The 57,216-nt window shown below is 65.0% G+C and carries 50 protein-coding genes, 1 tRNA gene and 1 pseudogene (2 of these 52 only partly in view); 12 read left to right on the top strand and 40 right to left on the bottom strand.

What is annotated here, in order from left to right; all coding sequences use genetic code 11:
• The 9 genes from WN72_RS20430 to WN72_RS20390 all read right to left on the bottom strand — a co-directional run.
• Nucleotides 1–54 (bottom strand) — tRNA-Gln (locus WN72_RS20430) (it extends 20 nt beyond the left edge of the window).
• Between the two features lie 157 nt (nt 55–211).
• Nucleotides 212–415 (bottom strand): hypothetical protein, encoded by a 204-nt coding sequence (locus tag WN72_RS20425; protein WP_027557371.1) that lies wholly within the window; start codon nt 413–415, stop codon nt 212–214.
• Nucleotides 416–557: 142 nt separating this feature from the next.
• Nucleotides 558–878, bottom strand: coding sequence for a hypothetical protein (locus WN72_RS20420; protein WP_092216497.1), 321 nt, complete (start codon nt 876–878; stop codon nt 558–560).
• Between the two features lie 253 nt (nt 879–1,131).
• Nucleotides 1,132–2,103, bottom strand: a complete 972-nt coding sequence (locus WN72_RS20415; protein ID WP_027557369.1) for a Bug family tripartite tricarboxylate transporter substrate binding protein — start codon at nt 2,101–2,103, stop codon at nt 1,132–1,134.
• Between the two features lie 57 nt (nt 2,104–2,160).
• Nucleotides 2,161–3,291 carry an iron-containing alcohol dehydrogenase gene (locus WN72_RS20410; RefSeq protein WP_244553772.1) on the bottom strand — a complete coding sequence of 377 codons (1,131 nt, stop codon included), beginning with the start codon at nt 3,289–3,291 and terminating at the stop codon, nt 2,161–2,163.
• Between the two features lie 16 nt (nt 3,292–3,307).
• Nucleotides 3,308–4,336, bottom strand: a complete 1,029-nt coding sequence (gene pdxA, locus WN72_RS20405; protein WP_092216494.1) for a 4-hydroxythreonine-4-phosphate dehydrogenase PdxA — start codon at nt 4,334–4,336, stop codon at nt 3,308–3,310.
• A complete protein-coding gene (locus WN72_RS20400; protein WP_092216493.1) occupies nt 4,333–5,445 on the bottom strand; it encodes a four-carbon acid sugar kinase family protein in 1,113 nt (370 codons plus the stop codon). Before WN72_RS20400 ends, pdxA begins: the two co-directional genes overlap by 4 nt.
• On the bottom strand, nt 5,442–6,887 hold the full coding sequence (locus WN72_RS20395; protein ID WP_092216492.1) for an FAD-binding oxidoreductase: 1,446 nt from the start codon (nt 6,885–6,887) through the stop codon (nt 5,442–5,444). Before WN72_RS20395 ends, WN72_RS20400 begins: the two co-directional genes overlap by 4 nt.
• A gap of 26 nt (nt 6,888–6,913) precedes the next feature.
• Complete coding sequence (locus WN72_RS20390) at nt 6,914–7,834, bottom strand: dihydrodipicolinate synthase family protein (RefSeq protein ID WP_027557364.1); 921 nt, start codon at nt 7,832–7,834, stop codon at nt 6,914–6,916.
• A gap of 106 nt (nt 7,835–7,940) precedes the next feature.
• Here WN72_RS20390 and WN72_RS20385 point away from each other — a divergent pair, with 106 nt between their 5' ends.
• Nucleotides 7,941–8,792, top strand: coding sequence for an IclR family transcriptional regulator (locus tag WN72_RS20385; protein WP_244553771.1), 852 nt, complete (start codon nt 7,941–7,943; stop codon nt 8,790–8,792).
• Nucleotides 8,793–8,801: 9 nt separating this feature from the next.
• Here WN72_RS20385 and rnz read toward each other — a convergent pair whose 3' ends face one another.
• The 5 genes from rnz to WN72_RS20360 form a co-directional block, all read right to left on the bottom strand.
• Nucleotides 8,802–9,704, bottom strand: a complete 903-nt coding sequence (gene rnz, locus WN72_RS20380; RefSeq protein ID WP_027557362.1) for a ribonuclease Z — start codon at nt 9,702–9,704, stop codon at nt 8,802–8,804.
• Nucleotides 9,705–9,754: 50 nt separating this feature from the next.
• Nucleotides 9,755–10,738 carry an antibiotic biosynthesis monooxygenase gene (locus WN72_RS20375; protein ID WP_092216489.1) on the bottom strand — a complete coding sequence of 328 codons (984 nt, stop codon included), beginning with the start codon at nt 10,736–10,738 and terminating at the stop codon, nt 9,755–9,757.
• A gap of 11 nt (nt 10,739–10,749) precedes the next feature.
• Nucleotides 10,750–12,147: a guanine deaminase gene (guaD, locus tag WN72_RS20370; protein WP_092216488.1), complete on the bottom strand. Its 1,398-nt coding sequence runs from the start codon at nt 12,145–12,147 to the stop codon at nt 10,750–10,752.
• 15 nt (nt 12,148–12,162) lie between these two features.
• Nucleotides 12,163–13,380, bottom strand: coding sequence for a multidrug effflux MFS transporter (locus tag WN72_RS20365; protein WP_092216487.1), 1,218 nt, complete (start codon nt 13,378–13,380; stop codon nt 12,163–12,165).
• A 374-nt stretch (nt 13,381–13,754) separates the two neighbouring features.
• Nucleotides 13,755–14,528 carry an alpha/beta fold hydrolase gene (locus WN72_RS20360; protein WP_092216486.1) on the bottom strand — a complete coding sequence of 258 codons (774 nt, stop codon included), beginning with the start codon at nt 14,526–14,528 and terminating at the stop codon, nt 13,755–13,757.
• Between the two features lie 158 nt (nt 14,529–14,686).
• On the opposite strand from WN72_RS20360, the gene WN72_RS20355 reads away from it, so the two are divergent.
• The 4 genes from WN72_RS20355 (at nt 14,687) to WN72_RS20340 (ending at nt 20,049) form a co-directional block, all read left to right on the top strand.
• Nucleotides 14,687–15,337 carry a GntR family transcriptional regulator gene (locus tag WN72_RS20355; protein ID WP_167380850.1) on the top strand — a complete coding sequence of 217 codons (651 nt, stop codon included), beginning with the start codon at nt 14,687–14,689 and terminating at the stop codon, nt 15,335–15,337.
• Entirely contained in the window at nt 15,334–16,863 is a 1,530-nt protein-coding gene (locus WN72_RS20350) for an aldehyde dehydrogenase (RefSeq protein WP_092216484.1), read from the top strand. Before WN72_RS20355 ends, WN72_RS20350 begins: the two co-directional genes overlap by 4 nt.
• 75 nt (nt 16,864–16,938) lie before the next feature.
• A complete protein-coding gene (locus WN72_RS20345; RefSeq protein WP_092216483.1) occupies nt 16,939–18,306 on the top strand; it encodes an MFS transporter in 1,368 nt (455 codons plus the stop codon).
• Between the two features lie 261 nt (nt 18,307–18,567).
• The gene (locus WN72_RS20340; RefSeq protein ID WP_167380849.1) at nt 18,568–20,049 is read left to right on the top strand and encodes an amidase; all 1,482 of its coding nucleotides are present in this window, start codon (nt 18,568–18,570) and stop codon (nt 20,047–20,049) included.
• Nucleotide 20,050: 1 nt separating this feature from the next.
• Here the strand turns inward: WN72_RS20340 and WN72_RS20335 are convergent, their stop codons facing one another.
• Nucleotides 20,051–20,656 (bottom strand): TetR/AcrR family transcriptional regulator, encoded by a 606-nt coding sequence (locus tag WN72_RS20335; RefSeq protein ID WP_092216481.1) that lies wholly within the window; start codon nt 20,654–20,656, stop codon nt 20,051–20,053.
• A gap of 200 nt (nt 20,657–20,856) precedes the next feature.
• Here WN72_RS20335 and WN72_RS20330 point away from each other — a divergent pair, with 200 nt between their 5' ends.
• Complete coding sequence (locus tag WN72_RS20330; RefSeq protein WP_027557353.1) at nt 20,857–22,098, top strand: efflux RND transporter periplasmic adaptor subunit; 1,242 nt, start codon at nt 20,857–20,859, stop codon at nt 22,096–22,098.
• Nucleotides 22,099–22,255: 157 nt separating this feature from the next.
• Nucleotides 22,256–25,456 (top strand): efflux RND transporter permease subunit, encoded by a 3,201-nt coding sequence (locus tag WN72_RS20325; RefSeq protein WP_027557352.1) that lies wholly within the window; start codon nt 22,256–22,258, stop codon nt 25,454–25,456.
• 52 nt (nt 25,457–25,508) lie between these two features.
• On the opposite strand, the gene WN72_RS20320 is transcribed toward WN72_RS20325, so the two are convergent.
• The 15 genes and pseudogenes from WN72_RS20320 to WN72_RS20250 form a co-directional block, all read right to left on the bottom strand.
• Nucleotides 25,509–26,237: a sulfite exporter TauE/SafE family protein gene (locus WN72_RS20320; RefSeq protein ID WP_092216480.1), complete on the bottom strand. Its 729-nt coding sequence runs from the start codon at nt 26,235–26,237 to the stop codon at nt 25,509–25,511.
• A gap of 186 nt (nt 26,238–26,423) precedes the next feature.
• Nucleotides 26,424–26,720 carry a hypothetical protein gene (locus WN72_RS20315; protein ID WP_231164340.1) on the bottom strand — a complete coding sequence of 99 codons (297 nt, stop codon included), beginning with the start codon at nt 26,718–26,720 and terminating at the stop codon, nt 26,424–26,426.
• Between the two features lie 169 nt (nt 26,721–26,889).
• Nucleotides 26,890–28,008: a helix-turn-helix transcriptional regulator gene (locus WN72_RS20310; protein WP_092216479.1), complete on the bottom strand. Its 1,119-nt coding sequence runs from the start codon at nt 28,006–28,008 to the stop codon at nt 26,890–26,892.
• Between the two features lie 104 nt (nt 28,009–28,112).
• Nucleotides 28,113–29,231, bottom strand: coding sequence for a helix-turn-helix transcriptional regulator (locus WN72_RS20305; protein WP_092216478.1), 1,119 nt, complete (start codon nt 29,229–29,231; stop codon nt 28,113–28,115).
• A gap of 146 nt (nt 29,232–29,377) precedes the next feature.
• A complete protein-coding gene (locus WN72_RS20300; RefSeq protein ID WP_092216477.1) occupies nt 29,378–32,389 on the bottom strand; it encodes an autotransporter outer membrane beta-barrel domain-containing protein in 3,012 nt (1,003 codons plus the stop codon).
• A gap of 206 nt (nt 32,390–32,595) precedes the next feature.
• Complete coding sequence (locus tag WN72_RS20295; protein WP_027557346.1) at nt 32,596–32,844, bottom strand: DUF6894 family protein; 249 nt, start codon at nt 32,842–32,844, stop codon at nt 32,596–32,598.
• A 159-nt stretch (nt 32,845–33,003) separates the two neighbouring features.
• Nucleotides 33,004–33,978, bottom strand: coding sequence for a helix-turn-helix transcriptional regulator (locus WN72_RS20290; RefSeq protein ID WP_092216476.1), 975 nt, complete (start codon nt 33,976–33,978; stop codon nt 33,004–33,006).
• Nucleotides 33,979–34,205: 227 nt separating this feature from the next.
• Nucleotides 34,206–35,354, bottom strand: coding sequence for a LuxR C-terminal-related transcriptional regulator (locus tag WN72_RS20285; RefSeq protein ID WP_092216475.1), 1,149 nt, complete (start codon nt 35,352–35,354; stop codon nt 34,206–34,208).
• 416 nt (nt 35,355–35,770) lie between these two features.
• Nucleotides 35,771–36,283 carry a hypothetical protein gene (locus WN72_RS20280; RefSeq protein WP_027557343.1) on the bottom strand — a complete coding sequence of 171 codons (513 nt, stop codon included), beginning with the start codon at nt 36,281–36,283 and terminating at the stop codon, nt 35,771–35,773.
• 102 nt (nt 36,284–36,385) lie between these two features.
• Entirely contained in the window at nt 36,386–36,832 is a 447-nt protein-coding gene (locus WN72_RS20275) for a MaoC family dehydratase (RefSeq protein ID WP_027557342.1), read from the bottom strand.
• Nucleotides 36,833–37,305: 473 nt separating this feature from the next.
• On the bottom strand, nt 37,306–37,728 hold the full coding sequence (locus WN72_RS20270) for a hypothetical protein (protein ID WP_027557341.1): 423 nt from the start codon (nt 37,726–37,728) through the stop codon (nt 37,306–37,308).
• A gap of 12 nt (nt 37,729–37,740) precedes the next feature.
• A complete protein-coding gene (locus tag WN72_RS20265; RefSeq protein WP_007592399.1) occupies nt 37,741–37,962 on the bottom strand; it encodes a hypothetical protein in 222 nt (73 codons plus the stop codon).
• 200 nt (nt 37,963–38,162) lie between these two features.
• Nucleotides 38,163–38,978: a lytic murein transglycosylase gene (locus WN72_RS20260; RefSeq protein ID WP_027557340.1), complete on the bottom strand. Its 816-nt coding sequence runs from the start codon at nt 38,976–38,978 to the stop codon at nt 38,163–38,165.
• 133 nt (nt 38,979–39,111) lie between these two features.
• Nucleotides 39,112–39,903: pseudogene (locus WN72_RS20255) on the bottom strand (shikimate dehydrogenase family protein); the annotation flags it as partial.
• A gap of 5 nt (nt 39,904–39,908) precedes the next feature.
• Nucleotides 39,909–41,741 (bottom strand): flavin-containing monooxygenase, encoded by a 1,833-nt coding sequence (locus WN72_RS20250; protein WP_092216474.1) that lies wholly within the window; start codon nt 41,739–41,741, stop codon nt 39,909–39,911.
• 179 nt (nt 41,742–41,920) lie between these two features.
• On the opposite strand from WN72_RS20250, the gene WN72_RS20245 reads away from it, so the two are divergent.
• Nucleotides 41,921–43,546, top strand: a complete 1,626-nt coding sequence (locus tag WN72_RS20245) for a long-chain fatty acid--CoA ligase (protein WP_092216473.1) — start codon at nt 41,921–41,923, stop codon at nt 43,544–43,546.
• 55 nt (nt 43,547–43,601) lie between these two features.
• On the top strand, nt 43,602–44,813 hold the full coding sequence (locus tag WN72_RS20240; protein WP_092216472.1) for an acyl-CoA dehydrogenase family protein: 1,212 nt from the start codon (nt 43,602–43,604) through the stop codon (nt 44,811–44,813).
• A 663-nt stretch (nt 44,814–45,476) separates the two neighbouring features.
• Here the strand turns inward: WN72_RS20240 and WN72_RS20235 are convergent.
• From WN72_RS20235 to WN72_RS20220, 4 genes are read right to left on the bottom strand one after another with little or no spacing between them, the layout of a single operon-like run.
• Complete coding sequence (locus WN72_RS20235; protein WP_027557335.1) at nt 45,477–46,343, bottom strand: efflux RND transporter periplasmic adaptor subunit; 867 nt, start codon at nt 46,341–46,343, stop codon at nt 45,477–45,479.
• Nucleotides 46,340–46,546, bottom strand: coding sequence for a DUF1656 domain-containing protein (locus tag WN72_RS20230; RefSeq protein WP_027557334.1), 207 nt, complete (start codon nt 46,544–46,546; stop codon nt 46,340–46,342). The genes WN72_RS20235 and WN72_RS20230 overlap by 4 nt, the downstream gene beginning before the upstream one ends.
• Entirely contained in the window at nt 46,543–48,594 is a 2,052-nt protein-coding gene (locus WN72_RS20225; protein WP_092216471.1) for an FUSC family protein, read from the bottom strand. Before WN72_RS20225 ends, WN72_RS20230 begins: the two co-directional genes overlap by 4 nt.
• A 2-nt stretch (nt 48,595–48,596) precedes the next feature.
• Nucleotides 48,597–49,070, bottom strand: a complete 474-nt coding sequence (locus WN72_RS20220) for a MarR family winged helix-turn-helix transcriptional regulator (RefSeq protein ID WP_167380848.1) — start codon at nt 49,068–49,070, stop codon at nt 48,597–48,599.
• A 90-nt stretch (nt 49,071–49,160) separates the two neighbouring features.
• Between WN72_RS20220 and WN72_RS20215 the strand changes: the two genes are divergently transcribed.
• Nucleotides 49,161–50,387: an MFS transporter gene (locus WN72_RS20215; protein WP_092216469.1), complete on the top strand. Its 1,227-nt coding sequence runs from the start codon at nt 49,161–49,163 to the stop codon at nt 50,385–50,387.
• 9 nt (nt 50,388–50,396) lie between these two features.
• On the opposite strand, the gene WN72_RS20210 is transcribed toward WN72_RS20215, so the two are convergent.
• The 5 genes from WN72_RS20210 to WN72_RS20190 all read right to left on the bottom strand — a co-directional run bounded on the left by WN72_RS20210 (nt 50,397) and on the right by WN72_RS20190 (nt 55,606).
• Entirely contained in the window at nt 50,397–51,305 is a 909-nt protein-coding gene (locus WN72_RS20210; RefSeq protein WP_092216468.1) for an amino acid ABC transporter substrate-binding protein, read from the bottom strand.
• Nucleotides 51,306–51,448: 143 nt separating this feature from the next.
• Nucleotides 51,449–52,888, bottom strand: coding sequence for an amidohydrolase family protein (locus WN72_RS20205; RefSeq protein ID WP_092216467.1), 1,440 nt, complete (start codon nt 52,886–52,888; stop codon nt 51,449–51,451).
• 19 nt (nt 52,889–52,907) lie between these two features.
• Nucleotides 52,908–53,933, bottom strand: coding sequence for an ABC transporter substrate-binding protein (locus tag WN72_RS20200; RefSeq protein ID WP_092216466.1), 1,026 nt, complete (start codon nt 53,931–53,933; stop codon nt 52,908–52,910).
• Between the two features lie 39 nt (nt 53,934–53,972).
• On the bottom strand, nt 53,973–54,749 hold the full coding sequence (locus WN72_RS20195) for an ABC transporter permease (RefSeq protein WP_027557327.1): 777 nt from the start codon (nt 54,747–54,749) through the stop codon (nt 53,973–53,975).
• Nucleotides 54,749–55,606, bottom strand: a complete 858-nt coding sequence (locus WN72_RS20190; RefSeq protein WP_244553770.1) for an ABC transporter ATP-binding protein — start codon at nt 55,604–55,606, stop codon at nt 54,749–54,751. Before WN72_RS20190 ends, WN72_RS20195 begins: the two co-directional genes overlap by 1 nt.
• 200 nt (nt 55,607–55,806) lie before the next feature.
• Between WN72_RS20190 and WN72_RS20185 the strand changes: the two genes are divergently transcribed.
• Nucleotides 55,807–56,565, top strand: a complete 759-nt coding sequence (locus WN72_RS20185; protein ID WP_092216464.1) for a GntR family transcriptional regulator — start codon at nt 55,807–55,809, stop codon at nt 56,563–56,565.
• On the opposite strand, the gene WN72_RS20180 is transcribed toward WN72_RS20185, so the two are convergent.
• Entirely contained in the window at nt 56,562–56,978 is a 417-nt protein-coding gene (locus WN72_RS20180) for a nuclear transport factor 2-like protein (protein ID WP_092216463.1), read from the bottom strand. The two genes, WN72_RS20185 and WN72_RS20180, sit on opposite strands and share 4 nt — an antisense overlap.
• Nucleotides 56,979–57,127: 149 nt before the next feature.
• Here WN72_RS20180 and WN72_RS20175 point away from each other — a divergent pair, with 149 nt between their 5' ends.
• On the top strand, nt 57,128–57,216 hold the beginning of the coding sequence (locus tag WN72_RS20175; RefSeq protein WP_027557323.1) for an amidohydrolase family protein. The gene runs 1,153 nt beyond the window's last position; the window shows 89 of its 1,242 coding nt (coding positions 1–89); the start codon lies at nt 57,128–57,130; its stop codon lies beyond the right edge, outside the window.

Genomic DNA, 57,216 nt, shown 5'->3' with positions numbered 1-57,216 from the left:
GAACCAAGACAAACAGAGTCAGAGTCTGTTGTGCTACCGTTACACCATTCCCCAACGGAATAGCCGAACAAATTCAATGGCTTACTGATTTGTCCGACTGCGGCCGGAAGCGCGTTTGGCGCAAATCACGGCTCAGGCGTGGCAGCGTTCTAACCGCTCGCTTCTGGACTGGCAAGCGCTACGGTGCACGGGTCTGTTGACCGGAAACGCCCTAGTCTGGCGCGAGGGTGGCGAGGCCAGCCTCGATGATCGTGATCTCCTCGCTGACCTGCGCGATGGCCTGCTTCGGATCGACGCCGGTGACCGAGACCAGCTGCCGCAGGAGATCCTGCCGGTGCGCCAGGATATCGTGAAGCGCATCGCGGTCGTTCAGCCGCACATAGCCTTCGACGATCAATTCAAGGGAACGGGACATCATACTCTCAAGACGCGGTTACTGTTTAAGCCCTGAAAATATAGCGATCGCCGCCGTCGATGTGAGCGCCATGTCGCGTCAACCTTGACCGGTAAGGCTAACGGCCCGGGCGCGAAACCGCAGCGCGCCCGGATGGAAGGCCCTAGTTCGGGCGTCCGATGTTGACGACGATCTCGCCCCTGCCGTGCGCGATCATGACCTGGCCGTACTCGTCCTGCGGCGGGCTTTCCTCGTAACGCAGCGGGATCGTGGTGATCCCCTCCAGCGCCTCGCCGCTCGGCTGCTGCGCGCTCACGTCGAGGATCAGGATCTTCGGATTGATGCCCTGCGGCGAGCGCTTGGTCAGGCGGGCCTGCCAGCCGTTGGTCGGCACCCTGACGTCGCCGACCATGACCAGCTTGGGCGGTGCGCCCGGTGCGCGGTCGATCCAGGCCTTGAAGGTGTTTCTCAGCAGGACAGTCATGACGCGTCCCTCCTATGCCAAGTTGCGCGATCCTTCCGTCATGGGCGCAACTTAGCGGGCGAGGCGAAGCGGAACGTGAACCGCCCGTGAATTGGATATGACCTTCTGACACCGCGACGGCCGACCGTGCTCGCGTCTCCCACGGCACATCCGACCGACGGATCGCGGCTCGTCGCTCCCGAACAGGATCAATTCACGCTGGCATCACGTTGGAGGGATTGGGATTTTCGCTCCGCCCGATCTCCCTCGTCCCCTACTCCATCTTGATGTTCGCGACCTCGATCACCTTCTTCCACCGTTCGGTCTCGGAGGCGATGTAGGCCTTGAAGGGCTCGGAATCGACCGCGACCGCGGTCGCACCGAGCTCGGCCATCTTCTGCACCGTCTCCGGCTGCTGCATGAAGGCGCGGATCTCGGCCGAGAGCTTTTCGACGATCGGCTTCGGCGTCCCCGCGGGGACGAAGAAGCCATGCCAGGCGACGGCCTCGAAGCCCGGCAGGAATTCGGCGACGGCCGGCACTTGCGGATCGAAATCGGCGCGCTTGGGCGTTGCGGTCGCAAGCATCGCGAGTTGGCCGGTCTTCACCTGCGGCAGCAGCAGCGGCACGTTGTCGAAGGCGAGATCGATCTGGCCGCTCAGCAGGTCTGTCAGCATCTGGCTCGAGCCCTTGTAGGGCACGTGCACCATCTTGGTGCCGGTCATCTGCTGAAACAGCTCGGCGGCGAGATGCTGCGAGGTGCCGACGCCGGCTGAGCCGAACGAGACCTTGTCCGGGTTCGCCTTGAGGTAGGCAATCAGCTCCGGCACGGTGCGCGCCTTGATCTTGTTGGGATTGACCACGAGGACGTTGGGCACAACGCTGATCTGCGCGACTGCCACCAGGTCCTTGTCCGGCTGGTAGCTGAGCTTGGGTCCGTACAGCGACGGATTGATCGCCAGCGCGGAGGTGCTGGCAAGGCCGAGCGTGATGCCGTCGGGCGCCGATTTCGCCAGCCGCGTCACGCCGAGGATCGAGCCGGCGCCGCCGACATTCTCGACCACGAACGGCTTGCCAAGCTTCACCTGCAAATGGTTGGACACCATGCGCGCGAAGATGTCGGCGGTGCCCCCGGCGGCGAACGGGACGATCACCGTCACCTGCTTGGACGGATAGCCGTCCTGCGCCTTTACCGGTGACGTCGCCAGCAGCACTGCCGACACAAGACCAAGCCACATCGATCGCATCGAAGTTTCCTCTGTTTTCACTGTGTTGTTGATTGGGTGTTGCGCGCCGCGAGCGTGTTAGAACGCGGTCTCATACATGTTCAGGATCGCGTCCCGGCTGAGATCACGCGGGTTGTTGTCGAGCAGGCGGCGGATGGCGTGCGCCTCGTCGGCCATCACACCGAGATCGCTCTTGGGCACGCCGAGCGCGGACAGCCGCATCTCGATGCCGAGATTCTTGCAGAACGCGTAGGTCGCATCGAACGCGAGCTTCGCATCGCGCTGCTGCGGCAGGCCAAGCGCGGCCAGCACCGCGACGGTCTTCTCTTCCATCGCGGGCATGTTGAAAGCCAGCGTGTGCGGGAAGATCACGGCGCAGGCGAGGCCATGCGCGACATGATGCCGCGTGCCGAGCGGATAGGCCACGGCGTGGCCGGCGGTCGTGTTCACCGGCCCGAGGCAATAGCCGCCATAGAGCGAGGCCAGGGACAGGCCCGCGCGTGCCTCGCGATCGCCGCCATCGGCTACCGCGCGCTCGAGGTAGCGTCCGATCAGCCGCGCGCCTTCGAGCGCGTAAAGGTCGATCGTGGGATGCGCCTTGCGGCTGGTATAGGCCTCGACGCAATGCGCCAGCGCATCGACGCCGGTCGCCGCGGTCACCTCCTTCGGCACGGTCATCGTCAAATCGGGATCGACGATCGCGATATCGGCCAGCATGAAGCGGCTCTGCACCGCCTGCTTGTTCTGGCTGACGGGATCGGTGACGAGCGCACGGGTGCCGGCTTCGCTGCCGGTGCCGGAAGTGGTCGGGATCTGCATCAGCGCCACCCTGCGGCCGGCGACCTTCTCCGGCCCGACGATGTCGGCGAAGGCCACGTCAGACGTGCACATCACCGCGACCAGCTTGGCGAGATCCATCGCGCTGCCGCCGCCGAAGCCGACGACGAGATCGGGCTTCGCCTCCTTCGCCATCGCCACCGCCTTCTCCAGATTGGGCAGGTCCGGCTCGGGCTTGACGTCGCCGAACACTTTGACGGCGCCGGGCAGCGCCAGCGTATCGACGCGGCGCGCATTGAACGGATCGGAGATCACCAGCGGGCGCTTGGCGCCGATCCGTTCGGCAAAGCGCGCCGCTGCGGTGATCGTGCCGTTGCCGAACTCCAGGATGGTGGGACGGAGGATTTCGATGGGCGTGAAGGCGTTGGTCATCGTGGGCTCGATCTCGTTACTTGGAGGCACCGGCGGCCAGCCGCTCGGCATAGTCGATGGCCTCGATCAGGCTGTGCTCGTTGGCGATGCCCTTGCCGGCGATGTCGAAGGCAGTGCCGTGATCGACAGAGGTGCGGATGATCGGCAGGCCGAGCGTGATGTTGACGCCGGACAGCTCCTGCCAGCGGCCGGTGGCGGGATCGACCTGGAAGCCGAGCAGCTTGACCGGGATGTGCCCCTGGTCGTGATACATCGCGACCGCCGCGTCGAACTGGCCGGCGCGCAGCTTGACGAAGATGGTATCGCCCGGCACCGGGCCGACGACGTCGAGACCATCCGCAACCGCCTTCGCGATCGTCGGTGCCGACACGTCGATGTCCTGCCGGCCGAACAGACCACCCTCGCCGGCATGCGGATTGAGCGCGGCAATCGCGATCTTCGGCTTCGCGATGCCGAGCCGGCGCAGCGCGTCGTTGGTGAGGTCGATCACCATGCGCAGCCGTTCCGGCGTCAGACGCTTCGGCACGTCTTCCAATGCCACATGGGTCGAGACATGGCTGACGCGCATGTTGCCGTGGGCGAGCAGCATCACCGAGCCGCGCACGCCGGTAAGATGCGCCAGCATCTCGGTATGGCCGGGGAAGTGATAGCCGGCCTTGTTGAGCGCTTCCTTGTTCAGCGGCGCCGTGACGATCGCCGTGGTGCGGCCCGCCTGGGTCAGGCGCACGCCCTGTTCGATCGCCTTGTAGGCGAAGCGGCCACCATCGGCGCTGAGCACGCCCGGCTTGATCGGGTCGCCCTCGGCATCGGCCTGCAGGTAGCAGAGGTTGGGCCAGTCGCGATCGTCCGCGGTGACCTGCGGGATCGCAACATCAGCACCGAGCGCGGCCTTGGCACCATCGAGCGCCGCACCGCTGCCGATGATCAGGATGCGCAGATCGCCCTTGGCGATGCGATCCTTCAGCCCGACGCAGGCCTTGACGATGATCTCCGGTCCGATCCCGGCCGGATCGCCCATGGTGATGGCAAGATGGCGAGAGGTCATGTCGGACTCCCCATGTTCAGCAGATGATTATCCCGGAGCAGATCGCGCCACAGCTCGCTGGGGCCGAACGCGCCGGATTTCGATATGATGTCGACGCCGGCCCAGCGCCCGCCTTGCAGCACCGAGCGCGGCAATCCCGGCACGATGCGCCCGGTCACCTCAAGCGCATGCGCGCCAAGGGCAAGGCATACGGCCTTCAAGGTCTCCCCGCCGGCAACGATCAGCGTGCCCGGCGGTTCGAGCGCCGCGATCAGCGTCGTCGTTTCGCGCGCGATCCGCTGCGCCGCCTCGGTACGCGTCAAGCCTTCGGCGAGCGCGAACTTGACCAGCGCCACGCCGTCTTCAGTCAGCTTGCGCTGAACCGGCGCCGCGCCCTCACCTTCGGCGAGCGCGATCGTCGCTTCGCCGCACGCGGCGAGCTGCGATGCGGTGGTCGGTTGGTCGGAGCCGAACAGCCCCAGCACCGGCCGCTTCAACTGTCTCGGCGCATTGGCGCGATGGCTGCGGGCGAGCGCGCCGGCCAATCCGCCGCTTCCGCACCACAGCAACGGCCCCGGCATATTCCGCGCCATCTCGACGACGCGGTCGAGATCAAGATCGCTCTCGGCATCGAACACCTGAACGCCACCCAGCGCTAGCGTGTCGGGACCACCCTGCCGCGCCTCGATCCCCTCAAGCTTGAGTTGGGTCAGGAGATTGTCGCCGACGCGATGCCACTCGCCTTGCACCGTGCGTGCAAATTGCTGACCCTCGACGGTGCGGCGCCCCTGATAATCGAAGGCGGGCGCGACGACGCACGAGGCCCAATGGCCGCTGCGCAGGCAGGCGCCAAGCTCGGCGGCCCACACCCCGCGCAGGAGGCTGTCGACCTTCTTGTAGGCAATGGTCGCACCCTGAAGCAACGGCGCCAGCCGGGCCACGATCTCGACGCTCTCCACCTTCGAGCGCTCACGGGTGCCGCTGTCGATGGCGAGGCTCAGGCTCCCGCAGCCTTGCGTCGCAAGTGCTTCCGGCCAGGTGACGTCGAACGGTCCGCACAGGCCGACGAACTCCGCCGCGGTGTCGAGCGCGCCGGTGAGATCGTCGGCAAGCAGGCGGACGCTGGTCATGCTCGCGCGCCTCCCGCGGCAAAAATCTTGCCCGGATTCATCAGGCCATTCGGATCGAGCAGCGTCTTGATGTCGCGCATCAGCGCGATGTCGAGGGGATCGGTGACGCGGGCGAGCCGGCCGCGGTTGGTGATACCGATGCCGTGCTCGGCGCTGATCGCCCCGCCTTGCGCCGCGGTCTCGTCGTCGACGATCTCGTTGATCTCAGCCACCAGCGCCGCCGTGGCGGCCGGATCCTGGCAACGATCTCGGTCGATCAGGGCGATCACATGGATATTGCCGTCGCCGATATGGCCGTGCATCACGACGTTTGCATGCGGCACCGCGGCCTTGATCCGGGCTTCGACATTGTTGACGAAAGCCGCCTGCCGCTCCAGCGGCACCACACTGTCATGCGAGACCACATAGCCGCTGCGCTTGTTGCCTTCGGACACGCTGTGCCTGACCGCCCAGATCGCCTTCGCCTGCGCGAGGTTCGAGGCCAGGATGACATCCTCGGCGAGCCCGGCTTCCATCGCCTCCGCGAGCACCGTGGCCAGCGGCTCGTCGAGATCGATACCCGCGAGCGTGTCGGTGAGCTCGACGATCAGATACCACGGCGTCGTCAGCGCGAACGGGATCATGACATGCGGCACGGTCTCGGCGATCGCCTCGATCTGCGCGCGCGACATGATCTCGAGGCTGCCGAGCCGGTCGCCGATTGCGCCGCGCAGGCGCTGCATGATCTCGAGCGCCTGCTCGACGCCTTGCAATTTCAACAGCGCCAAGGCCGAGCTGCGCGGCGGCGCGAATAGTTTCAGCACCGCCGCCGTGACGATGCCGAGCGTGCCCTCCGCGCCGATGAAGAGCTGTTTGAGCGCGTAGCCCGTGTTGTCCTTGCGCAGCGCGCGCAGCCCGTTGAAGATACGACCATCGGGCAGCACCACCTCCAGCCCGAGCACGAGATCGCGCGTCGGTCCGTAGCGCAGCACGGCCGTACCGCCGGCATTGGTCGAGATATTGCCGCCGATCTGGCAGGAGCCCTCCGCGCCGAGGCTCAGGGGGAAATAGCGATCGACGGCCTTCGCCGCGTTCTGCACTTCGGCGAGGATGCAGCCGGCCTCGACCGTGATCGTATTGGCGAGCGGACTGACGTCGCGCACGGCCCGCATGCGGTCGAGCCGGATCACTACATTGCCGGCGCGATCATCGGGCGTTGCCGCCCCGCACATGCCGGTGTTGCCGCCCTGGGGCACGATCGCGAACTGCCTATCGGCGCAGAACTTGACGACGGAGGCGACCTCGGCGGTCGAGCCAGGCCTCGCCACTGCAACGGCGCGGCCGTGATAGCGTCCGCGCCAGTCCACCACGTAAGGCTCCTGGTCGGCTCCGGACGCGATGACGTGCTTGTCGCCGACGAGTGCGGCAAGCCCCGAAAGCGCATCCTGGAAGGAGTCAGACATCGGATCGCCTCGTCGCCGTGCCCAGGTTAGCCGCCGGCGGCGAATGCCGCGGCATTCGCAAGCAGCTCTTTCTCCTGCTCCGCCGGCAGGGACTCCAGCGGCGGCCTCAGGCGCTTCCATCCGGCATGGCCGGTCCGGTCGGCAGCCAACGCCTTCAGCGAGGCCATCTGCGGGAAGCGCGAAACCAGCTCGCGCGCCTTCACGATGCGCACCTGCGCCGCCTTGAGCGCCGGATCGTCATCGCTATCGCCGAAGTGCTTGAAGACATAGGCGAGACTGCGCGCGACGATGTTGGAGGTCGCCGTGATGCAGCCTCCACCGCCTTTGCGCAGCAGCGGGAGCATCAGCGGATCGGCGCCGCCGAGGACCGAGAACCCGGGGAAGCGCTCGACCATCGCAGTCATGTTGGCGAAGTCGCCGGACGAATCCTTGATGCCGGTGAACGTCGCCGGATAGGCCTTGCGCAACCGCTCGATCAGCGCATGCGAGATCGGCTGCGCCGACATCTGCGGATAGTGATAGAGCACGATCTTGAGCCTGGCATCGCCAATGCGTTGCACGATCTCGCTATAGGCGGCATAGACGCCGTCATCGCTGACGTTCTTGTAGTAGAACGGCGGCAGCATCACCACGGTGTCGACGCCGACCGAAAGCGCGTGGCGCGTCAGTACGACGGTGTCGGTGAACGCGGCGACGCCGGTGCCCGGCAGCAGCTGGTTCGGCCTGATGCCGCCCGCGATCGCGGCCTCCAGCAGCGCTGTGCGCTCGGCGATGGAGAAGGAGTTCGCCTCCCCCGTGGTGCCGAGCAGCGCGATGCCGTCGCAGCCTTCATCAAGGAGATAGCGGCAATGTGCGACGAAGCGTGCATGATCGGGCGCAAGCTCGGCGTCGAGCGGCGTCAGCGCGGCAGAGAACACGCCATGGGGGTGCAGCGATGATGTCGACAAAACTTCCTCCGATCGCCAAATCGATGTTGTTCGGAATGCGAACATTTGTTATTGGATTGGCCTGTCGTAAAATCAGCCGATGCCCGCGTCAAGGGCGATGGCTGTCATGGCGGGGCATTCAGGCATGGCCAAGGTCGACAAGAAGACCACCAAGCACGCATCGGAAGCGAGCGCAAAAAATCCCAAGAACTACGTCGCCTCCGTCGGCAAGGCGTTTGCCGTGCTCAAGAGTTTCACCGGCGAGGCCTTCGAGCTCACCCTGAGTGAGATTGCCGCACGCGCCGATCTCGATCGCGGAACCGCGTTCCGGCTGATCCAGACCCTGGTCGAGCTCGGCTATCTTCAGACCGTGCCCCAGAGCCGACGGTTCCGCCTCGGCGTCGCCTGTCTCGACCTCGGCTACACCGTGCTGTCGCACGGATCCTTGCGCACCATCGTCGAGCCGCTGCTGCGCGACCTCGTGCCTGAGGTCGGCGATGCCGCCTCGCTCGGCATCCTCGACGGCGGCGACGTGGTCTATCTCGCCCGCGTCGGCGCCGGCCTCGACCGCCACAAGATGGACCGGCGGCCGGGCACGCGCATTCCCGCCTACAGCGCCGCGCTCGGCCATGTCATGCTGGCGCACCTGGCCCGCGACGAGCAGATCGCGCGGCTGGAGGCACGGCCCCGCGTAAAACTGTCGGAGCGAACGTTGACCGATCTCGATGCCCTACTCGCCCGGCTCGATCAGGTGAAGAAGAAGGGCCATGCCGTCTCCGACGGCGAGAACGCGTATGGCCTGCGTACGCTGGCAACGCCGATCTTCGACGCGCAAGGTCTCGTGATCGGCGGATTGAGCGTCACCGTCGATGCCATGCGCATGGACATGCCGTCGTTTCGCGACCAGGCCCTGCCGCGACTGATGCAGGCGACGACCAAGGTGCAGGATATCGCGATCAAGTCGGGGCTGTCGAGCTGACCGCGGTCGTTAGATCACGATGTGGTCGAAATCGGCGGCGATCCGGCTGTTCGGGAAGATCCTCGCCGCTTCGGTCAGGATCTCGTCGTCCTCGTAGCGCCCCGACATATGGGTCAGCACGAGCTGGCCGACGTTGTTCGCGGCCGCAAAGGACGCCGCCACCGCCGCGGTGAGATGGCCGTAATCGCGTGCGGTCGACGCGTCGCGATCGAGGAACGTCGCCTCGATCACCAACAAGTCGGCATCTGCAACGTATTGCGACAGTCCCTCGGTAGTCTCGGTGTCGCCGATGACGACAAGCTTCTTGCCGCCGCTCGGAGGCCCCAGCACGTCCTCCGGATCGACGGTTCGGTCATCGATCACAACCGGCCGTCCCGCGGCGAGCCCTCCGCGCATGGGACCGTCGGGAACACCAAGCGCCGCGAGGCGATCGGACAGAAGATGACGGCGTGCGGGGCTTTGGAACGCGAAGCCAAAGCTGTCGGTGTCGCGATGGCGAACCGGAAAACAGTCGATGGTGAAGTCGCCGGCGTCGAGGACCTGTCCTTCGGCCAGCGGCGCGAACTCAACCGGGATCGGTGCCCTGCCCGCGCCCCACAGGCCTGCCAGCATGCGGATGACGAGGTCGAGCGTGCCCGGTCCGGCATGAACCGTCATCACCTCGGCGCTCTGGCGCAAGCCCAATGTCGAGAACAAGCCGGGGATGCCGAGCACGTGGTCGAGATGGCCGTGCGTCAGCAGGATGCGATCGAGCCGCCGGAAGCCTGCACCACTGCGCAGCAGCTGGCGCTGCGTGCCCTCGCCGCAATCGACCAGGATACGTCTGCCAGCGGCTTCCACGAGCAGCGCCGGATGGTTGCGTTCCGCGGAGGGAACGCTGGCGGAGGTGCCGAGAAATGTCAGGGCGAACATGGGCGTCAATTATCCAGCGGTTTGAAGCCGCCTTCAATCGACGGACGGCCTCACCGTCCCCAATGCCACGCAAGCAGCAGCGCGTACAGGCCCATCGAGGCGGCATAGAGCGCGGCGAGCAGCGCATAGCCCGCGATCTGGCGACTGATCGTCGCCTTCGGCGTGATCCACCAGTCCAATGCCTTGAAGGCGGCGGGCACCAGCCACCAGCCGAGCAGCTGGGTGCTGACGAGATTGCCGATGAAGAGCGACAGCCAGACCGGCACGCCATGACTGTCGATCAGAGGTCTGCTGATGAAGTAGCCCCAGAGATACACGACGGGATAGAGCACCAGCAGCACGATGAGATTGCTCTTCCAGATGAAGCCAGGCCCCTGCTCCGGTGCCTCAACCTTGCCGGCCGGAAACCAGAAATTGAAGCCGTAGCTCGCCCGCTTCACGTTCATGCCGGCGTTGAAGCGCTCGCCGTCCTTCAGCAGCGTCTGGCGCAACGGCGAGTCGAGCCAGGTGTTGAGATTGGCATCGCTGTCGAACGACAGGATGATGATCCACTCGTCGTGCAGGCCCGGAATCGGCCGCTCGATCTTGTGGCGCAGGAATCCCCTGAATTCGGCTTCCGCGGCCTGGATGCGCTGCTGCCACTTAAGGAACGCATCCTCGAGCCCGTCGGGCACCTTGAAGGAGATCACGGCGGAGACCGCATTGTCGCGCTGAACGCCGGTGTCGGGCAGGATATGGACATCCTCCGAACCGACGAAGAAGCGCTGCACCTCTGCAATCAGCTTCGCCCGCACCTCGCTCTGGAGCCAGGCGCGCGCCGCGGCCGGGCTTGCGAAACGCAGGATGGTCACCCAATCGACATGCGCGGGCGGCTGCGGCGGCACCACCTCCTGGCTGAGGAAGCCGGGCCAGGTCTTGAGCGCCTCGCCGACCTCTCCGTTCCAGCGCGCGAACGCGGCGAAGCCGTCGTCCGCGATACGGCGCTGGATGACGAGAGCGACCGGCTGGCTGGCCGTATCGGGAGATGCGCTCATGGGCAGCGGCTTCAGCTCTTCTTGTAGAGGCGCTTGCCCATCACCCAGGTCTCGTCGACGCAGCGGTCGTCGCCGACCATCATGACGGCGAACAGCATGTTCGCGGCTTCGTCGACCGTCTGCGGACCGGCACCGTCGGCGACCAGCGACTGGTGCCAGGGTTGCGCCAGCTGGCCGGCGTTCGGATCGAGCGCGACGAAATCCGCCTCCTTGCCGGGCTCGAAGTTGCCGAGCTTGTCGTCGATATAGAGGCCTTCGGCACCGCCGAGCGTGACCGACCAGAAGCCGCGATAGGGCGAGAGCTTGTTGCGCTCGGCTTCCGCGAGATCCTTGCGCGCCGGATCGATGCTGCCGTCGAGCAGCGTGTTGTTGCACATGCCGACCTTATAGGCGTCGTCGAGCACGGCGATCATCGAGAAGCGATTGCCGCCGCCGACGTCGGTGCCGAACGACATCTTGACGCGATGCTCGGGATCGGTGGCGCGGCCGAGGCGGAACAGGCCGCTGCCGAGGAACAGGTTCGAGCATGGGCAGAACACCACCGCCGCGCCCTTCTTCGACATGCGGCGGAACTCGTTGTTCGAGAGATAGACGCCGTGACCGCCGGAAAATTTCGGACCGACCAGGTCGAATTTCTCGTAGACGCCGAGATAGTCCTGGCAGTCCGGATGCTCAACCAGCACGCCGGTGCATTCGGCCGGGTTCTCGGAGATGTGGGTGTTGACCCAGCAATCCGGATGCTCGTGCTTGAGGCGCTGGCACGCTTTCAGTAGCTCCGGCGAAGCGCCGAAGGCGAAACGGGGCGTGATGGCGTAGAGATTGCGGCCCTTGTTGTGATACTCTGCGATCAGCCGCTTGCTGTCGCGATAGAAGTTCTCGGGCGTGTCGATGAACTCGGCCGGCGCGTTGCGGTCGATGCCGGTGAGGCCCGCGATCACGCGCATGTTGCGTCTGCTGGCTTCCTCGAACAGCTCTTCGGTCGAGACCGGCGATGAGCTGGTGAAGGCCTGGCAGGTGGTGGTGCCGGCGGCTAGCAGTGCGTCGAGAAAACGCTTCACGCCCTCGCGCGCGTAGTTGCGATCCTTGTACTTGATCTCCTCGGGGTAGATCGACTTCTGCAGCCACGGCAGCAGCTGCTCGCCATAGGCGCCTAACACGCGGGTCTGCGGCAGATGGATGTGGCCGTCGATGAAGCCCGGCAGGATGATGCGGTCTTTGATATGGGTGACCTCGACGCCGGGATGCGCGGCGGCGACCTTGTCATAGGGACCGAACGCCTTGATCACGCCGTCCGTGACGATCATGAGGCCGTCCTGATGGAAGCGCGCGGCGGCCTGCTCGTTGCCGATGTGCTTCCAGGGATCGTCGACGAAGTCGAAAAACGTGCCGCGAATACCGACGGTGGTCATGAGGAGGTTCCTTCCTTAAGTCTGTGTGGCGTTGCGCGCCGAGGGCAGCGAGATCGCAAGCAGCGCGCCCGCGATGGCGCAGAGGCCGAGATAGAGCCAGCCGATCGGCGCCTGCGTCGATTCAGGCAGCACCGCCGCGAGCGCCATGGCGCCGCTGACGGCGAGATAGCAGAGCGCGCTGATGAGGCCGCCGATCAGGCCGTGGTCGCGCTCGAACAGCCCGAGCGCCATGCCGTACATCATCGGGCACAGCACGCCGCAGCCGCCGAGCACCAGCGCGCCGCCGATCGTGATCGACGTAAAATTAAGGCCCACGGTCATGCCGGTCGCAGCGAGGACTGCGGCGCCGGCAAGGAACAGCGCGAAGGCGCCAAACCCCATGACGCGGGCCGGCATGAAGCGCGCGAAATGCGCGCAGCCGAGCTCGCCGGCCAGATTGACGCCGCCAAGGCCAAGCGCGACGAGGCCGTAGATGGCCGCCGAATAGCCGAGGCCGGTCTGGTAGAAGAACGGCGCAACGACGCCGAACGCGAGCTGCGCGCTTGCAGCGGCCGCAAACACCAGCACGAAAGCGAGGAAGCCCGGACGGACCAGAGCATCGCGAAGAATGCCGGCGGTGCGGCGTGGATCGAACGGCGCGCGGCGATCTGTGGGCAGCGTTTCGGGCAGAAGAAATACGACGATCGTGGCGACGATGGCCGCGGCGACCGCGATGACGACGAAGACGCCGCGCCACGAGGTCAGCTCGACGATGAAGCCGCCGGCGGCTGGCGCCAGCACCGGCGCAAGGCCCCAGGCAGCGCCGAGCAGGCCGGAGATCGCGGTGAGCTCACGTCCGCGAAAGCAATCGGCCGCAACAGCATAGGCGACGACGAGGCAGGTGCAGCCGCCGATGCCTTGCAGGAAGCGCAAGCTCAGCAACAGCGAGGCGCTGGTGGCGAGCGCGCAGGCGATGCTCATCGCGATCAGTACCGACAGCCCTGCGAGCAGGACGTTGCGGCGGCCGAGCGTATCGGAGGCGATACCGACGGGCACCAGCGCCAGGCTCATGCCGAGCATGTAGGCGGTGACGGTGTTCTGCATCGAGGCGGAATCGGTCGCGAGATCGACCACCATCTGCGGCAGGCCGGGCGTGTAGGCATCGAGCGGAATCTGGCTGAACGGCACGACGCACAGCAGGATCGGCACGATCCCACTTCTCGCGCGACCGGCGTCCGAAGCAAGTGCAGTCATGGCTTACGCCCCCTCGATGCCCGCGGGTCCCGTCTTTTCGTGCGCACAATGAGAGGCGACGATGCAGGTTGCGGATATTGACGCGCAGGAAGCTGCCAGAACTGTGTGTAAAAACTCTTAGGAGGTCCGCTTCAATGCGGACAGCAGCGAGGGCTCAAACCAGAAACGCGAAAACAACCCCATGCACAGTACAAATCATCGACGAATTTCGCCCCGAACGGCGCAAGCCGAGCCGGCGCCGACCTTTGACCCGTCGGGCAAAACAGGAGCATCACGCAACGCTCCCGATTTCGAAGTCGCCGCCGGGCCGAACCATTAACCGTTCGGAAGGCATGGGCGTTTCGAGCACCAGCCGACTTTCTGCAAGGCCCCGGTCAGAGCAGGAAACCCTCGAGATCTGCGAGGAACTGCCGCGGCGCTTGAAGCTGCGGCACGTGGGCGCATCCTGGAATGACCTTGAGCTCGGCGCGCGGCAATCCGGCGGCGAGCTCACGCGACATTGGTGGCGGCGTCGCCTCGTCGTGCTCACCGACCAGAACGAGCACCGGGACCTTCACCGCGGCAAGCTCGCCGCGGAGATCGAGGCTTGCCAATGCATCGCATGCAGCGCGAAACACATCGGGATCCGTGCGCAGAAACGCTGCGCGACGATCCTGCATCAGCTCAGGATGCTGCTCCTGAAATTCGGGCGCGAACAGGCGCCGCATCGCGACGTCGGTGATGGCTTCCAATCCTTTCTCGCGCGACACTTTCGCCATGTTGCGAAACGCCTCGCGGCCGGGCTCCGAGAACGCCGCCCCGCTGTCGGCGAGAACGAGCTTGCTCGCGATTGCCGGATGCCGGATCGCCATCTGCAGCGCGACGAACCCGCCATAGCCATTGCCGAGCACGATCGCCGGCGCGCCGCCGGCGGCATCGCGCACGGCCTCCGCCATCCGGTCGGCGACCGCCGCAAGGCCGCCTTCGACTGCCTGTGAGCGGCCAAAGCCCGGCAGCTCCGGCACGATGGTGCGGAAGCGCGTACGAAGCTCCGGCACGATCGCATCAAAGCTCGCGCGGTCCGACAACAGCGAGTGGAAGAGGAACAACGGCCGCCCCTCGCCCGATTGCGCGGCGTTGACGGTCCCGTTGGCAAGAAGCCTGTCCATATCCGGTCATTCCTTCACTTGGTCGGCAGTTCACGTGCCTTTTCGCGCGCCCTGGAGGCCCTGATTGATAAATCAACTATCAGGGAATTCAAGCAATTAGCCCTTGACGTGAAATATCACGATTGAGATATTAACGCCAACGAGAGAGAGATCAAATCATGCTTTTGCGCGAAAATATCTACGATCGGCTCAGGTCTGATATTTTAGCTTGTCGCTTCGCTCCAGGCGATGAAATGCGCGAGCAGGATCTCGCCGAGCGCTATGACGTGAGCCGGCAACCGGTCCGCGATGCGCTATTGCGGCTGCAGCGCGAGCACCTCGTGACGGTGCAGCCGCGCCAGGGCTATCGGGTCACGCCGATCTCGCTGTCCGATGCCCGCGACCTCCTGCGCTTCCGTCTTGCGCTGGAGCCGGCTTGCGTCGCCGAGGCGATCGAAAGCGCGCCCGACAGCGTCTTGAAGTCGCTCGACGAATTCCGCCGCTTCTCCGGCAATCACGAGGACTTCATCGCCTACAATCGCGGCTTCCACACCGCGCTGGCTCATGCCTCCGGCAATCGCCGCATGGCCACCGCGCTGTGCGACCTGATCGGCCAGGCCGACCGGCTGGTCCGTGTCAGCATCTCCAATCTGAAAGGCCACGACCCGGCGAAGCTCGTTGCCGAGCATGTCGCCCTGATCAACGCCATGCAGCGGCGCGAGACGCGAACCGCCGCGCGCATCATCAAGGCCCATATCGGGGCCACCGAAAAACGCGTTCTGCCGGCGCTCAAGCGTAACGCCGTCATCGTCGAAGAGAGGTCGTCATGAACATCCCGTCAAAACCCGCGTCGATCGACGTCGAAATCCACGGCAATTTCATTGATGGGCGTGAAGTCGAGGCCGGAGCCGGCGCGATGCTGGACGTCCGCAATCCCGCGACCGGCGACGTGATCGCCCGCATTCCCAATTCCACCGCCGAAGACATCGACCGCGCCATGAAAAGCGCGCGCGCCGCATTCGAAGGCAAGGCCTGGGGCGGCATGGACACGCGTGCGCGGGCGAGGCTCGTCAACAAGCTCGCCGACGCGTTCGAGGCCAATCTCGACAGCCTGTACCGGCTGGAGACCCTCAACAACGGCCGCCCGGTCAACGAGACCCGCGCCCAGCTCTCTCGCCTACCCGACTTCTTTCGTTACTTTGCGGGCCTCGCGCTGTCGCGCCGCGACTCCGTGATCCCCGTCGAAGGTGCCTATCTGAACTACACGCTCCGCACGCCGATCGGCATCGTCGCCAATTGCACGCCGTTCAATCATCCGCTGATGATCCTGTGCAAGTCGCTCGCCGTGGTGCTGGCGACCGGCTGCGTCACCGTCGTCAAGCCGTCCGAATACACGCCGCTGACGACCTTGAAGCTCGCCCAGATCTTCACCGAAGCGGGCCTGCCCCCCGGCGTCTTCAACATCGTTCTCGGCCTCGGCCAGAGCGCCGGCAAGATGCTGGCCGAACACGGCGACATCAACAAGCTGGTGCTGACCGGCGGCACCGAGGCCGGCCGCATCGCCGGCAGCGCGGCCGCAAAGGTGTTTGCGCATCAGACCATGGAGCTCGGCGGCAAGACGCCGGTGATGGTGTTCGACGATTTCGACGTCGATCGCGCCGTCAACTACGCCGCGTTTGGCGCCTTCATCGGTGCCGGACAGACCTGCGTCTGCGCCTCGCGCCATATCGTCCAGGCCTCGATCTACGACGAATTCGTCGAGAAGCTGCAGGCCAAGACCCGCACGATCCGCGTCGGCGATCCCTTCGATCCCAGCACCCAGATGGGTCCCGTGATCTCGGCCCGGCAGCGCGACCGCGTGCTCAGCTATGTGGGCTATGGTCACGCCGACGGTGCGCGTCTCGTCACCGGCGGCGTTGCGGCGAAGGTGCCGGGCCACGACAACGGCTATTTCGTCGAGCCGACGGTGTTCGCCGACGTCAAATCCGACATGCGGATCTTCCAGGAGGAAGTGTTCGGCCCGTTCACCTCCGTGACGCCGTTCAAGGACGAGGCCGATGCGCTGCGGCTTGCCAACGACTCGCCGTTTGGCCTGGCCGCTGCGATCCGCACCCGCGACGTCGCCCGCGCCCACCGCGTCGCGGCGTCGGTCAAGGCCGGCATCGTCTGGATCAACGATCATCACCGGCTCGACCCGGCCTCGCCCTGGGGCGGCGTCGACGATTCCGGCATCGGCCGCGAATGCGGCACCGAGAGCTTCAACGACCATTTCAACACCAAGAGCGTGATGGTCGCGACCCACGAGCAGCCGTTCGACTGGTACCGCGACACGGCCAACCAGAAGCGACTGAACTAGCAGCGACCAGGAGCGGCTGACCGCCCAGAGAAGGCGGGCCGCATCAACCAGAACAACAGTCAAGGGAGAGCGTATATGTCGACATCGGTGAACGCAGGCAGCCGTCTCGATCGGCTGCCGATCGGGCCATTCCATCGCCGCATCATGCTGCTGATCGGAATCGGCATGTTTTTCGACGGTTTCGACATCTACATCGCCGGGACCGTGCTCAGCGTGACGCTGAAGACGGGCTTTTCGACCCTCGCGCAGAACGCGGCATTCATCTCGGCGACCTTCGTCGGCATGATGCTGGGATCGTTCGGCACCGGCTTCCTCGGCGATCGCTACGGCCGCCGCTTCACCTATCAGTTCAATTTGCTCCTCTTCGGCCTGGCCTCCCTCGCCGCCGCGTTCTCGCCGAACATGGCCTTCCTGATCGCCTGCCGCTTCGTGATGGGCGTTGGCTTGGGAGCGGAGAACGTCGTCGGCTATTCGACGATGACGGAGTTCGTGCCGGCCCGCACTCGCGGCAAATGGCTGGGCTTCACCACCGTGTGCGTCGTCACCGGACTGCCCGTGGCGTTGCTCGTCGCATCCGTGTTGGTGCCGCAATTCGGCTGGCGCTCGATGTTCGTGCTCGGCGGCGTCGGCGCGCTCGTCGTCTGGTACATGCGCAAGTCGCTGCCGGAATCGCCGCGCTGGCTGGAAGCCGTCGGGCGCACCACTGAGGCGGAAGCGCTGATGCAGGCCATCGAGAAGGAGGCGGCGCAAGGCCAGCCCCTGCCTGCTCCCGCACCTGTCACGTCAGTCCCCGTCGCCGCCGATCTGGGCACGCTGTTCACCGCGCCCTTGCTGTCGCGGATGATCGTTGGCTCGGTCTGCCTGATCACGATCAACACCCTGCTCTACGGCTTCGTGACCTGGCTGCCCGTCTTCTTCGTCAAGCAGGGTCTCTCGATCGCGACCTCGTTCGGCTATTCGCTGCTGATGGCGCTCGGCGCGCCGATCGGCTCGGCCATCGGCGCGCTGACCGCCGACCGCTGGGGCCGCAAGCCGACCATCATCGGCGCCTCGCTGATCACGGTGGCCTTGGGCATCCTCTACCCCATGATCTCGGACCCGATCCTGCTGCCGGCCGTGGGCTTCGCACTGACCGTGCCGATCTACGTCCTAGTCGCCCTGCTGTTCGGCATCTACATCCCCGAACTGTTTCCGACCGAGGTCCGCCTGCGCGCCTCCGGCATCGTCAATACGTTGGGGCGCGGCGCTACCATCGTCACGCCGTTCCTCGTGGTCTCGCTGTTCGAGACGCGGGGCGTCGCCGGCGTGATGGCGCTGATGATCGGCCTCCTGGTGGTGCAGATCATCACGGTCTGGTCGCTCGGCATCGAGCCCAGGCATCGCAGTCTCGAGGAGCTGAAGGCGGAGGAAACGGCTTCGTCGGTGCTGAAGGAAGCGTCCTGACTTCATCTCTCGGCGTCCTGGTGGCGCTGCACCTCCGCACATGAGGTCGTCATGCCCGGGCTTGTCCCGGGCATCCACGTTCTCCGTGCGCGCATAGCAAGACGTGGATGGCCGGGACAAGCCCGGCCATGACACTGTGGAGCCGCCGGTGCCCCTTCGCAGCCCCGACCGGCGGGCAGGTCTGGCTCCCGTTGCACCCCTCCTCATTCTGCTCTTAACATTGGATGCTCGATACGCGATGCGATGCAATGGGAGCGCGTGATGACCTCAGATGCCGCTGACCTGAACTACGGCTCGATCGGCACACTTCTCGGCGCCCTGCACGCCCGCACGATCTCTGCATCGGAGCTGCTCGACCACACGATCGCGCGCATCGAGACCCTGGACGGGCCGATCAACGCGATCATCGTCCGCGATTTCGATCGGGCCAGAGACGCTGCGCGGGCCGCGGATGCCGCGCTCGGCCGCGGCGAGCGGCTGCCGCTGCTCGGCATCCCCGTAACCCTCAAAGAACCGTTCAACGTCGCGGGCTTGCCGACGACGTGGGGCTTTCCGCATTTCAGGGATTTTCAACCGGCGGAGGACGCCCTCCTCGTTTCGCGGCTGAAGGCGGCGGGCGCCGTCATCATCGGTAAGACCAACATCCCGATCGGCCTCAGGGATTTCCAGAGCTACAACGAGATCTACAGGGCGACCAACAATCCGTGGGACCTCGGCCGCTCGCCCGGCGGCTCCTCGGGCGGATGTGGCGCGGCGCTCGCTGCCGGTCTCGGGCCGCTGTCGATCGGTTCGGACATCGGTGGGTCGATCCGCGTGCCCTCGCATTTCTGCGGCGTGTTCGGCCACAAGCCGAGCCTCGGCCTCGTCCCGTTGCGCGGATACAGCCTGCCACCGGCACCGCCTGTCCCCGGCCAGGGCGATCTCGCCGTCGTCGGGCCGATGGCGCGCACCGCTTCGGACCTTGCGTTATCGCTCGACGTGATTGCCGGCCCCGACGAGACGCGCGACGGGGTCGGCTACCGCCTCGCGCTGCCCGCCCCGCGGCACACCCAGCTCATGGATTTCAGGATCCTCGTGATCGACACCCATCCGCTGATGCCGACGGGCAACGCCGTGCGCTCAGCCATTGGACGATTGGCCGAGCGGCTCGAACGTTCGGGCGCACGCGTCGCGCGCGCGAGCGCATCGCTGCCCGATCTCGCCGACTCCGCGCGGCTCTACATGAAGCTGCTCAACGGCGCGCGAAGCCCGCGCCTGACACCAGCCGCCCTCGCCGAGGCGCAAGAAGCTGCCGCGGCACTCGCGACCGACGATCGCAGCCTTGAGGCCGAGCGCGCTCGCGGCTGGGGCATGACCCATCGCGATTGGCTGGCGGCTGACGCGGCCCGCCTGCAACTGCAGCAAAAGTGGCATCAGCTCTTCCGCGAGTTCGACGCGGTGATCTATCCCGCCGCTGCCGTGCCGGCCTTTCCGCACGATCATTCCGAGCCGTTCGACGCGCGGAAGCTCGACATTGATGGCAAGCTCTACAACTATTCCGATGCGTGCTTCATCTGGGCCGATCCCGCCTCAACCTGCGGACTGCCGGCGACCGCCGTTCCGATCGAGCGCACGCCTTCGGGCCTGCCAATCGGCGTTCAGATCATCGGACCTTACCTGGAGGACCGCACGACGATTGCGCTGGCCGGACTGATCGAGCGCGAGTTCGGCGGCTTCGTGCCGCCGCCGGCGTTGCCGAGATAAATCAGGTTCGGTCGGCCGACTGCGCCTCGACCGCCTGCACCGCGACGCTCGCGACCTGCCGCAGCGCCTCGCGGTCCGCGCCTGACGACGCCATCACGCCCATGCCGACGGAGACGGCCGAAACGTAGCGCGCGAGCGCGGCCGGATCTGACGTATCCTTGAGATCGCCCTCCGTCTTGGCGCGGACAAAGCGCTCGCGGAGCTGGTCCTCGTTCTGGGCGCGGCGCGCGGCGAGCTCGAAGGGGACGTTCTCGGAGCCGGTGCCGCAGGCAATCCCGCCCTGCACGAGCAGGCAGCCGGGCGGATTGGCGGGATCGGTCTGCTTGTCGGCAATGCCCATCAGCATCCGCTCGGCGACCGCGCGGGCGGTGGGTGCCGCGACCACCTCGTCCATCCAGACGCCGCGCAGTTTTGTGTAACGGTCGAGCGCGGCCTTTAGCAGGCCTTCCTTGTTGCCGAAGCAGGCATAGAGGCTGGGGGGATTGATGCCCATGGCCTCGGTGAGCTGGGCAATGGTCGCGCCCTCATAGCCATGGCGCCAAAACACTTCCATCGCCTGGTCCAACGCCGTTTCGGCGTCGAATTCGCGGGGGCGTCCCATGCCCATGTGCCTGTCTCCTCGGATTTCACGTTCTGCCGGAGGCTTAACGCCAAATCCTATCTATTTGTTCTAGCTTTCTTTTCTCGGCGTCTTCCAATTGTCGCGGTATACGGCTACAATTTTCTTAGTGAATGGTACATAAGTATCTTGCACTGCGACATCCAGCTCCACATCTGTAGTGAACACTACATATCTGGAGCGCGCAAATGCATCCCTCGCAAAACTCCCCCCGCGCCGGCCGTTTCCGCCGCCTTCTTGGCGGCGTTGCGGTCGTGGGCGCCCTCGCCGTGGCCGGCTCGATCGCGACCGGCCACTACTTTCGCGCCGCGCAGGCGACCGCAACCGCGGCCGCGGCTGAGCAGGCCGTTTCCGTCACAGTCGCCATGATCGAACCAAAGCAGACCGTGCTTTGGGACGATTTCTCCGGCCGGCTCGAGGCCATCCAACGCGTCGAGCTTCGCCCGCGCGTCGCCGGCGCGATCCTGTCGACCAACTTCACCGAAGGCGCGCTGGTGAAGGCCGGCGATGTGCTGTTCAAGATCGATCCGGCGCCCTACGCCGCCGAGGTCGACAAGGCCGCCGCGCAGCTCGAGGCGGCCAAGGCCCGCGTGGTCTTCACTCAGAGCGAGCTCGAGCGCGGCGCGCAGCTGGTTGGCAACGCCGTGGTCACGCGGCGCGATTACGACCAGCGCGACAACGCCAATCGCGAAGCCATCGCCAATGTGAAGGCGGCCGAGGCGACGCTCCAGACTGCAAAGCTCAATCTCGACTACACCGAGGTGCGCGCGCCGGTGGACGGCCGCGTCGGCAAGTTCGAGATCACCGTCGGCAATCTCGTCGCCGCCGGCACCGCTTCGCCGGTGCTGACTTCGCTGGTCTCGGTCAATCCGATCTACGCCTCGTTCGATGCGGACGAAGAGGTGGTGCTGCGGGCGTTGAACTCGATCGCAGACAGCACGGGCCAGCGCGGCAAGCTCGACCAGATCCCGGTGGAGATGGCGACATCAGGCGGTCTTTCGGCGAAAGGTCACATCCAGCTCATCGACAACCAGGTCAACGGCCAGAGCGGCACCATCCGCGTCCGCGCGGTGTTCCCCAACGACGACGGGCGTCTGATCCCCGGCCAGTTCGCGCGCGTGCGCATGGGCCAGCCGAAGCAGCAGACGCTGGTGATGATCGACGAGCGTGCGATCGGCACCGACCAGGACAAGAAGTTCGTGATGGCGGTTGGTAACGACAGCCGCGCGGTCTACCAGCCGGTCACGCTTGGCGGGGCCGTCGATGGACTTCGTATCGTGACGTCGGGCCTGAAGCCCGGTGACCGCATCGTCGTCAACGGCTTGCAGCGCGTGCGTCCCGGCGCCCTCCTCAAGACGGAGATCGCGGCGATGGGGGCGCGGGGGCAGCAGGCTTCCAATCACAGCAACCAGGACGTGGTGCAACGCTAGTTACGTCGTTTCGGGGCGCGCGCCGCGCGAGCCCGGAATGACGACGTCACGAAACTCCGAGCACATCACCTCTGGATTCCGGGTTCGCGCGTCGCGCGCCCCGGAATGACGGCGGAGCTGTGCGGAGACGACCAAGATATTGCCCAGGGGCAAAGCCATGAATCTCTCAAAGTTCTTCATCGATCGTCCGATTTTCGCCGGCGTGCTGTCGGTGCTGATCTTCCTCGCCGGCCTGATCTCGCTGTTCGCGATGCCGATCTCGGAATACCCCGACGTCGTGCCGCCCTCCGTCGTGGTGCGCGCGACCTATCCGGGCGCCAATCCCAAGGTGATCGCGGAGACTGTCGCGACGCCGATCGAGGAGCAGATCAACGGCGTCGAGAACATGCTGTACATGTCGAGCCAGGCGACCACCGACGGCGCGATGACGCTGACGGTGACGTTCCGCCTCGGCACCGACCCCGACAAGGCGACGCAGCTGGTGCAGAACCGCGTGCAGCAGGCCGAGCCGCGCCTGCCCGCCGTGGTGCGCCAGCTCGGCATCATCACCAAGAAGTCGTCGCCCGACCTCACCATGGTGGTGCATCTGCTGTCGCCGAACGGCCGCTACGACATGACGTATTTGCGCAATTACGCGGTGCTCAACGTCAAGGATCGTCTCGCCCGGATCGACGGCGTCGGCGACGTCCAGCTCTATGGAGCCGGCGACTATTCGATGCGGGTCTGGGTCGATCCGCAGAAGGCGGCCGAGCATGGCCTCACCGCCAGCGATATCGTGAAAGCGATCCAGGCGCAGAACGTCGAGGCCGCCGCCGGCGTGGTCGGCTCCTCCCCCAACGTCAAAGGCATCGACCTGCAACTGTCGGTCAACGCCGAGGGACGTCTCGCCAACGAGGAGCAGTTCGGCGACATCGTGGTCAAGACCGGCTCGCGCGGCGAAGTGGTTCGTCTTCGCGACGTCGCGCGCATCGAGCTTGGCGCCTCCGAATACGGCCTGCGCTCGCTGCTCGACAACAAGCAGGCGGTGGCGATCCCGATCTTCCAGGCGCCTGGCTCCAACGCGCTGCAGATCTCCGACCATGTCCGCGCCACCATGGCCGAGATCAAGAAGAACATGCCGGAGGGCGTGTCCTACCAGATCGTCTACGATCCCACCCAGTTCGTGCGCTCCTCGATCGAAGCAGTGATCCACACGCTGCTGGAAGCGATCGCGCTGGTGGTGCTGGTCGTGATCCTGTTCCTGCAGACCTGGCGCGCCTCGATCATCCCCCTGCTCGCCGTGCCGGTCTCGATCGTCGGCACGTTTGCGGTGATGCACGTCTTCGGCTTCTCGATCAACGCCCTCAGCCTGTTCGGCCTCGTGCTCGCGATCGGCATCGTCGTCGACGACGCCATCGTCGTGGTCGAGAACGTCGAGCGCAACATCGAGGCCGGATTGTCGCCGCGCGATGCCACCTACCAGGCCATGCGCGAGGTCTCCGGCCCGATCATCGCCATCGCGATGGTGCTGATCGCGGTGTTCGTGCCGCTCGCCTTCATCTCCGGCCTGACCGGGCAGTTCTACAAGCAGTTTGCGCTGACGATTGCGATCTCGACCGTGATCTCCGCGGTCAACTCGCTGACCTTGTCGCCGGCGCTGTCGGCGCTGCTGCTCAAGGGCCACAACGAGCCGAAGGACAAGCTCACGATCATCATGGAGAAGAGCCTTGGCTGGTTCTTCCGCGGCTTCAACAAGGCGTTCACGCGCTCGTCGGAGAATTACAGCGGCACCGTCACCAAGGTGATCTCGGGCAAGGCCGCGGTGATGGGCCTCTATGTGCTGCTGGTCGGCCTCACCGCCTTCCTGTTCCAGCAGGTGCCGAGCGGCTTCGTGCCCGGTCAGGACAAGCAATATCTGGTCGGCTTCGCCCGCCTGCCCGACGGCGCCACGCTCGACCGAACCGAAGAGGTGATCCGCAAGATGAGCGACATCGCGCTGACCCAGCCCGGTGTCGAGAGCTCGGTGGCCTTCCCCGGCCTGTCGATCTCCGGCTTCACCAACTCCTCCAACGCCGGCATCGTGTTCTCGACGCTGAAACCGTTCGACGAGCGCAAGGATCCCTCGCTCAGCGGGCCCGCGATCGCGGCCGAGCTGAACAAGAAGTATGCAGGGATCCAGGAAGCCTTCATCGCCATGTTCCCGCCGCCGCCGGTCAACGGCCTCGGCACCATCGGCGGCTTCAAGCTGCAGATCGAGGACCGTGCTGGTCTCGGCTATGAGGCGCTGAACGAGGCGACCAACGCGTTCATGGCGGCGATGCAGAAGGCGCCGGAGATCGCCGGCGTGTTCTCGAGCTTCCAGGTCAACGTGCCCCAGCTGTTCGCCGACATCGACCGCACCAAGGCGCTGCAGCTCGGGGTACCCGTGACGGAAGTGTTCAACACGCTGCAGATTTACCTCGGCTCCTACTACGTCAACGACTTCAACAAGTTTGGCCGCACCTACTCCGTCTATGTCCAGGCCGATGCGCCGTTCCGCGCCCGTGCCGACGACATCAGGCAGCTCAAGGTGCGCTCGTCGTCCGGCGACATGGTGCCGCTGTCCGCACTGCTGAAAGTCCGCCAGAGCGCGGGGCCCGAACGTGCGATCCGCTACAACGGCTTCCTGTCCTCCGACATCAACGCGGCGGCCGCGCCCGGCTTCTCATCGGGCCAGGCCCAGGAGGCGGCGACGCGGATCGCGGCGGAGACGCTGCCGCCCGGCTTTGCCTTCGAATGGACCGACCTGACCTATCAGGAGTTCATCGCCGGCAATTCCGGCATCTGGGTATTCCCGCTGGCGATCCTGCTGGTGTTCCTGGTGCTGGCCGCGCTCTATGAGAGCCTGACCCTGCCGCTCTCGATCATCATGATCGTGCCGATGGGCCTCTTGGCTGCGATGTTCGGCGTCTGGATCTCCAAGGGCGACAACAACGTCTTCACCCAGATCGGGTTGATCGTGCTGGTCGGCCTGTCCGCCAAGAACGCGATCCTGATCGTCGAATTCGCGCGCGAGCTCGAATTCGCCGGCCGCACGCCGATCCGGGCCGCGATCGAGGCGAGCCGCCTGCGGCTTCGTCCGATCCTGATGACGTCGATGGCCTTCATCATGGGCGTCTTGCCGCTGGTGCTCTCGACCGGCGCGGGCTCGGAGATGCGGCGCGCCATGGGCGTTGCGGTGTTCTCCGGCATGATCGGCGTCACCGTGTTCGGCCTGTTCCTGACGCCGGTGTTTTATGTGCTGCTCAGAACCATCACCGGCAACAAGCCGCTGGTGCATCACGGCAGCGACATCAGCGCGGCACCGGTCCAGGGCATGAGCCACGAGGCCGGGCACTAGAGTGGAGCATGATCTTGTCGGAGAACCGCTCCACACTTCTCCGGATCATGCTCTAGATCAGGGAAATCCCTGACACGAACAACAGAACGAGCACGGTCTTGCGAAAGACCGTCTCGTTGACCCGGTGGAAGGCGATCACGCCGAGCGCGGATCCCGCGAACAGCGCCGGCAGGCTGATCGCGAGATCGACGAAGACCTTCGACGACAGATCCTGGTGCCCGACCAGCAGCGCGATCGCGAACAGCTGCATCGCCGCGATGAAGGGCTGCACCAGGCCGCGCTGCTCACTCTTGGGCATGCCGCGCATGTCGCACCAGATCGTCGGGATCGCACCGGGCATCGCGGTGAGCCCGCCGACCAGCCCTCCCCCGAATCCGATCAGCGCGACCCAGTGCCGGCCGACCGCCTCGCCCGCCGTGACCAGCGTCGGCCGCAGCAGCATGTAGGCGGCATAGAGCGCGACGATGATGCCGAAACCGCGCCGGAGCAGATGCGTGTCCGCAGTCTGCAACAGCGACACCGCAATGGGAACGCCGATCAGCCCGCCGACGATCAGCAGCAGGCTGCCCTCCCAGCGGATGCTGTGCCGAAGCGCCCACAGATTGGTGGCCTGCACGCCGATGCTGCACGCCATCATCAGCGGTACGGCTTCGAGCGGCTGAAACACCCGGAGCAGGATCGCGCCGGCGACCGCCGAGAACGCGAAGCCGGAGAGACCCGAGACGAAGGCACCGGCGAAGACGGCAACGCTGAGCAAGATCAGGGTCGTGAGGTCAGGCACAAGCCGTCCTCCGGTCAATCGTAGGGAATCTGCGAGACGGGAACGTCGGCGCTCTCGGAACAAACGGCCTGTTCACGGGGCAACGACACCTGCATGGCGCGGGCGTGAGAGCGTTCCAGCATCGCGAGCCCGATCAACTGGAGCGTGACGAGGGCCGCGGTCAGGGCGATCGCGACGATATTGGCGTTACGCGCGCTCGAACGTGGGGACGCCGGCGGCGTGCTCGCACGCATCAGATCCGTGGGCATCTTCTGAAATTTCCTTTTGATTGTTGACCGGAATGAATTGGTTCAAAGGCAATGTTTCGCGCGCCGGCTCCAGCAGGTGGCGATAGCGCCGCAGCGCACGCCGCGCCTCGATCTCGCGCTGCTCGCGGAATGCCGCGCCGATGCGGGCGACGATGTCGCGGAACCTGCCGACCCAAACCGCTGACGCCGTTCGCATGACAATCCCCCTCGACCAGCGCGACGTGAGCTGCTTCACACCGAGATCGAAGTGTCGAACAACAGCTCGCGTGACATCTCGTAGAAAAGAACGCAGCAAAGCGCGTCACCCGAACGAGTGAGGCGCGATAACTTTCTAATGATGGTCTGGCTTTGAACCTGATGCGAACTGCAGCGACACGCGCTACGCACGGATCATGCTTTGCGCGTCAGCGCACGAGCGGATTGGCGAATCCAGCCGCGAGCTTGACGAGATCGGCCTGACGCGAGACGCCGGTCTTGGCGAAGACGCGATGCAGATGCGTCTTCACGGTCGTCTCGGCGATCCCGAGCGCGGCCGCCGTCTCCGGCACGCCGCCGACCTCGACGATAGACTGCAGCACCTTGAGTTCCGCCGGCGTCAGATCGAAGGTGCGGTCAATCAGGTCGGCAGACGAGCGGCCGTCGAGTTCCGCCTTCCAGACGAACAAGGCACCGATCGCCGTCGTGCGCCCCACAACGCCCTCGCGCAGCAGCGACGGCAGCGCGATCACGTGCGCGACGTAGTACGATCCGTTGTCCGACGTCAGGGGAATCTTCCGATCGGCCGCCGCCGCGACGGCAACCTCCCCGGCGTCGCGGAAGATGTTGCGCAGGGCCAGATTGGCCTCGGACGATCTCGTCACGAGCCGGCCCGAAACGGTGCGCAGGACATCGTCGGCGGCCAGGATCGTCTCGGCAGCCGGATTGCAGTGGACGATATTGCAGGCCGCATCGAGCAGGATCACGCCGGCATTGAGGCGGTCGACGACGTCGGCGAGCGCGGTCGCATGCCGCTGCTTGCGCTCGATCGCGCGGTTGATCAGCAGCGCCCGGCTGGTGTGCGGGACCAGGAACTGCATGCGTGCGCGCTGGGCGGCATCGAGCATGTCCCTGCCCGGGATCACGGTCAGCAGCATCGGACACGGAGACTTCGACTGCTCCAGCACCACGTTGGCGACATCGACGCAGCCCTGCGGGCGCAGCCATTCCTGATAAAACCGCCCGCGGCGGTATTCGTCGAAATTCACGAGGTCGGGGATGTTGCGCACTTCGCCGTATTGTGGAAGCCGCGCAAGCGGATCGTATTGGGCGTAGGTCTCGGCATAGAGCTGGATGTAGTGCGGATCGACCCCGCAGTAATAATGCGTCGCGCCGGATTTGCTGACCGGGTCCTTGGAGATCAGACCGCAGGCCTGGCTGCCGATATATCCATTGAGCATGACCACGACATCGCTCCACAACTCCGGGTTGAGGCCGGCATCATAGATGCTCTCGATCAGCTCGGATTGTTTCGGAAGTCGGGACATCGGAACAGCTAGTGATCACAGATGAAGAAATGTTCGTCATGCCCGGCGGCTCCTGTGAGTCTGCCGCGGCAGCAAAAGGTTCAATTCCGGCAGTGATTTATTGATCAGTTGAGAAGCGGATTGGAAAATCCCGCGGCAAGCTTGACGAGGTCGGCCTGACGCGAAACGCCGGTCTTGGCGAAGACGCGATGCAGATGCGTCTTCGCCGTCGTCTCCGCGATACCGAGCGCGGCCGCCGTCTCCGGGATGCCGCCGACCTCGACGATGGACAGGAACACGCGCAGCTCGGCCGGCGTCAGGCCGAAGGTCCGCGCGATCAGCTCGCCACCGGATTGCGCGCCGAGCGACACCTTGCGCAGCATCAGCGCACCGGCAGCGTCGCGGGCCCGGTCGCCGCCGTTGCGCAGCACGGAGGCGAGCGGCAGGATATGCGCGACATAGCGATCCCCGCTTGGCGAAAGCAAAGGAATGGCGTGGCCGCGTGCGATAGCGATCGCGACGTCGCTGCGGCTCGCGAAGGCATTGCGCAGCGTCTGATTGGCCTCGGCACTGCCGGTCACGAGCTGGCCGGCAACGGACCGGACGACGTCGTCGGCCGCAAGCAGGGCATGGCCCGCAGAATTCGCATGCACCAACCGGCAGGAGGAATCGAGCAGGAAGATGCTGGATGTCAGACTGTCGAGGACGTCGGCCAGCGCCGTCGCCAATGTCAGCTTCGAATCGATGGCGCGGTTGACCAGCAGCGCGCGGCTGGCGTGCGGCACGATCAGCGCGAGGCGATGTTTCATCGCGGGATCCACCATGCGCCGGCCCGACAGCACCGTCATCATCACCGGGCAGCTCGTGCTGGAACTATCGAGCACGACATTGGCCGCGTCGCGGCATCCCTGCGGCTGCATCCATTCCTGGTAAAAGCGCCCGCGCCGGTACTCCTCGAAATTGACGAGATCGGGGATGCTGACGATCCGGCCGTGCGGCGGCAGGACCGTCAGCGGATCGAACTTCGAATGCGTCTCCGAATAGAGGCGGATGTAGTGCGGGTCCGCCCCGCAATAATAGTGCGTCACGCCGAACTTGCTGATCGAATCCTTGGAAAACAGCCCGCAGGCCTGGCCGCCGACGAAATCGCGGATGCCGGCGACGACGTTGGTCCACATCGCGGGATCGAGCCCCGCGTCATAGATGGCCTCGACCAGTTCGGGCAGTTTCCGTGGTCCGTGCATGGCTCAAATTGGCATTGAATGGTCAATGCCCGGGAGCCTAGCACGACCACAGCATGCGGCGTCCTCCGATCGTAGGAGGTGCCGGCCGGGCGGATGGAGCCCGGCCGGCAGGGCGCTGCGTTCAAGCCGCCAGGGCTGATGCCGGCTCAGAACGCGACGCGAACGCCCCCTTTCGCCGTGCCGGTGCGGCTCTGGTCGGACATCATCATGCCCTCGACCGCGCCGAACACGGAGACGTTGCGCGTGGTTCGATAGTCGAAGCCGAAGCCCGCGACGGCGCCGACCGTAGAGCGGCTGCCGGGCGTGACGAAGGAGAGGTTCTGCCCGAGCAGCACGGTGTTGATATTGGTGTCGCCGACGCGCTGGAGCGCGATCACGCCACCATGAACGTTGGCCTTGAACTCGCCGCCGGCAAAGCTGGTCACGCGCGAGAGGTCGACCTCGCCCCGCTCTTCAAAATCCTGCAGCGTGCGGCCACCGACCGACAGCCCTTGTGCCGAGCCGGTCTCGCTATAGCCGTCGAAGCGGCCTGCGACATAGCGCAGCCGCGCCGTCGGCGTCAGCAGATAGCCGTTGCCGATCTCGAGCTTATAGCCATAGGCAACTTCCGGGCTAACGTACCAGCCGCTGTAGCTTGCAGTGGCCGTCTCCATGCCGCCGACCGCGGCATTGTTCAGCACCAGGCGGCGCGATTTGTTGTCGGCGTTGCCGCCCTGGATGGTGAAGTCGAAGAACTGCGCGGCCCATTCGAACCGGCTATAGGCGCCGGCGAACACGTAGTTGGTATCGACCGATTGCGAGTTGAGGTCGACCGAGAGGCCGCCCTGCCCGCCGCCGAGGAAGCCGCCGACGAGCCAGTTCGGCTGCACCTTGCGGTCGATGCCGATCGCGCCACCCCACGCCGTCGAAGTCGCGCGCAAGGTCGAGACCGTCTCGTCCTGGATGCGCTGGCCACCGAACGAGGTCGCCCAGACCGTGATCGGCGCCGGATCGGTCCAGAGGCTGTGCGGCGCCTTGGTGAACGGCCCGGCCTGCGCGCTCTCAGGCGCATAGGCCATCGCCATCATGTTGCTCCCGGCCGGCCCGGTGCCACCGTTCAACCTGCCCTGCACTAGCGAGGACACGCCGCCGGTGAAATCCATCAGCGCGCGGTCGGTCTGCGCCAGCGCGGTGGGATCGAGGGTTGCGAGGGCGCCGCCGGCAAAGACCTGCGGGCCATTGAAGCCTCCGCTCCCGACGTTGGTGTTGATGGTACCATTGAAGTTGACGAAGGTCGGGAGCTGGATACTCGTCAGCGACGAGACCCGGCTGCTCAGCGGAATGAAGTTGAGGTTGACGACGTCATGGCCGAAGCCGAAATCGACCACGCCGTTGATCTTCGAGCCCGGCAGCAGCGTCAGCGTGTCGGCCCGGTCGGAGAGCAGAATCGCCTTGCCGGCGGTGCCGGTGATCGTGCCGGAGTTCGTGATGTTCGATCCATCGCTCGACTGAATGCCGATCCCGGCGATGATCGTGCCGGAGTTATTGACAGTCGCCTGGGTCGTCAGAATCCCGATGCCGTTGGTGGCGGAGGCCTGAAGCAGACCGGTGTTGGTCACGTTGGCGATGTTGGCGTTAACGGCTGTCTCCCTCCCGGTAATCGTGCCGGAATTGTTGACGTTGCCGACGATCGCATTGATACCGCGGTCACCTCCTGTGACGGTTCCGGCGTTGTCGAGATTGATCCTGATACCGGACAAGCCGAAACCATTCGCCGAGATCTGTCCCGTGTTCGTCGCGTTGATGGTCTCGGCAAAGACACCCGACGATCCGCCGGAGATGGCGCCGCTGTTGACCACATTTGCCGTCTTGGCTGCGTGGATGGCGAACTCGGTCCCGGTGATCGTTCCACTGTTGCGAACGGTCGCGTCCGCGGTATGCGCGACGATGGCATCGCCATTGCTGCCGTCGCCGGTGATGGTACCGGCATTGTCGACGACAACGGACGTGTTTCCGAACACCGCCACGTTATGCGCGATCACGGTGCCGCCGGCGAGGTTCGCCAGCTTTACGTTCTCGCCGTCGATGCCGGCCGAACCGCCGGCAATGGTCCCTGAATTGGTGACGGTCGCAAGGTTCGTGGCCGAGATCACGCCCGCCAGCGACGTCGTCGTGCGGATCAGGCCGGCATTGTTGATCGTGACGTTGCCCTTGCCGGTGGCTGGGTCGGCGTTCGCCGTAATGGTGTTAGCGGCCGCGGAAATCGTGCCGGAGGCTGTGTTGGTGAGATTGATATCGCCGGTCCGCGACACGATGGCATTGCCGCTCGACTGGATCAGCCCCGCATTGGCGACCGTCACGGACTGGTCCGCGATCACCGCGTTGGCGCCGTCGATGGTACCAGAGGCGAGATTCGACAGGCTGACGTTCTGGCCGGATATGCCGAACGCGTGACCGGCGATGCTGCCTGCGTTCACCACTGTCGCCAGACCGGAGGCCTGGATGGCGCCTCCGGTCGCCGCGATCTGGGTGATGACGCCGGAGCTGTCGTTGGCCAGGTTCAGGGTAATGCCGGTGACCCCGGCCGCATCTCCAAAGATCGTTCCTGTGTTCGAGATCAGGTTCACTGTATCGCCGTTGATACCGACCGTGTCGGGCCCGACGCCGGAAATCGTGCCGGAATTCCTCACATTGGCGACAAACGCTTCGACGCCGCTGCCGCGTCCGCCCGCCTCGCTCGCGATGGTGCCTGCGTTGGTGAGGTTGAGGGTTGAAGCGGTGATTGCGTGGAAACCGATGATCGTGGCTCCGCTGAGGTTCGAGATGGTCATATCGCCACCTGTAATACCAGCCGAGAACGTTCCCTCGATCTTGCCGGCGTTGACAATGACACCACCGTCGCCGGTCTGGAGGCCAAAGAACTTTCCGTGGACGGTCACCCCCGACCTGATGTCATAGGTATTGTTGTTGTCGCCGCGCGCGCCATAGCCCGTGCCGCCGCCCTGTTGGGTGTCGGTGTCAGTTGCGCACACCACCGTTGCATTGCTGACCGGCGCGGTCGGCATGCAGGCCGCCATGGCGGGCTCGCTGATGAACACTGGCGCGGCCGGCAGCAAAAGCAGCAGCGATCGCCGCGCCAAATGCCATCGCGCAAGACCGTCCCCACCCGTCTCAATCATTTTCAGTCCCTCAGGTCACAGGCGCGTTGTCAGCGACCTCCTCTGATCGGATGAGGCCGCTCTTGCGAATTTGGATTCGCTGATCGCCAACGTAGAAAGGGACGCCGGTTTCGACTTGGACGGTGACGACCGGGTTTCGGGCCAGGACGAACTGAAGGCGTTTCGCGCCGCACTGGTGCAGCGTTGCTACACCGTCGCCCGCGTGCTCATGCCTGGTCCCATCCCGCCTTCTCCGCACTCTCCGCCCAGACCGCGGCGCGGTAGATCTCGCGGCCGCCCTTGTCTCTCACGCGGATCCAGGCGTCGCGGTCGCGCAAATCATCGCGCCAGACGAAGAGATGGCTTGCCATCTCGTCGGCTACCACGAAGGTTGCCTCGGCGCATTCGAACACCATGCCGCCCGGGTCGATCTTCACGATATTTCCGACCAGAAGGTCGAAGAAAAAACGATGCATTCATTTACTCCAGCGAGCAGCGCGCGCGTTACCAGGTCATGCGGCAATTGCCGCACCGCAGCCGCTGCAAAATGGTCATGACGTCGCGATCAAGGATCATGTCGAATCCCTTCTCCTGATTTGAAATCGGCAGGTGGCTGAATATTCAGTTGAGCGCGGTCACGGCACTTCGCCGCTCCTGACGTCGCTCGGCGTCGCGCCATAGGTCCGCCGGAAGCAGCGGTTGAAATAGGAGAGATCGCCGAAGCCGACATCGTAGGCGATCGAGCTCACGGTACGCTCGGCGTATTCGGGCTCGCGCAACATGCGATGGGCGCGCTTGACGCGCTGCTCGGTCAGGAAGGAGGAGAACGTCTTGCCGTCGGCCTCGAACAGGCGCTGGAGATAGCGCGGCGTCACGCCGAGCTCCTGGGCCACCGCCGTCACCGATAGGTCCTGCCGCCAGCAATTGTTGGCGATCGAGACCTTCGCCTTCTGGAGCCTGGCGGCCTTGACGCCGCGGCGTCCGGCGAGCTCCCGCGTCTCACCGGTGGCGCCGAGGACGAGCGCCAGAAGATCGTGCAGATGCCCGACCGCGAGCTGGCGCAGTGCGGGCGTGTCGAACGCCTTCTCCCGCACCAGCGTCATCGCGTAGTCGACCAGCAATCGAAGTCCGGTGGAGCTTTCCGGCATGACGCGCATCACGGCGTCATCGACGTCGACGATCATCGGCGCCAGCACGCGTCGCGGCACACGCAGCGAGAAGCAGCTCCCGAGCGACAACCGCTCGAACGTCGTGACGTCCTCCGCGCTGGTCAGGACCGCCTGTCCGGCGCGAAGCGCCAGATCGTGTCCTCGCTCGGATATCCCGAGAACGCCCGACCTGTTCACGATCAAAGCGAGGCTGTCGTCGCCATCCGCAACCAGCTGCCTGGTGCGAATGACCCGGGCTCCGCACAATCCGCCCATCAGCAACTGGGCCTCCGGCAAGATGTGCGAGGTGAAGTTCGCCGCGGCCGGCTTGCCGTTCCTTGCCTCGACCTCCGCCTTCAACACCCCGCGACAGTAGAAATCGCGAAGCAGCGGGATGCGCTCGCTTTCAGGAATTTCGATTGTTGAAACATTGAGAACCGAAAAATCAATTTGGCTGTTCACTGCAATCTCTCCAACGACGAAGCAGGCCCGGCCGCATGCTGTCGTTTCCTTGCCCGCGTTCCATGCCGTCGCGGCACGTCTTCGCGGCGCTCGCTGCGCTTCGCATTCGCGAGCGCGATATACGAAAGGCCTAGATGATGCGCGTCCTGCAATCGGAGGACCCGAGGGCTTTGCTCATCACAATGGATTGAGATGGCGCCATGTGAGGACCGACGATGTGAAATGGCTCACACGTCGCCGCTCGTGCGACGTCCGAACGGCACGGCAAAGCCCGCGGCGATCTTCACGAGATCAGCCTGCCTGCCGGCGCCGGTCTTCTCGAACAGGCGGCCGAGATGCGTCTTCACCGTCGTCTCGGCGATTCCGAGCCTTGCTGCGATGTCGGGAACGCCTCCGATCTCGATGATAGCCATCAGCACGCGCAATTCGGACGGCGTCAGCCTGAAGGCCGCCGCGATCGCCTCGGTTGCGAGCAAAGGCACCATCGAGGCCGTTTGCACGAAGAGCGCTGTCGCCGCGATATCCCGCGGCTGGTTGCGTTCGCGCTTCAGCGAAAAAGCATGGATCAAGTGATGCTGGCCATCGACCGACGTCACGAGGTCGATCCGGCGACGTCCGCTCGGTTCAGTTCCGCCATTGCTTGCGACGTCGAACAGGCCGCGGAATATTTTGTCGGTCTGGGTGTTGCGCGCGACGATCCGGTCGCCGACCATTGCGAGCAGATTGCCATCGGCGAACAGCTGCCGGCACGCCGCGTTGGCGTGGATGACGCGCCCGTCGGCGTCGAGCAGGCAGATGGCGCTGCTGAGACCGTCGAGGACATCGGCGAGGTCGTCCACGGTGTGCGAGCGCGCCCCTATCCGCCGGCCCATGAGCCTGGAACGCTGGAGATGCGGCGCAAGCAGCCGCATGCGCTCGCGCATGGTGTCGTCGACGGGGCCACGGGACCGATGGCGCAGCACCTGCAAGATCGTGGTGCGCGCGCCCGACGCGTCGAGCGTGACGGCGGCGAGATCGATCGCATCCTGGGGCTCGAGCCATTCCCGGTAGAAGCTGGTCGCCACGAAATCCGAATGAGGCATGATGTCGGTCACGCCGGCGGTCTGCCCGACGGCAAGACCGGGATGGCGATCGAGTAACGGATCGAGTTCCACGTAGCGGTCGCGATAGAGCTGACGGAAGCGAGACTCCGTGCCGAAATGCTGATGGATCTCGATCGAGAGCCCGGCCGCATCCCGCGACAGGATCGTCGCTGCGAACCCTCCGACGAATTCTGCAACCTGCTCCAGCGCGGCGCTGCGCAGCGCAGGATCAATCGCCGCATCGTAGATGTCGCCGACCAGCGACGAGAACCGGCTCGCATGGACGATGGTCATCTGCCGGACGATGCGATCAGCGCACAGCCCCGGCGACGAAGGGGGCTCGCAATTCGGGAACCGGCGGAGCGAACGGGACGGTCAGGCGCCGCCCTCGAGGAGGGAAACAGACTGCAGCGAAATGCTGGAATATCGAACATCGTCCTTGCGTAACGTCAACCGCAGGATGCGGCTTGGACGTTTTCACCAAAGACTAGGATTAATGCGAACAGCGATCGGGCTGTGTGCGATGAGTCACGCGACGCCGCGCGCAGGGTCTCGAGGCAACGATCAGGCCCCGGCGCCGTCTACATCAGCATCAACTCTGTAGGATGGGCAAAGGCGCATAGCGCCGTTCCCACGATCTCGGGCCGAATGCAAAATTGGTGGGCACGCTTGCGCTTTGCCCACCCTACGAGAGCGGCGCCTGACGCAACCTACTTCCGGTTCTCCTCGCAGAATTTCAGCGCGGCGAGCGCCTCGCCGGCCCGCGGGACCTGCATCTCGATGCTGTCGTCGTCATCGTCCTCGAAATCGAGCGTGAGGCGCTTGGCCTTCGAGAGCCGGTCCATGATCGACTGATCGTATTCGAAGATGCCGCGCACGGTGGTCTTGTCCATGACCTCCCACTTCGCCTTCTTCATGATGTCGGCATCGTCGGTGCCGACATCGGCCCGCAGGACCTCGCCGACCTTGTCCCATTCCCAGCCGTCGTAGATCATCACGATCACGATGGCCTTGTCGGAATAGGTGATGACGATGACGTAGTCGCGGTTCTCGTCGTCCTTGTCCTTGTAGCCGCGGCTCGCATTGCAATGCGTATCCTGCGTGCGCTTCTCGATGGTCCAGTCGCCGACCTTGGATTGTTGGCCAAGCACCGGGCTTGTGTTCAAGGCGGCCGCGCTCAGGACCCCTGCGAGCATTCCGGCCGCGAAAAGCAATCGTTTCATGTCAGCCTCCCAGCGTGTTCCCCGCAAGGAGATGACCATCTCTCCCGGCGGCCCGCAAGGGTCTGACGTGGCCGACCAAGGCCGATGGCGAAAGGGGTGGCCTTACGCCCGCCGCGGCACGATCGCGATCGGGGTGAAGGTGTAAACCTCCTCGCCGTTCTGGTTGAACATGGTCCATTTCACCAGCGCAATGCCTTGCGGCTTCGACTTCGAGGGCGTCAGGCTCATGACCTCGCCGACCAGATGCAGGCGGTCGTTTGGCCGCACCGGCATGGTCCAGCGCAGGCCGTCGACCCCTGCGCCGATCAGCGGATGCGGGCCGAAGGGGCGGGTCTGGATGGCAAGGTTCATGGCGATCGCGGCGGTATGCCACCCTGATGCAGCGAGGCCCTTGAACAGGGTCGCCTTGGCGGCCTCGTGGTCGAGGTGCATCGGCTGCGGATCGAACTCGGCCGCAAAGCGCTTGATGTCGGCTTCGGTGACGTGAACTTCCGGCGATTTGAACCGCATTCCGATGGTGAGATCGTCGAACCACTCGACCTGCGCCATGATTTTGCCTCGCAATATGATGTGCCGCCCGCGACAGGCGCGCGGCTGAAGGGACTGACCGGAAACGGGACATAGCGGCTCCGCGCCGCACAAGCCAGCCCGTGGGTTCCCCGCGAAACCCCTTTCCAAATGCGACGAAACACGCCTGAAACAGATGGCCGCTTAAGTGGTTGTCAAAATAAATACAGGGACGGCCACCATGCAATTCCTCATCGACCTGATCTATGACTATGCCTGCTGTCAGCACCTCGTCGCCCAGCCGCTGCGGGAGGACGAGCTATGATCGAGCTGATCTCCGCCATCCTCGCCCTTTGCAGCATCGGGGTCTTTGCAGCGCATGCGCTGGATGCCTACCGCACCACGCATTACTGACCGCCGCGCCCTCGCGGCGCTGGAGCCGACGTCGCCAAGACAACAAGCTAAACCGCAACAACCTAAAGCGCGATGACGATCTATCCTGATCTCATCGCGCTTTAGAATGGCCGCCGGTAGAAATGCTCCGAATGTGTCGCCGGCGGAAACCGGTTTGCGAGTGCGATCGCGCCCCTCTCGTCCGTCTCGAGCGCGATCTTCTGTGCCAGCATCACGTCGCCCGGCACCAGGAAGCCTGACGGGACGAAGCACCATCCCATCGTCGCGTGCCCGTCGCCGTCGATCTCGTGGACATTGGCGGCGGTGCCGTAATGGATGCGATAGGTCTTGCCGGTATCGCAGCCGGTCACATCGAAGTACCGGTGCTCCTCGAACTGCGCGCGCTGCTCCGGTGACAGCCATTCGGCCAGCAGCCGGCGACCGCGCGCGTCCGGCGTGTTCTCGCCGAAGAAGCGCCGATAGAGTTCGCGCAGCGCATGCAGACGCGCACGCGCCGGCGCGCGAAGCCAAACTGCCGCGATCATGAGCAGCTCAGATCAGCCGCCGACCAGGCGGGGATAGAACAGCGTTTCCTGCGCGGTCGGGTCGAATGATCGGATCCGGGTGACTTCGCCCGGCCCGGTCCGGAGGGCGGCGGTGAAGCCGGCTCCGGTCAGCTCCCGAAAGCGCCGTTCGGCTCGCGCCAGCGCTTCGGCATTGCCAGGATCAAACTCGTGGCGCGTATCGCCAGTCTGGTCCATCACGATCTGGGTTGCCATCGTTGAGTCTCCTCATGCCCAGCCCCGAACCTGATCAAAGCAAACGTCGTGCCGTCAGTTCCTGATGGCAACAACTTTCTCGCGTCGGCGCATCACGCCTTGCTGAGCAAGAGCCCTATCGCGCGCGGTGGACGGCGGTTCGCGCGCCAAGAAAACGCATCAAAACAGAAATCTAAAGCTCTGTTCGCACGTGGTTTTGCTCAGCGCGAGGCTGCCGCCCCGCCCTCATCGATCTGCCGGCCCATCAGCGCGATCGCCTTCTGATAGACGCCGGCGGCATTCCAGGCCTCGATGGCGGCGAAATTCGGCTCGCCCGGCTGGTAACCGGCTCCCGCCCGCCAGCCATGGGCCCGGAGGAAATTCGCAGTCGAGTTCAGCGCGTTGGCGGCAACGTCGAGATTGCCGGTGCCATAGGCCAGGATGTTCTTGGGCATGAACTGGGTCTGGCCGACCTCGCCATGCATGGAGCCGCGGGTTGCCCCCGACAGCGTGCCGCGGTCGATCAGCTTCAGCGCGGCATAGAGCTGGTCGGTGAAGAATTCGGGACGGCGGCAGTCATAGGCCAGGGTCGCGATCGAAGAGAGCATGTTCTGGTTGCCGCGCTGGCTGCCGAAGCCGGTCTCCATGCCCCAGATCGCGATCAAGGGCCCCGGCGGGACGCCATAGCGCTGCTGGATCGAGGCGAACAAGCCGGCCTGCGACTGCTTCAGCTGCCGCCCCCTGGCGACGATGGTGGTGGCGCCGCGCTTGGCGAGGAACTGGTCGAGCGACAACGAAAAGCTGCGCTGGCCGCGGTCGGCCGCAATGGTGGCGCTGGCGTAATTGGTCTGCATCAGCGCCGAGATTGCGGTCTGGCCGATGCCCTTGCCTTGCGCCTCCGCGCTGAACTCGCGCTTCCAGGCTTCGAACCCCGCCGGCGAGCTGCCGCATTGCGCGGCTTCGGCGGCCGGTGCCAGAGAAAGAAGCAGCGCAGCAGCGCCGATCATGGCCGTCGCAACGGTCCTGGCCTTGGTCATTCTCGTTCCTCTCTCTCATGCGTGCGCGACCGGCTCGCGCGAGGGGCATGATCCTACGTCGGCCCTGATCGCTCAAGCCCCACGGGGCGCGACGGATGGCTTGACACCGAAGTGAACGCCTGGCCCTAGCCGCCCTTGTGAGCAGGAAATCCACCATGATGCCCTGGTGCTGCTGGTACATGTCGGTGCCGGTCCCGGTCACGCAGCCGATCCGGCGGGCCGCCGCGATGAAGGGCGAGATCTCGGGCTTGGTGATGACGCAGCCACAATAGGAAGCCGGCGCGAGCCGCGCGACATCGGCCGGCAGGGGATCGCCCTCTTTCATCCCCGCCGGTGTCGCATTGGCGACAAAATCGAAGCCCGCGGGATTGCTGGTGCCGACCCGCACCGGCGCCTTGCCGAGGGCATTGAGCCGGCCGATCAGCGCATCGCGGCGTTCGGCCGCGCTATCGTGAATGGCAAGCTCGCGCACGCCGGCCTCGACCAGCTCGAGTGCGATCGCCGAACCCGCGCCGCCGGCGCCGACGAGCAGCGCGCGCATGCCCGCCGGGTTGATCCCCTTCGCCCGTGCCGCGCCGACGAAGCCGAGGCCGTCCACCATGTCGCCATGCCACGCGCCATCAGCGCGGCGACGCATCAGGTTCACGGTGCGCAGGAAATGCGCGCGCTCGGTCGCGCTGGCGCAGGCCTCATAGCAGCCGAATTTGTGCGGGATGGTCACGACGATGCCGTCGAGATTCTTCAGCCGCGTTGCGACCGAGAGGAAGTCGGGCAAATCGCCTGGGGTGACCTGAACCGGCATCAGGATGCCGTCATGCCCGCGTGCGGCGAAGGCGGCGCTCACGCCTTCGGGCGAGCGCACCTGCGCGATGGGATCGCCGACGATGACGTAGAGCCGCGTGGCGCCTGTCGGAGCCGGGATCATGCCGCTCAAGCCGCGACCTCGGATGTCAATTCCAGCCCGTCCAGATTGCCCTCCTTGCGCCATTTCTCGAGCAGCCGCAGGAACGCCACCGGCCCGCGCCAATATTGACTGTTTCGCGCCGCGATCGGATCGAACACGCCTTCGTTGTTGTAATAGCCGGGCGTGCATTCGGCGAGATAAGTCTGGCGCCCGAGCGCGGCCTTGACGACCTCCCCGACCCAGGCGTTCTCGGCCGCCAGCGTCGGCTCCAGCGTGCGCGCCTTGCGCTTGCGCGCTTCGGCGATGACATAGGCGATGTGCTGCGACTGCTCGTCGATGATGTGCGGGAAGTTGGCGCTCTGGCCGGCCTGCACCGTGACGATCAGGAAGCAGTTCGGAAAGCCGCGGCTGTAGAAGCCGTGCAAGGTCTTGACGCCGTCGCGCCAGCGCTCGGACAGGCTGATGCCGTCGCGGCCGTAGACCTCGAAGCCCATGCGGCGCGCGTAATCGGTGCCGACCTCGAAACCGCTGGCATAGATCAGGCAATCGAGCTCATAGGCCTTGCCATCGACAACGACGGCATTCTCGGTGATGCGCTCGACGCCCTGCCCCCTGGTGTCGATCAGATGCACATTGGGACGATTAAAAGTGTCGAGATATTCGTCATGGAAGCATGGCCGCTTGCAGAACGCCTTGTACCAGGGCTTTAGCGCCGCGGCGGCCGCCTCGTCCTTCACGATCGCATCGACGCGCGCGCGGATCTCCTCCATCTTGCGATAGTCGGCCTGCTCGATGACCTTGAGCGCCTCCTCCAGCGAGGTCACCGGCTGCGGCTGGCGGCGCGGCGCCAGCAGGATCTCGCCAAGGAGACCCGTCCAGCCGTCCTGCACCAGATCCCGCTCGAACGGCTCGCCCGAGATCACCGCGGTGAAATTGTCCATGCGCTCGCGCTGCCAGCCGGGCTTGAGGCCCTGCGCCCAGCTCTGATCGGTCGGCCGGTCGTCGCGCACGCCGATCGCCGATGGCGTGCGCTGGAAGACGTAGAGCTCCTTTGCCGAGCGGCCGAGATGCGGCACGCATTGCACGGCGGTGGCGCCGGTGCCGATGATGCCGACGCGCTTGTCGGCCAGACCGCTCAGGTCTCCCTCGGCGGTGCCGCCGGTATATCCATAATCCCAGCGGCTGGTGTGGAAGCTGTGGCCCCTGAAGGTCTCGATGCCCGGAATGCCCGGCAGCTTCGGGCGGCTCAGCGGGCCGCCGGCCAGAATGACGAAGCGCGCGCGGATGCGGTCGCCGCGATCGGTCTCGACCAGCCAGCGCGCCTCCTGCTCCTGCCATTCCATCCGCGAGATCACGGTCTGAAACAGCGCGCGCTCATAAAGCCCGAAGTGTCGGCCGATGCGGCGGGAGTGCTCGTAGATCTCGGGCGCCCGCGCATATTTGCGCACCGGCATGTAGCCGGTCTCTTCCAGCAGCGGCAGATAGATGTAGCTCTCGGTGTCGCAGGCCGCACCCGGATAGCGATTCCAGTACCAGGTGCCGCCGAAATCGGCGGCCTTTTCCACCATGCGAAAATCATCGATGCCGGCCGCACGCAGACGCGCGCCGCACAAGAGACCACCGAAGCCACCGCCGACGATCAGAACTTCGGTTTGTTCGCTGACAGGCGCGCGCGCAAAACCGGGATCGGCCCAGGGATCGTCGAGATAGCGGCCGAACTCGCCTGTCACCTCGACATACTGCGCCTTGCCTTCGCTGCGCAGACGGCGGTCGCGCTCGTCGCGATAGCGCGCACGAAGTGCGGAAATGTCTACCGTAGACTCGCCGGCTGTACCGGTCTTGTGTCTTTCCGCTGACATTGATCTCCTCCACGGCGGCTGCTGCTTCGCCGGCAGCGCGCATCACTTAGCCCTGAAAAAGTGACGCACGCAATCACGTCCCTCGTTTTTTGCGTGAACGCCGCGTGACGTTCCGCTAACTTTGCAGCACAAATCACAAGCCTATGCCATGCAACGACATGGCACTCCGGAGGGAAACGATGCAGGGATTGATGATGGACATGCCGCTGCTGATCAGCGGCCTGATCCAGTACGCCGCCGACTATCACGGCGAAGCCGAGATCGTCGCGCGCGAGATCGAGGGCGACATCCATCGCTATACCTATGCGGACGCGCATCCGCGCATCAAGCGCATGGCACTGGCGCTCGAGCGGCTCGGCATGAAGCAAGGCGACCGCGTCGGCACGCTGGCCTGGAATACCCACCGGCATTTCGAGATGTTCTATGCCGCGCCGGGGATGGGCTATGTGCTGCACACCGTCAACCCGCGGCTGTTTCCCGAGCAGCTCGTCTACATCATCAATCACGCCGAGGACCGGCTGCTGTTCATCGACCGCGCCACGCTGCCGATTGTCGAGGCGATCGCGCCGCAGCTGACGACCATCGAGGCCTATGTGGTGATGTCCTCGCGCGAGCGCATGCCGGAGACGAAGCTCGCCAACGTGCATTGCTACGAGGGTCTGCTGGGACAAGAGAACGAGGCCGGCTTCGCCTGGCCGGAGTTCGACGAAAAATCCGCCTCCACCATCTGTTACACATCAGGGACGACGGGCAATCCGAAGGGCGTGATCTATTCGCACCGCGCCGCGATCCTGCAGACCATGACCTGCTGCAGTCTCGACTTTTTGCCGGGCCATGTCGAAGGCGTGCGCGAAGTCATGATGCCGATGGCGCCGCTGTTCCACGGCAATGGCTGGAACATGCCGTTCACTGCGCCTTACACGGGCTCCAAGCTGGTGCTGCCCGGCCGCAACTACGAGCCCGACAAGCTCTATGAATTGCTCGAAGGCGAGAAGGTCACGCTGTCCGCAGGCGTGCCGAGCTTCTGGCTGATCCTGCTCGACTGGCTCGGCCGCACCGGCAGCAAATTCTCCACCTTGCGCGCGACGCTGTCGTCCGGCTCGGCGCCGCCGCGCGCGATGGTCGAGAAGCTCAAGCGCGAGTACAACGTCGACTACATCCAGGCCTGGGGCATGACCGAGGCGCTGGGTTGCTCGATGCCGGGCTTGCGGCCGGGCTCGGAGCATCTCGGCGACAAGGAGAAGTTCGACCGCCGCCAGGTCTCGGGCCGCGCCTGCTTCGGCACGTCCTTGCGCATCGTTGACGATGCCGGCAATGAGCTGCCCCGCGACGGCAAGACCGTCGGCCATTTGCGCGCACGCGGTCCCTGGGTCGCCTCCGGCTACATGAAGCTCGACGAAGGCCTCGACCGCGACGGCTGGCTGATCACGGGCGACATGGCCGTGATCGACCCGCAGGGCCACGTCACGCTGACGGACCGCTCCAAGGACGTGATCAAGTCCGGCGGCGAGTGGATCTCCTCGATCCAGCTCGAGGACATCGCCCTGTCGCATCCCGACGTGCTGCAAGCGGCCGTGGTCGCGATCGCACATGAGAAATGGCAGGAGCGCCCCCTGCTCCTCGTCGTCCGCAAGAAGGGCGCGACCGTCGACGGCAAGATGCTGCTCGACCACATGCGCCCGAAGATCGCGAGCTGGTGGCTGCCCGACGCCGTCGAATTCCTGGACGAATTCCCGATGACGGGCACCGGCAAGGTGCTGAAATCGGCGCTGCGCGAAAAGTTCAAAGAGTATCAGGTCGCCTGACGCGACCTACAATTGCGCCGCACGCTGCGCCGTCCATCGATCAAGGAGACCTAAAATGCTCTACCCGATGTCGCCCAAAGTCGTCGAGCTCAAGCGCAAGCTCGAAAGCTTCATGGACCGCCACATCTACCCGAACGAGGAGCGGTTCTATCGCGAGGCCGAAGAGCTTGGGCCGTGGAAGGTCTATCCCGTCGTCGAGGAGCTGAAGCCGCTGGCGCGTGCGGAAGGCCTCTGGAATCTATTCCTGCCGGAATCGCGCCACGGCGCGGGTCTGACCAATCTCGAATATGCCCCGCTCTGCGAAGTCATGGGCCGCTCGCATCTCGCGCCCGAAGTGTTCAACTGCTCGGCGCCCGACACCGGCAACATGGAGGTGCTGGAGCGCTACGGCAGCGAGAAGGACAAGGAGCGCTGGCTGAAGCCATTGCTATCAGGCGAAATCCGCTCCTGCTTCGCCATGACCGAGCCAGCGGTCGCCTCGTCCGATGCGACCAACATCGAGAGCTCGATCGTGCGCGACGGCGACCATTACGTCATCAATGGCCGCAAATGGTACACCACCAATGCGACCGACCCGCGCTGCAAGATCTGCATCTTCATGGGCAAGACCGATCCTGACAATCCGGATCGCCACAAGCAGCAATCCATGATCCTGGTGCCGATGGACACGCCCGGCATCGACGTGAAACGGCCCCTGCCCGTGTTCGGCTTCTACGGCGTGCCCGACCGGGCCTCCGAGGTCGTCTTCACCAATGTCCGCGTGCCCAAGGACAACATGCTGCTCGGCGAAGGCCGCGGTTTCGAGATCGCGCAGGGCCGGCTCGGCCCCGGCCGCATCCATCACTGCATGCGGCTGATTGGCCTTGCCGAACGCACGCTGGAGAAGACGTGCCGCCGCGTGCGCAGTCGTGTGGCCTTCGGCAAGCCGGTCTCGGAGCAGACGGTGACGCAGGAGCGCATCGCCGAAGCGCGCATCATGATCGAGCAGGCCCGGCTGCTGACGCTCAACGCCGCCTATGCGATGGACACCGTCGGCAACAAGGTCGCGAAGGCAGAGATCGCGATGATCAAGGTCGCGGTGCCTAACATGGCCTGTCAGATCATCGACTGGGCGATCCAGGCCCATGGCGGCGGCGGCACGTCGAACGATTTCGGCCTGACGCAAGCCTATGCGACCGCGCGCCTGCTGCGGCTTGCGGATGGGCCGGACGAGGTGCACCGGAACCAGATCGCAAGGTTCGAGCTGAAGAAATATTCGAACGCGTAAGCCGACGCTGGCGCGTCGATACCAGAGAATGCGCTAGAGGATCGTCGTCTAGTCGAATCTTGGCGGCTCCTGGATGGGCGAAGATACGTTCTGATTCGAAATCGCTTCGAGCATCGCTCCGAAAATGATGATCGGCAGATAGAACGCGAGCATGATTGTATTCCTCCTGCTGTGACAACTTGGGCCCGTAAGGCCAGGTTCCTCAAATTTGACGCTCGCCCGCCTCGGAACATTGTCGGTGCTTACCAAGCTACCGACGAACCCGAGTCGCAGGCCGGATCAAGAGCGCATCGCGTCAATCGCATGGGCGATCAGAACGACTGCGCTTGCGGCAATGAGAAACACAAACAACCAGCTCACGTCCGCCTCCGATCCCGGAAGTGAACGCGTTCATCCGTGCACAGTCAAAAACCATCGGTCTGGAACCGCTATTCTGCAGCTCGCTGATGCTTCGCCGCAACAATTGCATCTGCTATCGGCGCTATCGGCAGAACGCCAAAAGGAGCAACGTGCCGACGACACAGGCTGCTAGGATTAAAAACCAAACGCCCATGCAGTCTCCCCGACTCAACACACGCGAGTCAGGATTAGCCTTACGATTTGGGATTGAAATGCTTGTTGCCGGTTTTCCCCAGGGCCAAGCGCGATCATCTGCGCGCGCCGTTAGTCCAATACCTCCACCGTCGCCGAGCGGCCAGCTACCAGCGACAAGGCCTCAGGCACCGGATCGAGCGCAATCCGCACCGGGACGCGCTGGGCCAGACGCACCCAGCTGAAGGTGGGATTGACGTTTGCGAGCAGGCTCGCGCCCTCCGCGCGGTCGCGGTCTTCGATGCCGGCCGCGATGCTCTCGACGTGGCCGGTCAGCGTGGCCTTCTCGCCCATCAGGCGGACCTGCACCTTGTCGCCGACGCGGATGCGCGCGAGTTTTGTCTCTTCGAAATAACCTTCGACATGCAGCGTGTCGGTGTCGACCAGGGCCATCACACCCTTCCCGGCCGTGACGTAGGCGCCGGGGCGCAGGTCCATGTTGGTGATGACGCCGTTCACGGAGGCGTGGACCTCGCTGCGGTCGAGGTTGAGCTGCGCCACCGCACGGTCGGCGACAGCCTGATCGAACGCCGCCTTGGCCTGGAGCTGGGTGGCGAGCACCTGCTCCTGCTTCTGCTGCGAAACGGCGTCGGTCGTCAGGGTGCTGTAGCGCTTCAAATCGGCATTGGCCTGGTCGAGCGTGGCCTGATGACCGGCGACCGACGCATCGGCCTGCCGCAGCGCCAGCGCGAAGCGCTCGCGGTCGATCCGGAACAGCACGTCGCCGCGACGGACCTTCTGGTTGTCCTTGACCAGCACCTCGGTCACGAAGCCGGAGACATCAGGCGCTACCTGCACCACGTCGGCGCGGACGCGGCCGTCGCGGGTCCAGGGCGACTCCATATAGTAGACCCAGAGCTCGCGGCCGACGGCGAGCGCGGCGACGAGGACGATGACGGTGAGCGCGAGGCGACCAAGCCCAGCAAGATTTCCTTTCATGACAGATACTCCGAGAGATAGACGACGCCGCCGAGAAGGCAGACGAAAATCGCGAAATCGAACAGCGCGCGGTGCCACACCAGCCGGTACAGGTCGAAGCGCTGCATGAGGCGGCGCTGCACCGCACTCAGCACATAGGCGACGATGATCCACAGCAGCAACGCCGGCACCAGCACGCCGTAGATGTCGATCACATATCTCATGCCGCAACACTCTCGCCTGCACGCGGCCGATAGGCCGACGCGTCCGGAAACAGCCCGCGGCGGATGCCGACGAGGCCGATCAAGGCGTCCTCGCGGGCGCTGTCGTTGGGATCCTTGACGGCCTGGGCCAGCGCCAGGTCGACATGCCGCAACAACTTTGCAGGCATCCCCCCGCCGGCGTAGCTGCGGCAGGCGGCAGCAAGCTGGTCGAGCATGTCGTCGATGACCGAGACGGTCGATATCGCGAGACCATAGCGGGCGCGACGAAGATCGATGATGTTCAGCCCGATGCGGAGCTGGACCAGGCTGTCGGTGTCGCGGCGATCGCTCTCGGAGAGGAAGGCGATGCGCTGCACCAGCAAGCCAAGACGGTGCAGCATCAGGCCGGCGAATTCGGCGCGGTCGCGCTTGCCGCGGCGCTCGGCGGCAATTGCGATCGTTTTCCAGCTCGACAGCACCAGGCGGTTGGCGATCCACTCCGCGCCGACCCCGCGCGCAATCCGCGTCACGATCTCGGCGATGACGACCCCAATGAAGAAGGCGACGGCCGAGTTGGCGTAGGAGGCGAAATCCGCGCTGTAGGTCGACTGGATCGCAAGCAGGGTCGCGGTGTTGGCCGCGAGCGCCATGCCGGTTCCGGCGGTGGCGGGACGGCCGATCAGGAAGCCGTAGAGCAGGAACGTCGGCGCCAGCGCGAAGATCAGGACCTCGAGATGGGAGATCGCGGGCACGATCGCGAACAGATAGATCGCGACGACGACGATGGCGACCAGCGACCACAGGCCGAAGCTACGGATGAAGCGTGCGGGCTCGTCCTGCGCGGCAAAGAACGAGCAGGCGACCGCCGCCATCATCGGCGCCGATGCGCCGTCGGGCCAGCCGGTGCCGATCCAGAACGCGCAGCAGATCAGGATCGCCGTGGCAGCACCTGCCGCCGACCACAGCGCGAGGCCGCGGTCCCTGTGGCGCACGGGCGCAGCGCCCGCCTCCGAATGAAAGGCGAGATCGAGCGTCGAAACATTGCGGCCATCGGCAATCGCCCCGGTCAGCGCGCGGCAATCGAGCGAGAGGTCGACCAGCTCGCGCAGCCGCAACAACAGGCTGGTGGTGATGATCCGCTCCCAGGAGGCGCTGTCATCAAGCACCGCCTGCCGCTCCGCGATCATGGCGCGGATGCGTTCCGCCGGCTGGCGCGCGCCGACGTCGCTCATGATCCATTGCGCGAGATCCTCCAGCAGGCGCTTCAGCTCGGGCTGCCGGCGCAACGCCTCCTCGCCCAGCGCCGCCAGCCGATCCTCCAGCGAGGCGATCACCGGCAGCAGCATCAGCATGCGCAGCCGGATTTCACCAAGGCCGGTCACGGCATTGCGATCGGTCAGCAGGTCATAGGCGAGATGCGTGGAGAGCGTGTCGATCTCGACGATGTCGGTCGCGAGCTTGAGACGCTTGCCCCGGCGCGTTTCGCTCGTTCCCTGCCGCAGCAGCACCGCCTGGCTCAGGCGTTGCGCATCCGACAGCCAGGTGTCGACCCGATAGGCAACGGCCGGCGCGACGCTGCGCGGGAAGACGATGGTGGAGACGAGGCTGGCGCAGATGATGCCGAGCGAAATCTCCTCGACCCGCGCCACGGCGATGTCGAAGATGGCGCCGGGCTCGGAGACCGAGGGAAAGCCGATCAAGGCGACCGTGTATCCGGCCAGCATGAAGACGTAGCTGCGCGGCGTGCCGTCGAGCAGCGAGAGGTAAAGGCAGAGTCCAACCCAGAGCGCGATCGCGAGGCACAGCAGTTCCGGCGCATCGATCAGGTTCGGCACCAGCGCCACCGTCATGGTCGCGCCGACCAGCGTGCCGATCACGCGGAAGAAGGCCTTCGAGCTGGTCGCACCCGCGAGCGGCTGCGAGGTGATGTAGACCGTCGCCATTGCCCAATAGGGCCGCGGCAGATCCATGGCCAGCGCGATGACGAGCGCCAGCATCGACGCGGCGAACGTCTTCAAAGCAAAAATCAGGTCCGCGTGGCGGACCAGGAACGGCTCATCTGCGCGCATGGCTACTTCGTCTCTGGGCCTGTCTTGACGTCTTGCAGACGGCTGGCCCGCTGTTCGATGCGCTGAAGAGTTTCGAAGGTTATCGCAAGTTCCTCGGGCTCGATATCCCTCAGCAGGCTCGCCCGCACCCGGCGCAGCACGCGGTTGGTCTCCTCGACCTTGGCCGCGCCCGCTTTCGTCAGGTGGAGCGTTTTGGCACGGCGGTCGGTCGGATCCTCCCGGCGTTCGACCAGGCCTTCGGCCTGAAGCAGATCGATCAGGCGCACCAGCGACGGTCCCTCGATGCCTAGTTCGTCGGCGAGCACGCCCTGGCGAACATTCTCGCCCTGGCGCGACAGCACCAGCAGCGGGATCGCAGTCGCATAGGACAGTCCGTGCTCGGACAGCGCCAAGTCCGACTCGCGCCGCCACATCCGGCCGAGACGGGTGATGAGCCGGCCGATCTCGGCATGGATGAAGCCTTGCGAGGGTGCCATGCAAATTGGATAGGACACGAACTATTAGTTTGCAACTATATACCCTGCATTGCGGCGGCGATCACGCAGAAGCGAACGAGGACAGGCGCCATGGGACCGGGTTCCCCGGCACATGCAGCGGAGACGATGGCCGGACATGGCGCGCTGACGCTGGTCCCGACCTTCGTCGTCGTGGCGGTGGATGCCACCGGCATGGGCATCATCCTGCCGCTGCTGCCGTTCTATTCGCAGCGGCTCGGCGCCACGCCCTTCGTGCTCGGCGCGCTGATCTCGGTCTATGCGGTGTGCCAGCTCATTGCAGGGCCCGCAGTCGGCATGCTCTCGGACCGCTACGGCCGGCGGAAGGTGCTGGTGGTGAGCCAGATCGGGACACTGATCGGATTTGTCCTGCTCGCGCTCGCCGGCAATCTGACGCTGGTGTTTTTGGCCCGCATCATCGACGGCCTGACATCAGGCAACATCTCGGTCGCGCACGCCTATGCCGCCGAGCACAGCGCGCCGGCGACGCGCAAGCAGGCGCTCGGCATGACCAGCGGCGCGATTGGGACCGGGCTGCTGCTCGGCCCTGCGCTGTCGAGCTTCCTAGTGCATTACGGCCAGACCGCGCCGGTGTGGGCCGCGGCCGCGCTCTCGCTGGTCAGCATTTTTGCGACCATCGCCCTGCTCCCGCCGGATCATCCGGCGTCCGAGCCGCTCTACCAACACCGTGTGCCCGAGCCGACACTGACCCGCAGCCTGCTCGGCATGCGCTACGCCTGGCGGCTGCTTGGCCTTCTCATCGTGTTCTTCTTCGTCAACTCGATGTTCCTGTCGCAGATCGGCCTGTTCCTGTCGGCGCGGTTCTCCTGGGACGGACATGCCTTCGGCGCGCGCGAGCTTGGATGGATCTTTGCCTATGCCGGCTTCATCAACATGGTGGTCCAGGGCCTCTTGATCACCCGCGCCAACATCATCGCCTCCGATCGCTCGATCGTTATGGCGGCGTTCGCCTGCATGGGCCTCGGCTTTGCAGGCCTTGGGGCCGAGAACAATGTCGGCCTGCTCGCGGTCAACCTGACGCTGATCATCGTCGGCACCATGTTCGCGCGCAGCACGCTGACGGCGGAATTGTCGCGGTCGACCGCGATCAACCGCCAGGGCATGATCATGGGTCTCAACCAGTCGCTGATGTCAGGCGCAAACATCAGCGCCCCGCTGGTCAGCGGCGCGCTGATCGGTCACCGCCTGTTCGTGCCGTGGGCGCTGACGATGGCCGCGATCGCGGTCATCGGAGCCGCGCTCGCCGGTCAGCTGCTCGATACGCCGCGGGCACGCTGACGCCTCGCCTCACTTCACCACATACACATCCGGATCGGCGCTCGAGCTCGGATTCTTGAAGGCATTGCGCAGGGCCGGCGACATCGGGACGTTGTAGTTGATGCCGTTCGGCGGCGTCGGCGATTCCAGCCAGCGCTTGTAGAGCACTTCGATCTCCGGGCTGGCGTAGAGCTCGGCCGTGGCGCGATCGGCCAGCGCCTTGAACGGCGCATCCTCTCGCCGCAACATGATGCCGAAGGGCTCGGCCTTCGCAAACGTCTCCTCGCTGATCATGAACAGGGCCGGCTCCTTCGAGCGCGCAATGGCGACCGCGAGCTGGACGTCGTCGAGCGCGTAGGCCTGGGCACGGTCGGTTTCCAGCAGCAGGAACGCCTCAGCCTGGTCCACGGCCGGCATGATCTTGATGCCAAGATTGCGCTCGGTGTTGACCTTGGCAAGCTGGTTCAGGTTGACCGAGCCGGCCACGGCCGTGACCGCCTTGCCCTTGAGGTCGTCGATGGTGTTGATCTTGGCGGCCTTCTTGGCGGCGAACCGCGTTGCGCTCAGAAAATGCGTGTTGGTGAAGGCGACCTGCTTCTGGCGGTCGGCATTGTTGGTGGTTGCCGAGCAATGCAGGTCAAGCGTCCCGTTGACCATCAGCGGAATGCGGTTCGACGACGTCACGGCGACATAGTCGACGGCAATGTCGGGCATGGCGAGCTGCTTCTTCACCGCATCGACGATCTTGAGGCAGATGTCCATGGCAAAGCCGACCGGCTTCTGGTTGCCGTCGAGATAGCTGAACGGAACCGAAGCCTCCTGATAGCCCAGCGTGATCTTTTTGGTCTCCTTGATCTTCTGGAGCGTGCCGGTGAGGTCCTCGGCTGAGGCTGCGCCTGCAAGGCATGTCAGGGCGAGGACAAGGGTGGGAAGACGCATCGGGGGCTCCTCAAGGGGGTCATCGGGCGCGTCAGTGCGCAGCCGCGCGTGTGATAACCCAGAGCCGGACCGATCACCAGACAAGGATCCGCCTATCAGCTATCGCGGTTTTGTATCGGCCCGGCCGCGCGGAACGCCCTGCCCTAGTCGCAGGTGAGCTGCTGCTCGAACCAGCCGGATAGTCGCTCCGAAAGCGGCGGCCATATCCGCTGGAAATTCGTGTAGCGGCCGACATTGGCGCAGTACATCGCCCGCAACTCGTGCTCGATCGCGGGCAAGTCTACACCCGTGCAGACGCCGTCCCTCACGATCGTCTGGCCGCCGACGACGACCTCGTTGACCAGCGATGCACTGCCGCGTGCAAACAGCAGCGCCATGGGATCGACGGGCATGATCTGGTCGCGATCGAGCCGGTCGAGATCGATCACGACGTAGTCGGCGGGGTTACCGGCGACGAGCTCTCCGCTCCCGGGTGCGCCGGTGGCGCGGCGACCATTGCGGATGGCGAGCGCAAACATCTCGGCCGGCGTCCAGGTCGGCTTGAAGCCGACGCCGCCATGGACCAGCTGCACCAGCCGCATCTCGCGCAGGATGTCGTCGTCCTCGTCCAGCGCCAGCCCGTCGACGCCAACGGCGATGGCGCAGCCGCATCCGTGCGCGGCGGCGATCGGAGCGAGCCCCGAGCGCAGATGCATGTTCGAGCTGAAATTGGTGACGATGCGTGCGCCTGACGCCGCGATCATCTCTAGTTCGTCCGGCCGCGCGTGGATGCAATGCGCCAGCGTCAACCGCTCGGAGAGGAAGCCGATGTCACGCAGCCAGCGCACCATATCGGGAAAATTCTGATCGGCCCAGGCGCGCTGATAGACGGTCTCCAGCAGATGCATATGGATGCGGCGGCCGGTCAGTGCCGAACTCTGCGCCACCGCCTCCAGCAGCGGCTTCGAGCACCATTGCACGCCGGCGGGACCGAGCTGCACGTCCACCATCGGGCCGGCGATGGCGGCGGCAATTGCGTCGGTCAGCTCGATATAGACCTTCGGCGACATCGGCGCGCGGACGAAGAGGTCTTCGATGGTCTTGCGATCGTCGCCGGGAAGAGACGAGAGCACCGGCCCGGCATCACCGTACACGATCGGATTTTGGTCGCGCACTGCGATCGCAAAGGCCATGCGGATGCCGACGTCCGATGCCGCTCTCGCAACGGCGCTGGCTTCATCGAGCAAAGGCATTGTCCCGCTCGGGCGCGTATAATGCACCATCATAGCGGCGCAGCCGGCCTTGGCCGAGCGCGCCAGCGCAGACGCCGCGGTCAGATAGGGATCGACCGGCGTGCCGAGCACAGTCCGCAGGATCCAGCTTTCCAGGGGCATGCCGACCGCGCCGAAGGACGATGCGGTCGCCCGGGCATGGTCATGGGCGTTGACGAAGGCCGGAATGACGAAGGAGCGAGGGCCGCTGGCAGGCTCCGCTCCTTCCGAGATGCCGGTGATGAGGCCGCCGTCGTGCCGCAGCACGACATTGTCGCTGATAGCCTGGCCGGGGCCACGGAACAGGCTGGTTGCCGAGATCTCCGTGGCCATGACCGTCTCTCCGAAATATTCAGTTGGCAGTATACACCAACTCCCGCTCCGCGCGCGGCGGCAGGAATTCGCGGGAGAACACTTCCGCCGGCGTCGGCGCGCGGGCGAGCTGATAGCCCTCGACCACGATGCCGATGGCGCGCGTCATGCGGTCGTCCTTGATGTCGCCGATGCCGATCTCCTTCATCTCCGGCGAGACGATCAGCTTGTCGAAGGAATATTGCAGCCGGCGCTTCTCGACGGCGACGTCGATCAGATTGTCGTAATTGAGCGCCGCCTTCATGCCGGCATTCTGGTCCTTGGCCACCGCGATCGCGCCCTTGTTGATGGCGCGCACAAGGCCGGCCACCGCCTTCGGGTTGGACGCGATCAGCTTCTTGGAGACCATGACGCCGTTGGAATAGAGATCGAGGCCGTACTCACCGAACGAGAACCATTTGAAGTCCTTGTCGGGGTCCTGGCGGTTGAGCACGAGGTTGAAGTAGCTGGTGATGTTGAACACCAGCGCCGCGTCGATGTCGCCCTTGATCAGCATCGGCTCTTGCAGGTTGGGAGCCATGTTGGAGATCTTGATCTTCTCGCCGTCGAGCCCGTTCTTGCGCGTGAACACCGGCAGCAGCCGCGTCGTCGGCGTGCCCTGCGCGCCGCCGAGCGTGTGGCCCTCGAAGTCCTTGATGGTGTTGATGCCGCTGGTCTTCTTGGCGACGATCGCGAATGGCGGCTGGTTCCACATCATGTAGACCATGACCGGCGCTTCCTGCGGCTTGGTCGAGGCGTTCTGGATGATGGCGTTGACGTCGCCGAACCCGGCGTCATAGGCGCCGGACATCACGCGCGTGACGGTCGCGCCGGAGCCCTCGCCCTGGTCGATGACGACGTTGAGGCCTTCCTCTTTGAAGAAGCCGTTGTCCTTGGCGTAGAAGAACGCGGCGTCGCTGCCTTGGGTTTTCCAGCCCAGCGTGAACTTGATCGTGGTTTCCTCAGCGGCGGCGACGCCTGTAGACAGGACCAACCCCAACAGCGCGACAGTTGCTTTTCTCAACATCGAGACCTCCTCAGCTTCGTTGCGTGACGGTTCAGGATTTCAGGTGGCGATCACGTCGTTCTTGCGCGTGGCCCAGCCGGTGACCTGCCCTTCGATCAGCGAGAACACCACGTAGAGCGCGACGCCGAGGCCGGCGAGCACGAACAGGCCGGCGAACACCAGCGGCACGTTGAAATTCGAGGACGCGGTCATCATGACGTTGCCGATGCCGCGGTTGGAGGCGACGGTCTCCGACAGCACCGCACCGACGAAGGCGTAGGAGATCGCGACCTTCAATGAGGCGAAGAAGAACGGCATGGTCCTGGGGAGGCCGACATTCCAGAGGATGTCGAGCTTGCTGGCGCCGAGCGCTTTCAAGACGTCCTCGAGCTCGGGCTCGGTGGTCGCCAGGCCCGTGGCGATGTTGACGACGATGGGGAAGAAGCAGATCGACAGCGCGGTCAGCACCGCCGGCACGGTGCCGGAGCCGAACCACAGCACGAAGATCGGCACCACCGCGACCTTGGGGATCGAGGAGAAGCCGATCAGCAACGGATAGCAGGTGTCATAGGCCGTCTTGGACACGCCGATGATGGCGCCAAGGGCGACACCGAGCGCGACGCCAAGGACGAAGCCGAACATCGTGGTGGCAAGCGTCTGCACGATGTGCGGCCAGAGCACCGGAAAGCGCTGCACCAGCGTCACCAACACCTGCGAGGGCCGTGGCAGCACCAGATCCGACATGCCCGTCATCAGGCAGAACAATTCCCAGGCGACGAAGAACAGCACGATCAGCCCCGCCGACCACGCCTTCTGCCTGACATCGATCCCGAACATCAGCCTGCCCCCTGCGCAGCCGCGCTGCGCGCATCCTCGATGAAGGCGCGCAGCTTCTGGTTCAGCGCGACGAAATCCGGCTCGAACGTCATGGCGACGGTGCGCGGCCGCGCGAATTCGACGCGGCTGTCGTCGAGAATGCGGCCCGGGCGCGCGCTCATCACGCAGATGCGGCTGGCAAGGAAGCCGGCCTCGCGCAGATCGTGGGTGACCAGCAGCACGGTCGGCTTGTGCGTCATCCAGAGGTTCTGGAGGATCGCCCACAGCTCCTCGCGCGTGAACTGATCCAGCGCACCGAAGGGCTCGTCGAGCAGCAGCATGCGCGGCTCGTGGATCAGCGCGCGGCAGAGGTTTGCGCGCTGGAGCATGCCGCCGGAGAGCTGCCAGGGATAACGGTTGCCGAAGCCCTTGAGGCCGACCTGCTCCAATAGCGCGTTGGCCTTGTCGCGAAACCCGGTCTTGCGCAGCCTGCGGAAGTTGGAGCGAAACGGCTCGACGATCTTGAGCGGCAGCATGATGTTCCGCTCGATCGTCATCCACGGCAGCATGGTCGGGTTCTGGAAGGCCATGCCGACGCGCATCGCGCGCGCCGCGACCTCGCGGCCGCCAACAATGACGACGCCGCTGGTCGGCTGCACCAGGCCGCTGACCAGGCGCAAAATGGTCGATTTGCCGCATCCGGACGGACCGACCAGTGCGACAAACTCGCCGTCGGCGATCCGCAGGCTGGTCTTTGACAGAGCGGGCACGGCGTGGTCGCCGCGCCCGAAGGTCACGGTGGCCTCGGACAGCTCGATGGCGGTGGCGGCTGCAGCTTCGGGAACGGGCTGGCCGTCAAACTGGGCGTTGGGTTGCATGCGCATCACAGCCAAAGTGCATGCAAGCTGGGTGCCAATCGGCCGCCTCCGTAAAATCAATGATTTGACCAATCGAACCGCCGATCGGCCGGATTCGATTTGGGCAATCCGGGCGCCAAACTGCATGCAATTGGTGCGCTGGATTGGCGCAGGCCTGTGCTAAAGAGGAGCTTTCGACCCTTCCCCTCAAGGATTCGCCGATGGCGGCGCGCCCCACCAGCAAGACTTCCGAATCGTCCGACAAGGTCAGCGTGATCTGCCGCGCACTCAGGCGCGCAATCATCGAGCAGGCGCTCGAGCCCGGCGCCAAGCTGCCGGAGGATTCGCTCGGCGAGCGTTTCGGCGTCAGCCGCACCATTGCCCGCCATGCACTGGGGCAGCTCGCCGCCGAAGGTCTGGTCGAGCTGCGCCGCAACCGCATCGCGGTGGTGGCAACGCCAAGCTGGCAGGAGGCGCGCGATGCCTTCGATATCCGCATCGAGCTCGAGCGCCTTGTCGTGCGCCAGCTCGCGGGCAAGCTGACCAAGGCCCAGATCGCCGAGCTGAACGCCCATGTCGATGCCGAGGACCGCGCGCGCGGCGGCACGGATGCGGTCTCGATCCGGCTCGCCACTGAATTCCACATCCTGCTCGCGCAGATGACGAACAGCCCGATCCTGGTGCGCTATGTCAGCGAGGTCGCCTATCGCTGCTGCCTGACGCTGTCGCTCTACAGCCGGCCGCATTCGACCGAATGCGCCATCAACGAGCACCGCGCGATCATCTCGGCGCTCGCCAAGGGCGACGAGGCCAAGGTGATGGACTTGATGCATCATCACCTGGATTCCGTGGCCAATCGCGCGCTGGTCGCCCCCACCCCGCAACGCGGCCGCGATCTCCTCGACATCCTCGCGCCTTATGCCGACGAGGTGACGAGCGACCGCGTCGTCAAGCTACCGAAAGTCGCCAGAAGAGGTTAGGCCTCGATCCCGCGCTGAACCAGGATGCGCTCGGCGCTGTCGTTCCAGACGTCCATCTTCACGATCTGCCCGCCCCTCACGACGAAGCGATCGACATAGCGGTTGCCCTCGAACGGCGTGCCGTCCATCCACTCGCCATGGAGCGTGCCGACGCTGTAGACGACGGTCTCATCCTTGCCCGGACAGACGTCGAACCGGTCCATCTTCTTCTTGACCCAGCGATAGCGCTTTGCGTTGAAGCCGGTCGGCCCGCGCGGATGATCGAACTCGCGCCCGCCGGTGAACGTGATCACCGTGCCCGGCTTCATATAGGCCGCAGCGGCATCGGGATCGGGTATCATCGAGGCCGTCAGATACGCCTCCACGATCTCGGCGTCAGTCATCGGGCGTTCGGCTTTGACGGGGGCGGACATGGCGGGTTTCTCCGGAGTGCCGGCATTCTACAATTCAGGCCTCAAAGTGCATGCACATTTTTTGGACAATTTGATGCCTCGATTGCACACAATCTGGAGCTGCCCGCTCCTCCAGCTTCCGCTAGGCTATCACAGCTGAATCCGCCGCCATGACCACCCAAGCCGCCTTCGACCTGATCTTCCGCAACGCGCTGTTGCGATCATCCGCCGCACCCGTCGATATCGGCGTGAAGGACGG

The sequence above is a fragment of the Bradyrhizobium arachidis genome, assembly GCF_015291705.1.
Classification (GTDB): Bacteria; Pseudomonadota; Alphaproteobacteria; order Rhizobiales; family Xanthobacteraceae; genus Bradyrhizobium; species Bradyrhizobium arachidis.
Note: the sequence above shows the minus strand (reverse complement) of the source record. Positions and strands in the feature narration are given on the sequence as shown.

Bases quoted from the DNA above. Each gene is read 5' to 3' on its own strand.
- WN72_RS20340 (WP_167380849.1), top strand. From the start codon at position 18,568: ATGACCTCAGATGCCGCTGACCTGAACTACGGCTCGATCGGCACACTT.
- WN72_RS20295 (WP_027557346.1), bottom strand. From the start codon at position 32,844: ATGCATCGTTTTTTCTTCGACCTTCTGGTCGGAAATATCGTGAAGATC.
- WN72_RS20300 (WP_092216477.1), bottom strand. From the start codon at position 32,389: ATGATTGAGACGGGTGGGGACGGTCTTGCGCGATGGCATTTGGCGCGG.
- WN72_RS20375 (WP_092216489.1), bottom strand. From the start codon at position 10,738: ATGAGCGCATCTCCCGATACGGCCAGCCAGCCGGTCGCTCTCGTCATC.
- WN72_RS20355 (WP_167380850.1), top strand. From the start codon at position 14,687: ATGCTTTTGCGCGAAAATATCTACGATCGGCTCAGGTCTGATATTTTA.
- WN72_RS20225 (WP_092216471.1), bottom strand. From the start codon at position 48,594: ATGCGCGCAGATGAGCCGTTCCTGGTCCGCCACGCGGACCTGATTTTT.
- WN72_RS20210 (WP_092216468.1), bottom strand. From the start codon at position 51,305: ATGCGTCTTCCCACCCTTGTCCTCGCCCTGACATGCCTTGCAGGCGCA.
- WN72_RS20235 (WP_027557335.1), bottom strand. From the start codon at position 46,343: ATGAAAGGAAATCTTGCTGGGCTTGGTCGCCTCGCGCTCACCGTCATC.
- WN72_RS20420 (WP_092216497.1), bottom strand. From the start codon at position 878: ATGACTGTCCTGCTGAGAAACACCTTCAAGGCCTGGATCGACCGCGCA.
- WN72_RS20360 (WP_092216486.1), bottom strand. From the start codon at position 14,528: ATGGACAGGCTTCTTGCCAACGGGACCGTCAACGCCGCGCAATCGGGC.
- rnz (WP_027557362.1), bottom strand. From the start codon at position 9,704: ATGTTCGCCCTGACATTTCTCGGCACCTCCGCCAGCGTTCCCTCCGCG.
- WN72_RS20305 (WP_092216478.1), bottom strand. From the start codon at position 29,231: ATGCACGGACCACGGAAACTGCCCGAACTGGTCGAGGCCATCTATGAC.
- WN72_RS20200 (WP_092216466.1), bottom strand. From the start codon at position 53,933: ATGTTGAGAAAAGCAACTGTCGCGCTGTTGGGGTTGGTCCTGTCTACA.
- WN72_RS20350 (WP_092216484.1), top strand. From the start codon at position 15,334: ATGAACATCCCGTCAAAACCCGCGTCGATCGACGTCGAAATCCACGGC.
- WN72_RS20365 (WP_092216487.1), bottom strand. From the start codon at position 13,380: ATGACTGCACTTGCTTCGGACGCCGGTCGCGCGAGAAGTGGGATCGTG.
- WN72_RS20410 (WP_244553772.1), bottom strand. From the start codon at position 3,291: ATGACCAACGCCTTCACGCCCATCGAAATCCTCCGTCCCACCATCCTG.
- WN72_RS20425 (WP_027557371.1), bottom strand. From the start codon at position 415: ATGTCCCGTTCCCTTGAATTGATCGTCGAAGGCTATGTGCGGCTGAAC.
- WN72_RS20310 (WP_092216479.1), bottom strand. From the start codon at position 28,008: ATGTCCCGACTTCCGAAACAATCCGAGCTGATCGAGAGCATCTATGAT.
- WN72_RS20245 (WP_092216473.1), top strand. From the start codon at position 41,921: ATGCAGGGATTGATGATGGACATGCCGCTGCTGATCAGCGGCCTGATC.
- WN72_RS20345 (WP_092216483.1), top strand. From the start codon at position 16,939: ATGTCGACATCGGTGAACGCAGGCAGCCGTCTCGATCGGCTGCCGATC.
- WN72_RS20395 (WP_092216492.1), bottom strand. From the start codon at position 6,887: ATGTCTGACTCCTTCCAGGATGCGCTTTCGGGGCTTGCCGCACTCGTC.
- WN72_RS20205 (WP_092216467.1), bottom strand. From the start codon at position 52,888: ATGGCCACGGAGATCTCGGCAACCAGCCTGTTCCGTGGCCCCGGCCAG.
- WN72_RS20240 (WP_092216472.1), top strand. From the start codon at position 43,602: ATGCTCTACCCGATGTCGCCCAAAGTCGTCGAGCTCAAGCGCAAGCTC.
- WN72_RS20270 (WP_027557341.1), bottom strand. From the start codon at position 37,728: ATGATCGCGGCAGTTTGGCTTCGCGCGCCGGCGCGTGCGCGTCTGCAT.
- guaD (WP_092216488.1), bottom strand. From the start codon at position 12,147: ATGACCACCGTCGGTATTCGCGGCACGTTTTTCGACTTCGTCGACGAT.
- WN72_RS20265 (WP_007592399.1), bottom strand. From the start codon at position 37,962: ATGGCAACCCAGATCGTGATGGACCAGACTGGCGATACGCGCCACGAG.
- WN72_RS20330 (WP_027557353.1), top strand. From the start codon at position 20,857: ATGCATCCCTCGCAAAACTCCCCCCGCGCCGGCCGTTTCCGCCGCCTT.
- WN72_RS20220 (WP_167380848.1), bottom strand. From the start codon at position 49,070: ATGGCACCCTCGCAAGGCTTCATCCATGCCGAGATCGGCCGGCTCATC.
- WN72_RS20260 (WP_027557340.1), bottom strand. From the start codon at position 38,978: ATGACCAAGGCCAGGACCGTTGCGACGGCCATGATCGGCGCTGCTGCG.
- WN72_RS20415 (WP_027557369.1), bottom strand. From the start codon at position 2,103: ATGCGATCGATGTGGCTTGGTCTTGTGTCGGCAGTGCTGCTGGCGACG.
- WN72_RS20275 (WP_027557342.1), bottom strand. From the start codon at position 36,832: ATGGCGCAGGTCGAGTGGTTCGACGATCTCACCATCGGAATGCGGTTC.
- WN72_RS20400 (WP_092216493.1), bottom strand. From the start codon at position 5,445: ATGACCAGCGTCCGCCTGCTTGCCGACGATCTCACCGGCGCGCTCGAC.
- WN72_RS20250 (WP_092216474.1), bottom strand. From the start codon at position 41,741: ATGTCAGCGGAAAGACACAAGACCGGTACAGCCGGCGAGTCTACGGTA.
- WN72_RS20230 (WP_027557334.1), bottom strand. From the start codon at position 46,546: ATGAGATATGTGATCGACATCTACGGCGTGCTGGTGCCGGCGTTGCTG.
- WN72_RS20385 (WP_244553771.1), top strand. From the start codon at position 7,941: ATGGCGGGGCATTCAGGCATGGCCAAGGTCGACAAGAAGACCACCAAG.
- WN72_RS20215 (WP_092216469.1), top strand. From the start codon at position 49,161: ATGGGACCGGGTTCCCCGGCACATGCAGCGGAGACGATGGCCGGACAT.
- WN72_RS20285 (WP_092216475.1), bottom strand. From the start codon at position 35,354: ATGACCATCGTCCATGCGAGCCGGTTCTCGTCGCTGGTCGGCGACATC.
- WN72_RS20185 (WP_092216464.1), top strand. From the start codon at position 55,807: ATGGCGGCGCGCCCCACCAGCAAGACTTCCGAATCGTCCGACAAGGTC.
- WN72_RS20280 (WP_027557343.1), bottom strand. From the start codon at position 36,283: ATGAAACGATTGCTTTTCGCGGCCGGAATGCTCGCAGGGGTCCTGAGC.
- pdxA (WP_092216494.1), bottom strand. From the start codon at position 4,336: ATGACCTCTCGCCATCTTGCCATCACCATGGGCGATCCGGCCGGGATC.
- WN72_RS20195 (WP_027557327.1), bottom strand. From the start codon at position 54,749: ATGTTCGGGATCGATGTCAGGCAGAAGGCGTGGTCGGCGGGGCTGATC.
- WN72_RS20190 (WP_244553770.1), bottom strand. From the start codon at position 55,606: ATGCAACCCAACGCCCAGTTTGACGGCCAGCCCGTTCCCGAAGCTGCA.
- WN72_RS20335 (WP_092216481.1), bottom strand. From the start codon at position 20,656: ATGGGCATGGGACGCCCCCGCGAATTCGACGCCGAAACGGCGTTGGAC.
- WN72_RS20180 (WP_092216463.1), bottom strand. From the start codon at position 56,978: ATGTCCGCCCCCGTCAAAGCCGAACGCCCGATGACTGACGCCGAGATC.
- WN72_RS20325 (WP_027557352.1), top strand. From the start codon at position 22,256: ATGAATCTCTCAAAGTTCTTCATCGATCGTCCGATTTTCGCCGGCGTG.